This is a genomic window from Microbacterium sp. MYb45, from assembly GCF_002979655.1.
Classification (GTDB): Bacteria; Actinomycetota; Actinomycetes; order Actinomycetales; family Microbacteriaceae; genus Microbacterium.
Genome location: NZ_PCPG01000012.1, coordinates 1 through 55,972, shown reverse-complemented (window position 1 = coordinate 55,972; position 55,972 = coordinate 1). Strand labels below are relative to the sequence as shown.

General features: G+C 69.3%; 58 protein-coding genes and 1 pseudogene (1 of these 59 cut by a window edge). 30 read left to right on the top strand and 29 right to left on the bottom strand.

The features are described from left to right. Positions 1-599, bottom strand: partial view of a class I SAM-dependent DNA methyltransferase gene (locus tag CQ034_RS15760; RefSeq protein WP_105711791.1) — the beginning only. 1,006 nt of this gene lie to the left of the window's left edge; 599 of the gene's 1,605 nt are visible here — the first part of the coding sequence; it begins with the start codon at positions 597-599; its stop codon lies off the left edge, out of view. Between the two features lie 285 nt (positions 600-884). Beyond that, a complete protein-coding gene (locus CQ034_RS15755) occupies positions 885-1,496 on the bottom strand; it encodes a MerR family transcriptional regulator (protein ID WP_105711790.1) in 612 nt (203 codons plus the stop codon). Between the two features lie 70 nt (positions 1,497-1,566). On the opposite strand from CQ034_RS15755, the gene CQ034_RS15750 reads away from it, so the two are divergent. Then, positions 1,567-2,076: a DUF4188 domain-containing protein gene (locus CQ034_RS15750; protein WP_105711789.1), complete on the top strand. Its 510-nt coding sequence runs from the start codon at positions 1,567-1,569 to the stop codon at positions 2,074-2,076. Positions 2,077-2,140: 64 nt separating this feature from the next. Further along, complete coding sequence (locus tag CQ034_RS15745) at positions 2,141-3,079, top strand: hypothetical protein (protein ID WP_105711788.1); 939 nt, start codon at positions 2,141-2,143, stop codon at positions 3,077-3,079. Positions 3,080-3,165: 86 nt separating this feature from the next. Here CQ034_RS15745 and CQ034_RS19625 read toward each other — a convergent pair whose 3' ends face one another. Next, positions 3,166-3,324, bottom strand: coding sequence for a hypothetical protein (locus CQ034_RS19625; protein WP_181156349.1), 159 nt, complete (start codon positions 3,322-3,324; stop codon positions 3,166-3,168). Positions 3,325-3,370: 46 nt separating this feature from the next. Continuing rightward, positions 3,371-3,733, bottom strand: a complete 363-nt coding sequence (locus tag CQ034_RS15740) for a hypothetical protein (protein WP_105711787.1) — start codon at positions 3,731-3,733, stop codon at positions 3,371-3,373. A 616-nt stretch (positions 3,734-4,349) separates the two neighbouring features. On the opposite strand from CQ034_RS15740, the gene CQ034_RS15735 reads away from it, so the two are divergent. Further along, a complete protein-coding gene (locus CQ034_RS15735; RefSeq protein ID WP_105711786.1) occupies positions 4,350-4,562 on the top strand; it encodes a hypothetical protein in 213 nt (70 codons plus the stop codon). 56 nt (positions 4,563-4,618) lie between these two features. On the opposite strand, the gene CQ034_RS15730 is transcribed toward CQ034_RS15735, so the two are convergent. Then, complete coding sequence (locus CQ034_RS15730; protein ID WP_258134242.1) at positions 4,619-5,188, bottom strand: TetR/AcrR family transcriptional regulator; 570 nt, start codon at positions 5,186-5,188, stop codon at positions 4,619-4,621. A gap of 75 nt (positions 5,189-5,263) precedes the next feature. On the opposite strand from CQ034_RS15730, the gene CQ034_RS15725 reads away from it, so the two are divergent. Next, positions 5,264-6,265 carry an SDR family NAD(P)-dependent oxidoreductase gene (locus tag CQ034_RS15725; protein WP_105711784.1) on the top strand — a complete coding sequence of 334 codons (1,002 nt, stop codon included), beginning with the start codon at positions 5,264-5,266 and terminating at the stop codon, positions 6,263-6,265. Positions 6,266-6,385: 120 nt separating this feature from the next. Here CQ034_RS15725 and CQ034_RS15720 read toward each other — a convergent pair whose 3' ends face one another. Continuing rightward, entirely contained in the window at positions 6,386-6,679 is a 294-nt protein-coding gene (locus CQ034_RS15720; RefSeq protein ID WP_146114859.1) for a hypothetical protein, read from the bottom strand. Positions 6,680-6,839: 160 nt separating this feature from the next. On the opposite strand from CQ034_RS15720, the gene CQ034_RS15715 reads away from it, so the two are divergent. Next, entirely contained in the window at positions 6,840-7,223 is a 384-nt protein-coding gene (locus CQ034_RS15715) for a VOC family protein (protein WP_105711782.1), read from the top strand. 15 nt (positions 7,224-7,238) lie between these two features. On the opposite strand, the gene CQ034_RS15710 is transcribed toward CQ034_RS15715, so the two are convergent. Next, positions 7,239-9,887 (bottom strand): hypothetical protein, encoded by a 2,649-nt coding sequence (locus tag CQ034_RS15710; protein WP_105711781.1) that lies wholly within the window; start codon positions 9,885-9,887, stop codon positions 7,239-7,241. A gap of 75 nt (positions 9,888-9,962) precedes the next feature. Between CQ034_RS15710 and CQ034_RS15705 the strand changes: the two genes are divergently transcribed. Continuing rightward, on the top strand, positions 9,963-10,793 hold the full coding sequence (locus tag CQ034_RS15705) for an alpha/beta fold hydrolase (RefSeq protein ID WP_105711780.1): 831 nt from the start codon (positions 9,963-9,965) through the stop codon (positions 10,791-10,793). On the opposite strand, the gene CQ034_RS15700 is transcribed toward CQ034_RS15705, so the two are convergent. The 5 genes from CQ034_RS15700 to CQ034_RS15685 form a co-directional block, all read right to left on the bottom strand. Further along, the gene (locus tag CQ034_RS15700; RefSeq protein WP_258134241.1) at positions 10,776-11,705 is read right to left on the bottom strand and encodes a hypothetical protein; all 930 of its coding nucleotides are present in this window, start codon (positions 11,703-11,705) and stop codon (positions 10,776-10,778) included. The two genes, CQ034_RS15705 and CQ034_RS15700, sit on opposite strands and share 18 nt — an antisense overlap. A 96-nt stretch (positions 11,706-11,801) precedes the next feature. Beyond that, a complete protein-coding gene (locus CQ034_RS19620; protein ID WP_181156348.1) occupies positions 11,802-11,960 on the bottom strand; it encodes a hypothetical protein in 159 nt (52 codons plus the stop codon). Positions 11,961-11,995: 35 nt separating this feature from the next. Then, positions 11,996-12,766: a 3-keto-5-aminohexanoate cleavage protein gene (locus CQ034_RS15695; RefSeq protein ID WP_258134240.1), complete on the bottom strand. Its 771-nt coding sequence runs from the start codon at positions 12,764-12,766 to the stop codon at positions 11,996-11,998. Next, positions 12,763-12,990 carry a DUF2188 domain-containing protein gene (locus CQ034_RS15690; protein ID WP_105711779.1) on the bottom strand — a complete coding sequence of 76 codons (228 nt, stop codon included), beginning with the start codon at positions 12,988-12,990 and terminating at the stop codon, positions 12,763-12,765. Before CQ034_RS15690 ends, CQ034_RS15695 begins: the two co-directional genes overlap by 4 nt. A 95-nt stretch (positions 12,991-13,085) precedes the next feature. Next, positions 13,086-14,273, bottom strand: coding sequence for a MalY/PatB family protein (locus CQ034_RS15685; protein WP_105711778.1), 1,188 nt, complete (start codon positions 14,271-14,273; stop codon positions 13,086-13,088). A gap of 352 nt (positions 14,274-14,625) precedes the next feature. On the opposite strand from CQ034_RS15685, the gene CQ034_RS15680 reads away from it, so the two are divergent. The 9 genes from CQ034_RS15680 to CQ034_RS15640 all read left to right on the top strand — a co-directional run bounded on the left by CQ034_RS15680 (position 14,626) and on the right by CQ034_RS15640 (position 25,934). Beyond that, positions 14,626-15,648, top strand: a complete 1,023-nt coding sequence (locus CQ034_RS15680; protein ID WP_105711777.1) for a LacI family DNA-binding transcriptional regulator — start codon at positions 14,626-14,628, stop codon at positions 15,646-15,648. Between the two features lie 264 nt (positions 15,649-15,912). Beyond that, positions 15,913-16,794, top strand: coding sequence for an ROK family protein (locus CQ034_RS15675; RefSeq protein WP_181156347.1), 882 nt, complete (start codon positions 15,913-15,915; stop codon positions 16,792-16,794). Then, on the top strand, positions 16,791-18,629 hold the full coding sequence (locus tag CQ034_RS15670) for a class I mannose-6-phosphate isomerase (protein WP_105711775.1): 1,839 nt from the start codon (positions 16,791-16,793) through the stop codon (positions 18,627-18,629). Before CQ034_RS15675 ends, CQ034_RS15670 begins: the two co-directional genes overlap by 4 nt. Positions 18,630-18,784: 155 nt before the next feature. Then, the gene (locus CQ034_RS15665) at positions 18,785-20,053 is read left to right on the top strand and encodes an ABC transporter substrate-binding protein (protein ID WP_105711774.1); all 1,269 of its coding nucleotides are present in this window, start codon (positions 18,785-18,787) and stop codon (positions 20,051-20,053) included. Between the two features lie 7 nt (positions 20,054-20,060). Beyond that, positions 20,061-20,936 carry a carbohydrate ABC transporter permease gene (locus CQ034_RS15660; protein WP_105711773.1) on the top strand — a complete coding sequence of 292 codons (876 nt, stop codon included), beginning with the start codon at positions 20,061-20,063 and terminating at the stop codon, positions 20,934-20,936. Next, positions 20,936-21,748, top strand: coding sequence for a carbohydrate ABC transporter permease (locus CQ034_RS15655; RefSeq protein ID WP_105711772.1), 813 nt, complete (start codon positions 20,936-20,938; stop codon positions 21,746-21,748). Before CQ034_RS15660 ends, CQ034_RS15655 begins: the two co-directional genes overlap by 1 nt. 39 nt (positions 21,749-21,787) lie before the next feature. Next, on the top strand, positions 21,788-23,908 hold the full coding sequence (locus CQ034_RS15650; RefSeq protein WP_219860803.1) for a hypothetical protein: 2,121 nt from the start codon (positions 21,788-21,790) through the stop codon (positions 23,906-23,908). Positions 23,909-24,033: 125 nt separating this feature from the next. Further along, complete coding sequence (locus CQ034_RS15645; protein ID WP_181156346.1) at positions 24,034-25,209, top strand: DUF4185 domain-containing protein; 1,176 nt, start codon at positions 24,034-24,036, stop codon at positions 25,207-25,209. Continuing rightward, a complete protein-coding gene (locus CQ034_RS15640; RefSeq protein ID WP_105711769.1) occupies positions 25,206-25,934 on the top strand; it encodes an SGNH/GDSL hydrolase family protein in 729 nt (242 codons plus the stop codon). Before CQ034_RS15645 ends, CQ034_RS15640 begins: the two co-directional genes overlap by 4 nt. 229 nt (positions 25,935-26,163) lie before the next feature. On the opposite strand, the gene CQ034_RS15635 is transcribed toward CQ034_RS15640, so the two are convergent. Beyond that, positions 26,164-26,622 carry a VOC family protein gene (locus tag CQ034_RS15635; protein ID WP_105711768.1) on the bottom strand — a complete coding sequence of 153 codons (459 nt, stop codon included), beginning with the start codon at positions 26,620-26,622 and terminating at the stop codon, positions 26,164-26,166. 103 nt (positions 26,623-26,725) lie between these two features. Here CQ034_RS15635 and CQ034_RS15630 point away from each other — a divergent pair, with 103 nt between their 5' ends. From CQ034_RS15630 to CQ034_RS15605, 7 genes are all read left to right on the top strand, one after another. Then, positions 26,726-27,676, top strand: a complete 951-nt coding sequence (locus CQ034_RS15630) for a YafY family protein (protein ID WP_105711767.1) — start codon at positions 26,726-26,728, stop codon at positions 27,674-27,676. 123 nt (positions 27,677-27,799) lie between these two features. Continuing rightward, positions 27,800-28,042, top strand: a complete 243-nt coding sequence (locus CQ034_RS15625; RefSeq protein WP_029263097.1) for a ribbon-helix-helix protein, CopG family — start codon at positions 27,800-27,802, stop codon at positions 28,040-28,042. Then, positions 28,039-28,500: a type II toxin-antitoxin system RelE/ParE family toxin gene (locus CQ034_RS15620; protein WP_081859997.1), complete on the top strand. Its 462-nt coding sequence runs from the start codon at positions 28,039-28,041 to the stop codon at positions 28,498-28,500. Before CQ034_RS15625 ends, CQ034_RS15620 begins: the two co-directional genes overlap by 4 nt. 81 nt (positions 28,501-28,581) lie before the next feature. After that, positions 28,582-30,912, top strand: a complete 2,331-nt coding sequence (purL, locus tag CQ034_RS15615) for a phosphoribosylformylglycinamidine synthase subunit PurL (RefSeq protein ID WP_105711766.1) — start codon at positions 28,582-28,584, stop codon at positions 30,910-30,912. Beyond that, positions 30,909-31,064 (top strand): hypothetical protein, encoded by a 156-nt coding sequence (locus CQ034_RS19615; protein WP_167381597.1) that lies wholly within the window; start codon positions 30,909-30,911, stop codon positions 31,062-31,064. Before purL ends, CQ034_RS19615 begins: the two co-directional genes overlap by 4 nt. Positions 31,065-31,197: 133 nt before the next feature. Then, entirely contained in the window at positions 31,198-31,521 is a 324-nt protein-coding gene (locus CQ034_RS15610; RefSeq protein WP_105711765.1) for a cupin domain-containing protein, read from the top strand. 147 nt (positions 31,522-31,668) lie between these two features. Beyond that, positions 31,669-32,373, top strand: a complete 705-nt coding sequence (locus CQ034_RS15605) for a DUF2786 domain-containing protein (RefSeq protein WP_105711764.1) — start codon at positions 31,669-31,671, stop codon at positions 32,371-32,373. A 32-nt stretch (positions 32,374-32,405) separates the two neighbouring features. Here CQ034_RS15605 and CQ034_RS15600 read toward each other — a convergent pair whose 3' ends face one another. Beyond that, positions 32,406-32,978, bottom strand: coding sequence for a TetR/AcrR family transcriptional regulator (locus tag CQ034_RS15600; RefSeq protein WP_105711763.1), 573 nt, complete (start codon positions 32,976-32,978; stop codon positions 32,406-32,408). A gap of 70 nt (positions 32,979-33,048) precedes the next feature. Between CQ034_RS15600 and CQ034_RS15595 the strand changes: the two genes are divergently transcribed. From CQ034_RS15595 to CQ034_RS15585, 3 genes are all read left to right on the top strand, one after another. Continuing rightward, the gene (locus tag CQ034_RS15595) at positions 33,049-35,595 is read left to right on the top strand and encodes an MMPL family transporter (RefSeq protein WP_105711762.1); all 2,547 of its coding nucleotides are present in this window, start codon (positions 33,049-33,051) and stop codon (positions 35,593-35,595) included. Between the two features lie 117 nt (positions 35,596-35,712). After that, complete coding sequence (locus CQ034_RS15590) at positions 35,713-36,063, top strand: TraR/DksA C4-type zinc finger protein (RefSeq protein ID WP_029263103.1); 351 nt, start codon at positions 35,713-35,715, stop codon at positions 36,061-36,063. Positions 36,064-36,101: 38 nt separating this feature from the next. Further along, a complete protein-coding gene (locus CQ034_RS15585; protein ID WP_029263104.1) occupies positions 36,102-36,539 on the top strand; it encodes a VOC family protein in 438 nt (145 codons plus the stop codon). Between the two features lie 15 nt (positions 36,540-36,554). On the opposite strand, the gene CQ034_RS15580 is transcribed toward CQ034_RS15585, so the two are convergent. The 8 genes from CQ034_RS15580 to CQ034_RS15545 all read right to left on the bottom strand — a co-directional run bounded on the left by CQ034_RS15580 (position 36,555) and on the right by CQ034_RS15545 (position 42,976). Then, entirely contained in the window at positions 36,555-36,821 is a 267-nt protein-coding gene (locus CQ034_RS15580) for a type II toxin-antitoxin system RelE/ParE family toxin (RefSeq protein ID WP_105711761.1), read from the bottom strand. Then, complete coding sequence (locus CQ034_RS15575; protein WP_105711760.1) at positions 36,818-37,078, bottom strand: type II toxin-antitoxin system prevent-host-death family antitoxin; 261 nt, start codon at positions 37,076-37,078, stop codon at positions 36,818-36,820. Before CQ034_RS15575 ends, CQ034_RS15580 begins: the two co-directional genes overlap by 4 nt. Before the next feature lie 53 nt (positions 37,079-37,131). After that, entirely contained in the window at positions 37,132-37,758 is a 627-nt protein-coding gene (locus tag CQ034_RS15570; RefSeq protein ID WP_105711759.1) for a TetR/AcrR family transcriptional regulator, read from the bottom strand. Next, complete coding sequence (locus CQ034_RS15565) at positions 37,755-38,522, bottom strand: tyrosine-protein phosphatase (protein WP_105711758.1); 768 nt, start codon at positions 38,520-38,522, stop codon at positions 37,755-37,757. Before CQ034_RS15565 ends, CQ034_RS15570 begins: the two co-directional genes overlap by 4 nt. After that, a complete protein-coding gene (gene phnE, locus CQ034_RS15560) occupies positions 38,519-39,370 on the bottom strand; it encodes a phosphonate ABC transporter, permease protein PhnE (RefSeq protein WP_105711757.1) in 852 nt (283 codons plus the stop codon). Before phnE ends, CQ034_RS15565 begins: the two co-directional genes overlap by 4 nt. Beyond that, a complete protein-coding gene (locus CQ034_RS15555) occupies positions 39,354-40,190 on the bottom strand; it encodes a phosphonate ABC transporter ATP-binding protein (RefSeq protein ID WP_105711823.1) in 837 nt (278 codons plus the stop codon). Before CQ034_RS15555 ends, phnE begins: the two co-directional genes overlap by 17 nt. A 44-nt stretch (positions 40,191-40,234) precedes the next feature. After that, on the bottom strand, positions 40,235-41,179 hold the full coding sequence (phnD, locus tag CQ034_RS15550; RefSeq protein ID WP_258134238.1) for a phosphate/phosphite/phosphonate ABC transporter substrate-binding protein: 945 nt from the start codon (positions 41,177-41,179) through the stop codon (positions 40,235-40,237). A 138-nt stretch (positions 41,180-41,317) separates the two neighbouring features. Beyond that, positions 41,318-42,976, bottom strand: coding sequence for a hypothetical protein (locus tag CQ034_RS15545; RefSeq protein ID WP_105711756.1), 1,659 nt, complete (start codon positions 42,974-42,976; stop codon positions 41,318-41,320). A gap of 311 nt (positions 42,977-43,287) precedes the next feature. Here CQ034_RS15545 and CQ034_RS15540 point away from each other — a divergent pair, with 311 nt between their 5' ends. Together CQ034_RS15540 and CQ034_RS15535 are read left to right on the top strand one after the other, a co-directional pair. After that, positions 43,288-44,391 (top strand): substrate-binding domain-containing protein, encoded by a 1,104-nt coding sequence (locus tag CQ034_RS15540; RefSeq protein ID WP_181156345.1) that lies wholly within the window; start codon positions 43,288-43,290, stop codon positions 44,389-44,391. 67 nt (positions 44,392-44,458) lie between these two features. Further along, positions 44,459-45,865: a mannitol dehydrogenase family protein gene (locus CQ034_RS15535; protein ID WP_258134237.1), complete on the top strand. Its 1,407-nt coding sequence runs from the start codon at positions 44,459-44,461 to the stop codon at positions 45,863-45,865. A 74-nt stretch (positions 45,866-45,939) separates the two neighbouring features. On the opposite strand, the gene CQ034_RS15530 is transcribed toward CQ034_RS15535, so the two are convergent. The 7 genes from CQ034_RS15530 to CQ034_RS15500 all read right to left on the bottom strand — a co-directional run bounded on the left by CQ034_RS15530 (position 45,940) and on the right by CQ034_RS15500 (position 53,362). Continuing rightward, positions 45,940-46,845 carry a carbohydrate ABC transporter permease gene (locus CQ034_RS15530; protein WP_081859895.1) on the bottom strand — a complete coding sequence of 302 codons (906 nt, stop codon included), beginning with the start codon at positions 46,843-46,845 and terminating at the stop codon, positions 45,940-45,942. Further along, positions 46,842-47,822 (bottom strand): carbohydrate ABC transporter permease, encoded by a 981-nt coding sequence (locus CQ034_RS15525; protein ID WP_258134236.1) that lies wholly within the window; start codon positions 47,820-47,822, stop codon positions 46,842-46,844. Before CQ034_RS15525 ends, CQ034_RS15530 begins: the two co-directional genes overlap by 4 nt. After that, positions 47,822-49,099, bottom strand: coding sequence for an extracellular solute-binding protein (locus CQ034_RS15520; RefSeq protein ID WP_105711753.1), 1,278 nt, complete (start codon positions 49,097-49,099; stop codon positions 47,822-47,824). Before CQ034_RS15520 ends, CQ034_RS15525 begins: the two co-directional genes overlap by 1 nt. 233 nt (positions 49,100-49,332) lie before the next feature. Then, the gene (locus tag CQ034_RS15515) at positions 49,333-50,196 is read right to left on the bottom strand and encodes a Gfo/Idh/MocA family protein (protein WP_181156344.1); all 864 of its coding nucleotides are present in this window, start codon (positions 50,194-50,196) and stop codon (positions 49,333-49,335) included. Between the two features lie 15 nt (positions 50,197-50,211). Then, positions 50,212-51,243, bottom strand: coding sequence for a Gfo/Idh/MocA family protein (locus CQ034_RS15510; protein ID WP_105711751.1), 1,032 nt, complete (start codon positions 51,241-51,243; stop codon positions 50,212-50,214). A 67-nt stretch (positions 51,244-51,310) separates the two neighbouring features. Beyond that, a complete protein-coding gene (locus tag CQ034_RS15505) occupies positions 51,311-52,312 on the bottom strand; it encodes a Gfo/Idh/MocA family protein (protein ID WP_105711750.1) in 1,002 nt (333 codons plus the stop codon). A 33-nt stretch (positions 52,313-52,345) separates the two neighbouring features. Next, the gene (locus CQ034_RS15500) at positions 52,346-53,362 is read right to left on the bottom strand and encodes a LacI family DNA-binding transcriptional regulator (RefSeq protein WP_105711749.1); all 1,017 of its coding nucleotides are present in this window, start codon (positions 53,360-53,362) and stop codon (positions 52,346-52,348) included. 138 nt (positions 53,363-53,500) lie between these two features. On the opposite strand from CQ034_RS15500, the gene CQ034_RS15495 reads away from it, so the two are divergent. From CQ034_RS15495 to CQ034_RS15485, 3 genes and pseudogenes are all read left to right on the top strand, one after another. After that, a complete protein-coding gene (locus tag CQ034_RS15495; protein ID WP_208617652.1) occupies positions 53,501-54,283 on the top strand; it encodes a 6-phosphogluconolactonase in 783 nt (260 codons plus the stop codon). After that, positions 54,280-55,464, top strand: coding sequence for an N-acetylglucosamine-6-phosphate deacetylase (locus CQ034_RS15490; RefSeq protein ID WP_105711748.1), 1,185 nt, complete (start codon positions 54,280-54,282; stop codon positions 55,462-55,464). Before CQ034_RS15495 ends, CQ034_RS15490 begins: the two co-directional genes overlap by 4 nt. Further along, positions 55,461-55,972: pseudogene (locus CQ034_RS15485) on the top strand (bifunctional D-altronate/D-mannonate dehydratase); the annotation flags it as partial. The gene CQ034_RS15490 and the pseudogene CQ034_RS15485, both read left to right, overlap by 4 nt.

Below are 55,972 nucleotides of genomic sequence, written 5' to 3'. Positions count from 1 at the left end.
AACTGGACTACGGAACGAGGCGTGTAGTATTGCCCGCCTCGCTTGCCCTCACCGCCGGCGAACCTGCCGAGGAAGTACTCGTACACGCGCCCCAGAACGTCGAGGTCCTTGTGCTCCTCCGCCGCGAGGTCACTGCGCGAAAAGACGTCGATGAGGCCTCCGAGCATCTGGGGAGTGAGTTCCTGACGTGAGAAGCTCTTCGGTAATACACCCTTCAAGCTCGGATTCTCCCGCTCTATAGCGTCCATAGCCGTGTCGATGCGACCACCGATGTCCGATTGCTTTCCGGCCTTCCTGAGATCGTCCCAGCGGTGCCCCTCAGGGATCCAAAAGACGCCCTCGGCGGTGTACTCGTCACGGTCTTCGAGGACTGAGAGCTTCGCCGCTTCATTTGGCATGAAGTAGTCCGAGGACTCGTCATTCACGAGCCGGGCAAGCTCGTCGTGACGGACCATGAAAGTATCCGAGACGTACTTCAGGAAGATCAGTCCAAGCACGACATGCTTGTAGTCGGCGGCATCCATCGAGGATCGCAAGGCAGTGGCGGCCTCCCAGAGGGTCTCTTCGAGTGACTGCTTCTGCTTCATCTTCGGGGGCATTGCACTCCTGGGGGCTGAACGAGATCGACCTCGGCGTCGCTCACTGGCTGTTGATAAGACGGCGTAAAGAGAACACACCCGCGATTCAATCCAATGCTATCGAGCAGCTGAGAACTTGTTGCGTAACTAGGACCCGCATTCGCAAGCCGGAAGCCTTCGCGTTCACGCTGACGCCGCTCTTAGAGCGCGCCCGCGAAGGACGCGGTCAGCGGTCGACAGTCGATCGGGGCCGGGCGATAGCAGGATTCTGGACTCATTTGAGCCGAGAATCTCTCGTAAGCACGGCTACTGCGTCGCGCCAAACCTCTCCCCCGAACTAACCTGCTGTGCCACCCGCCGCAACGCCAACAACAACGGCTCCACCAGCACCGATCCCAACACCACGTACCGCACCGCGGCCTCCGCAGACTCCTCCGGCACCCCCGCGATCTCCGCATCCGCAATCCGCCGCATGCTCGCGAGGTACTCCGCCATCGCCGCATCCGGAACGGTGAACCCGACGCGCTCCAAGCCCTGCAGCGCCCGCGCGACCGCATGCAGCACTGCCTCGTCACACATCCCCGGCTTCCACCCGAGCCCGGCCACAAGAGCCTCAGCGTCCGTCAGATCCAAAGACTCATCCACCGGCGGAGTGATCGCCGCATGCGCCATCCCGAGCAGGTTGTGCGCATTCTCCGGCGGCTCATCGAGCGCGGCCAGCACCCGCCGCGTCTCGGCGATGCTCACCCCCGCGTCGAGTAGCGCCCGGATCACCCGCAACCGCTCCACGTGCTTCTCGCCGTACGCGGCCTGAGTCGGAGCACTGCGCTCGCCCTCGGGCAGCAGCCCCTCACGCAGGTAGTACTTGATCGTCGGCACGGTCACGCCGGTCTGGGCTGACAGTTCGGAAATTCTCATGGCCACCTCTTGACTTCGATAGTAGCGCTATCCATTATGGATAGTGAAGCTATCCAACCAAGGAGTCATCATGTCGAAAGTCATCACGGGCCGCATGACCCACCGCCACGAGGGCGAGCTCGTCGTGTTCCACATCGGGATGCAGATCAACCGCTGGTGGCGCCCCGACCTGTGGATGCCGGCCTTCTTCGCCATGCCGGGGATGCTGCGCGAACTCAGCACCGACCCCGACTCGGGCATGCTCGGCTACCACCTGCTCTTCGGATCGGGCGGCCCCTACGTCGTGCAGTACTGGTCGTCCGTCGACAAGCTCTACGCCTACGCGTCCAGCCCGAACCAGGAACACCGCCCCGCCTGGACCGCCTTCAACCGCGCAGCCCGCAAGGCTCCGGGCGCTGTCGGCATCTGGCACGAGACCTTCCGCGTCGACACCGCCGAGAGCGTCTATGTGTCGACGAAGCCGATGGGACTACCGAAGGCGACGAAGCTCGTCGAGGTGCCGCGGCGTCAGGACCGGGCGCAGGCGCGGTTCGCGGAAGGGCGTACGAAGGCGCAGCCACATCCGACCACCGCGGGCTGACGGGGAGTGAACGTGCCCGGAAAAGGTCTACCCGGGCACCCCGCGCTCTGCCACCATGAGGGCCATGACCCCCAACGATGCTCCGCCCGCAGTGGCACCCCAAGGCGAACGGACGACGCTCGAGAAGCTCCACGACGGGCTGACGAGTCCCGGCGGACGACTCATCCGGTACATCCTCGTCCTGGTCATCGTCGGGGCCGCCGTGTACTTCTCTCTCGCGGGATGGTTCCAGGTCTGCGAGGTCGTCGAATCGGAGAAGGAAGGACTCACCCGCACCTGTTCGGGACCAGACCTCACGAGCGCCGGAGTACTCGCAGCCGTCATCTTCGTGTTGCTGCTCCTCTGGCCCGACCTCTCGGAGTTCAGCGCCTTCGGAGTCACGCTGAAGAAGCTGGTTCAGAAGGTCGACGAGAAGATTACGGATACGCGCGACAAGGCGACCCATATCGACGGGACGACGACCGAGACGAAGTCGCGCCTTGAGAGTCTGAGTTCCACCATCGACAGTCAGGGCGGCGACGTCCGCGCACGCCTCTCCCTCATCCAATCGAACCTGACCCGCATGAGTGAAAGCGGATGGGGCCGCGAGACCGCACCCCCACGGACCAGCGCGTCACAGTTGACGCCTTCACCGCGCTGGGACCAGTTCGACCGCAACAACTTCCTGAACGCGTGCCGCGGACTATCCGGCCCCGACGAGCTCGACGCAGCCATCAGCGAACTGCACGACATGATCGGCGAACCGTGGTGGCCTGACGCTCTCGAGTTCGGCGTCAGCGGCGACACCGCGAGTTTCGAGGGCCTCATCCTCGAACTCCTCCGACGATTCCGGGGACGGTGGGACGACCGCGCCGTGGAAGACCCCCACCGCGCCGCCGAGATCGACGCCATCCTGCGGGCCATCGAGAGGATGCTTCTCGCACTCATCAGCGGCAAGAAGGTCGACGACGATTCGATCTACACCGCCGCAGGAGTCTTGGTTCTCCTTCACCGAATCGCCTGAGCCGCATCGAGCGCGAGGGTTCGTCTCGCGCTGCTCGCTCGACGAACGGGATGCTCAACCACCGTCTCCCCCGACCCGCCGCCTGCTCATTCCGGAGAGGAACTGGGCGGCCCCGGCCGCTCCGGCCTGCGCCGCAGGAAGAACCGAACGATCCCCCGCACGACGAAGAACACGATCGCCAGGATCACGACGAGAACGACCACACTGATGAGGAGACCCCACCAGCTGAACATCGACCCGGTCATATTTCGCGCTCCTCAGGAAAGGCCGAATCCGCAACGGCAGATTCGTTCACAGTTCAGGATCCCGCACAGTGCGGCCGACTTCGTCAAGGGGCACGACGCGCCGCACATTGAGCACCGCGATCACGCGGTTCCAGAAGGTCTCGTTTGCGAACGCCGACTCGTTCCTCTTCTCAGCCGCAGCCGCGAGCGTGCTGGTCAGCAAGGAAACCATGGCGAAGATCGGGCCCATCCACGGTGCGCGCGCCCCGAGAGTGAACCCCACCACGACGACCACTCCCATGATCAGAAGACCCGGGATGAAGCCCGTCCTCCGATAGGTCGTCGATGGCGCCCCTCCGAGCACGAGGCCCGCGCTCACGGCCAGAGCAGCCGTCAACACGTACGTCAGAATCTCGCCTTCCATACTCATCGTCACGATCGTCTTCCCCAATCCATCAGCAGGTCACTGCTCCCTACGAGCGCCTCGCGAAGCTCCAGCCCCGCTAGCGAGGTTCGAGCCGATAAGGAACGCGAGTAGCCCGATCACGAGGTACGCGGGAAGCGCATCTGCGGCTGGGGTATCAAGGCCTCCTGTCCACCCGAACCACGCCAGGAAGCCGAACCACACCGCAATGGGGATGAGCGCGAGAACAGTGCCTGCGCTCCGCCCCGCTCGTCCAGCCAAGGCTCCCCAGAGGAGAAGAGCTACTCCTACCGCGACGTAGAGCATGGCTTCGGGCTCAGCAGTTCCGTACCCGGACGGCCCACCGACGCCGACCGCGCACTGGACCGAAATGCATCCGCGGGATCCGAAGTCGCCTACTCACCTTCATGTGAGCCATCAAAGCATACATATGAGGACATCCCGATATTCCTCGTCCGCGACTGATCCAGGGCACGTTGGGGGCTCGTGCCCTCGTGTCACTCAGCGCTCGGGACAGCGATAACGTCTTAACGGTTAGGGCGGGGTCGATCAACGAAGGAGCAACAATGACGATTTTCGAACCCTTCACGACAGGGGAAAACGTGGCGAAGGCGACGGTCTCATGACGACTCAGCGCGTCCGCGGCACGGCGCGTGAGCGTGCGGTCGTCGTGGCAATGATCCTCGTCGGCGGGGCGCTGCCAGTCGCCGCCAACGCGCCCCTGTTCCAGGACGTCGTGTGGGTGTTCTGGCTCGCAGGGCTCGTGCTCATGCTCGGCGCGCTGACTCTGGTGCTGCGCATCATCTGGCGCGACCGACGCACCGGAGATTCCTGAGCCCCTCACCGATCCGTCCCGCCACTCACTCTGTAGCGGGGCGGGTCACCGTTCGCCTACTCCGCAATCCCCCGCAGCAACCGCACCACCGTCTCCTCCACCCGCTCCGCACTCAACGGCTGGCCGATCAACGCGAAGTACGAGGCCATCGCGATGAACTGGTCCGCGATCGCGGCAGCATCCACATCCGCTCGCACATCCCCGTCGGCACGCCCGCGCGACACCCGCTCGGCGACCCACTCGCGGATCGGCGCGGCCAGCCGCTCGTTCAACACCAAGCCCAGCTCGGGATCGGCTGCCGTCACCTCGATGAGCGCCCGAGCCAGCGCGACGCCCTCGGGTTGAGCCAACCCGTCGGACATCGCCGAGAACCACGCCCGCAGATCCGCCCCGAGGTCGGCCGTCATCGGCACCGCGACATCCGCCCCTGGCACTGAGCCTTCGAGCAGCGCCTCGCCGAGGATCGCGGCCTTCGACGGCCACCACCGGTAGATCGTCTGCTTCGACACCTCCGCCGACTCAGCGAGACCCTCGATCGTCACGGCCTCGTACCCGTCTGCGGCGAGCGCGCGCCGCATCGCCTCCAGCACGGATTGACGGGCTTTTTCGCTACGAGGACGGGGCACCTTTCGAGCGTACTCAGGCGTACACTGGAATATAAGTAGACGCACCGTTGCGAAACTCGAACAAGGAGAAAGAGCATGGCCCTCACCGCACACTCCACCATCGGCGACTGGATGAACGACCCGACCGGCGGGCCCCTCATCCGCGCACTCTTCGAGCAGACCGGCGCCGACCCCGAACTCCTCACCCCCGTGCTGGGCCTGCCCCTGCAGCAGCTCGTCGCGATGAGCCAGGGCCAGCTCCCCCAGTCGGTCGTCGACGACCTGGTGCGCGCGGCCAACGGCGGCGAGATCCCCGAAGACGACGAGTCCGCGGGCTGGAACGAGAAGGTCACCTCCGGCCGCTTCGCCGGTAAGACCGTCATCGTCACGGGCGCCGCCTCGGGCATCGGCAAGGCCACCGCCTCGCGCATCGCCCGCGAAGGTGGACGCGTGATCGCCAGCGACATCGCCGCCGAGAAGCTCGACGCCCTCAAGGCCGAGCTGCCGGATGCCGACATCGTCACGGTCGCCGGAGACCTCACCAAGCAGGAGGCCATCGACGCCGTCATCGCCGCCGCGGGCGACCGCATCGACGGCCTCGCGAACGTCGCCGGCATCAACGATGACTTCTCCCCCGCGGGCGAGACCCCGGATGCCGTCTGGGACCGCGTCATCGCGATCAACCTCACCGCTCCGTTCAAGCTCATGCGCGCGGTCATCCCCGTCATGGAGGCGGCCGGTCGTGGCGCCATCCTCAACGTCTCGAGCGAGGCGGGCCTGCGCGGCAACTCCTCCGGCAACGCCTACACGGCCAGCAAGCACGGCATCATCGGCGTCACCAAGTCCGCGGCCTTCATGTACGGGCCGAAGGGCATCCGTGTGAACTCCGTCGCCCCGGGCGGCGTCGCCACCGGCATCCCGATGCCCCCGAACATGTCCGAGTACGGCTCCGGCCGCCTCGCTCCGTTCCAGCAGGCGATCCCGACGGTGGCTACGGCCGAGCACCTCGCGGCATCCATCACGTTCCTGCTGTCGGACGACGCCGTGAACATCAACGGCGCCATCCTCGCCTCCGACGGCGGATGGTCGGTGCAGTAACCCGCACCCGCGAAACCAACGCCCCCGCCGACCCGAACGGCGGGGGCGTTTCGCGTTCCGAGGCAGGCTCTTTCGCCATGCCCCGACGACTGCCGTGCCCGCCTCGCGGCGGAGCGATGTCTACGAGTAGGTCAAGCCGAAGAAGGTGGACCCGAGCATGAGGGTCAGGACGGCGACGATCGCGCTGACGGCCCGCACCCACGCCGTTCCGCGGCGCACGGCGACCACACCGGAGAGGACCGCAGCGATCATCGTCGCGAAACTCAGGTAGCGGATGGTGAGATCCGGCAGTACCGCCGCTGTCGCGATGCCCGCAAGAAGTGCGAGAACGGCGGCGACCGCAGGGACCACGAGACGACTCCCCACGTGCGGTCGGGTGCGGATGACCCCACTCCTCTGCTCCGAGACACTCATGCTCTCTCCCCCATCAGCCTGACAATCGACGCGGCCAGGATCCCATGTCGTCGGCGCGGTGGCAACAGGCGGTCATGGTGGGACGCCGAGGACTCCGCACCCTATCGACCCGGATACAAGGGGACTGAGGCCCGCACTCGGCGCCCCTACACTCGACCGCATGCTGAAGCTCGCATCGATCGTGATCCGCGTGAACGATCTCCCCGCACAGGCCCGCTTCTGGAAGGCCGCCCTCGACTACGTCGAACGCGACCCGGCGGAAGACGACTGGGTCGTGCTGAAACCCCGCGACGCCGACGCTCCCTGCATCGCCCTCGACGCGCACCACTCCGAACGCGTGCTGCCGCCGCGCATCCACCTCGACATCTACGCCGAGGATCAGGCGGCCGAAGTGCGCCGACTCACCGAGCTGGGTGCCCGCGAGGTGCACTGGGACAACCGGCCGGCCGACGCCGACTACGTGATCATGGAAGACCCCGAAGGCAACCGGTTCTGCATCGTCGACCGCCCCGACTGGGCGGGATGGAAGCGCGCGCGCGACTGACAGCCGCTCACTGCCTCACACCCGGACGAGCGTCTCCGCCATCTCGACCAACTCGTCCATCTCGCAGAGCAGCCCCGAGGCATACGCCCGCCGCCACTCCTCCGCCGTGAGTCCCTCGCGCACCCGGCGGCGATACAGCTCGAAGTCGGCAGGCTCGTTGGCCCGAGGGTCGAATCCGTAGCGCCTGCCGATCGCATCGACGGCTCCGATGATCCGCGCCCCCGTCGCATCCGCACCGAGCGCGGCCGCCGCACCCGCAGCAACCGAGACGGCGATCAGGAGCGACACCGGATCACCGCCGGCAGCGCTCCGCCGCACCGCGGGCAATAGCATGGCCATCGCCGCCGGCCCCTGACGCAGGTCGAGCTGAACCTTCGCCGCCACCACCGGCGCCATGAGCATCACCCACTCGTGACCGCACCGCGACGCGAGCGCCCCGGCACGGCCCAGCAGCTCAATCGCCTCCCGCGATCGCCCCGACGCCCGATGCACCTGACCGGTGATGAGCAGGATCATCGCCGCCGCCGCATCCGGCATCTCATCGACGTCGGCGAGCGCGACCGCCACCTGGGCCACCGGGTCGCCCGCCGGCTCCGGACTGAGCGTGAGGAGGTAGGCGGAGAACGCCGCAGCGAGCCGCCGCAACGCGCGATCTCCGGAAGCTTCCGCCGGTGCCCGCGCTGCCGAGATCCATGTCGCCGCCTCAAACATCTGACCCAGCTGATACGCGAGGAACCCCCTCGTGAGACTCAGCGCCGCCTCGAGAGACGGAGTGGCCGACAGCGCCGACGCCCGGCGCACCATCTCGAGCAGCTCCTGCTGCCGCCCCGCTCGCACCCCGAACCAGAGCAGACCCCCGGCGATGGTCGCCGCGGTCTCCCCGTCGTCGGCGAGCACCGCGGAGTCGAACGCGGCCACGACATCCGGCCACTCGATCCGCAGCCGAGAGATCACCACCCCGGATCCCTCGGCCGTCAGAGCGACGGATGCCTCCGCAGCCTGCGACGCGAACCATGCGCGATGCCGCCGATGCCACTGCTCATCCAGAGTCTCACCGCCCGCGGCGGCCCGCCGGATGAGCGGAGACACGCGGAAGACCGGCTCCGCCTCTCCCTCCTCCGCTGAGACGAGCGAGAACGACACGAGCTGATCGAGGTCGCGATCACGCGGCCTCTCCCCGCACACGGCCGCGGCGGCACCGCGGGTGAACGGCGCCGCGAACCCGGCGAGGCAGCGCAGAGTGTCGTGCTGCTCGCTCGTCAGGAGCGCCAGTGACGACCGCAGGGCCGCGGCCAACCGCGGTTCGCCGGCCTCCTCCGACCGGTCGATCTCCCGCAGCATCGAATCGCCGACCTCGGCGAGCGGCATCACGGCGGTCCGCGCGGCCGCCAGCTCGATCGCCAGCGGCAGCCGGCCCAGCATGTCGACGAGCCGGCCGATCGTGACGGCATCCGCCGCGCGCGCCGCCGGAGGGAGCCTCGTCTCGAACAGCTCGTGCGCGTCCGCCGCGGGCAGAGGATCGACCCGCAACACACTCTCGCCGGGAACGCCGAGTGTCCGCCGCGACGTCGACAGCACGGCGAGTCCGCGCGCCCGCGCGAGTACGGCCACAGCGACGGCTGCCACGCCGACACTCGCCCCCTCCGCCCCGTCGATGACGAGGATGCCGCGCCGGTCGGCCAGATGCTCCGCGATCGCTTCCGGCGCCGCATCCGGGGCACCGACGGCAGACGCGATCACCGGCGCGACGGTGCCATCGACCTCGTCTCCGACGTTCACGAACCAGATGTAATCCTCGCCGGCGACCGCGTCACTGCCCAGCCAATCGACCGCGAGCCTCGTCTTGCCCACGCCCGCCGCGCCCGTGAGCGTGACCAGGCGCGCGACATCGAGCGCTGCCGTCAGCGCCGCACGCTCCTCCCGACGCCCCACCATCGGGGCGATCGGCGCCGGCACACCGAACATGCGCCCCGCGTGCGCCGCGAGGTTCGATACCGAGTGAGCGCCCGGGCTGCGGTCACACTCCGACACCGCACCACCGCCCAGGCGCGCCAGCGCTCGATCCCCCGCGTCGGCCCGCGCCCGCGCCGTGTGCAGCAGAGCCAAGACGTCGTCATCATCGGGATGAGCCGCGCGCAGACCCTGCAGCGTCACCAGCGCCCGCGCGTTGTCGCCGGCATCCAGGTCGGCACGAACGCCGAGCAGCCGAGCCCGATCGACGGCGGTCCGGACCCGCACCCGCGCGAGGGCAGCGAAGGGTGGATCGCCGATCCCCTGCAGCGGCGAGTCCCGCCACCGCAGCAGCAGCGAACGCACCTCTTCGGAGTCGGACGGGATGACCCCGGCCTCGGCATCCTCCAGCGTCCAGAGGTCGACCTGCATCCCGGGATCGTCGACGAGACGGTAGCCAGCCCGCCCACCCTCGAGCCAGGCGCCGAGAGGCGTCGCACGCAGTCGTGACATGTACGCCCGGGCGGTCGTCCGCGCCTGCGCGGGCGGCTCGGCCCACAGGTCGTCGATGAGGTCTTCCAGAGCGACCGGCGCTCCGCGTTCGAGAGCGAGCCGAGCGATGACGGCGCGCGGAAGCGGACCCCCGACCGGCACCCGCTCGCCGTCGACGGACGCCTCGATCCGGTCGAGAAGCTGAACGCGCGCGGTGGCCACAGCCGATCATTGCACGAACGTTGCACTCGGTCGAGAGCCAGGATCGAGGCATCCTTCGAGCCCGAGGCTGGAGACATGAATCACACAGATGCCCCTGTTCAGACCCGGTTCCGCACCTCGCTCGGCGACATCGCAGCGACCGTCATGGGCAGTGGCCCCTATGCGGTTCTCTGGCACGGCATGTTCGTCGACGGCGACTCCTGGGGTTCGGTCGTCGAGGCACTCGCCCCGCACCGGACGCTCGTCGTGCTCGACGGCCCCGGTTACGGCGCGAGCACCCCGTTGTCACGGGTGAGTTCGATCGAGGAGTGCGCGGAAGCCGGCGCGCAGATCATCGAGCAGCTCGGGGGAGACGGACGCGTCGACTGGGTGGGTGCGGCCTGGGGTGGTCACGTGGGGATGACCATGGCCGCGCTCTTCCCGGACACCGTCCGCTCACTGGTCGCGGTGAGCTCGCCGGTGGAGCCGATCGACCCGGTGTTCCGGATCAAGCTCATCATCGCCAACCAGATCCTGGCCCACTTCGGACCCATCGCCCACCTCCGGCACGTGATCCACGACGCTCAGCTGATACCGCCGCACACCAAGGACCGGTCGATGACCGACGTGATCGACCGCGCCCTGAGGCGCGCACCGCGGCGGAGCATCGCCGCCACCGTCACGTCGTTCATCATCAACCGCGGCGACGCCTCGCACCGCCTGCCGCGGATCACCGCGCCCACCCTGCTCATCACCGGCGACGACCGCGGCGAATGGACGCCCGAGGTGATGGATGCCGCAGCCAGCCGGATCCCCGACGCCAGGACCCTCGTCATCGAAAGCGCGCGCACCCTCGTGCCGGTCGAGCAGCCCGCGGAGCTCGCGGCAGGCATCGTGGAGTTCTGGCAGTCACTGGATGCGCGCTGACTCTGCCGGCGTCCGATCCCGCTCCACGACCATCCGCACCACCGTGCCGACCGCGCCGATCACGAGCGCCACGATCACCGGCTGCCACACCTCGGCGAGCACCATCGGGAACACCCCCACCGACGCCCTCATCATCTCGGGAACGTCGCCGTCGAGCACCCGCATGCCGAGTCCGTACTGGATCGCCGTGAACAGCGCCGGCACGACCCACACCGCGAGGAGCCCCACGACCCAGACCACGATCCGCCAGGCCGGCCGCACCCCGCACCACACCAGCGCCGCACCGACGACGACCGCCGGCAGCCACGGCGCCAGATAGGGCAGGAACGCCGGCGGGAACGCGTCGCCCGTGACGGCCAGGAAACAGCGGCTCACCCAGTTGCTGAACGGCACCGCCGCGAGCACGACGCCCAGGGCGACCACCCCGACCGACCGCCGCGATGTCATCCAGAAGCCCAGCTGCGCGAGGAGCACCGCCGCGACCACACCGCCGAGGAGCCCGGCGAAGTAGACCATCGCCCGGCTGTCGCCCCCACGGCCGAGCCCGAGCCCGCCGGCCAGTACCGCGAAGCTCTGCAGCACCGCGATCACGTGTACGAGCAACACCCCGAGCGCCGCGGGCCACACGGCGATCGCACGACGGCGCGCCACGAAGTGCACCGTGAACCCGGCGAAGACCCCGCCGAGCAGCAACAACGAGAAGAGCAGCGTCGCGAAGTACTGACTCAGCGGCAGCAGCACGAACGGCATGTCCTCCGGCATCGTCGCCGACGCCCAGAGGTTCTGCAGCGGAAGGATGCCGCCGCCGATCAACCACGGCAGAATCCCCAGCACACCCCCGCCGACGCCGATCGCGAAGGGCAGGGCGCGAGCGCGCGCGGGCGCATCGACGGGTGGCGATATTTCGGTCATGGGGAGACCCTGCCAGACGGAGCCCGCCGCTCAGGGAAGGCGCGACCGAATCCTCGCGCAGACGACGGCACCGCCGCCTGCCGATCCGACCGCTCGTCAGACCTGGCCGGGGCGACCGTCCCGCGCCATCGCCTGCCGATGCGAGGTGAGTGCCGCACGCACGGCCGAGTAGATCACCAGCCACGTGAGCAGAACGCCGATGAGGATCACGGCTGACCAGAACAGGATGATGAGGAGGATGCTGTCGCCGAACATGGCCTCAGGATGCCGCAGAGTCGGCGCCGTGCGGGTCAGACTCCCCGCATCCGTTCCACCGCCGCCCGCACCAGCGCCGCATTCCCGGGCGCACTGCTGCCGTCGGGGAGCAGCAGAGTGTCTTCCAAGCCGATCCGCGAATCCAGGCCGAGCTCGACCGCGAGGTCGAACACCGGCCACGTCGAACCCTCTTCGCCATGCAGCAGGATGGGCAGGTCGGGCTCCTCGAGCGACACGTGCGCGATCATCGCCTCGGCGTGCTCACGAACGGTCTCGGCCGGCTCGTCGGGCAGCTCGATCAGCACGCGCAGGCACCGGTCGCGCACGGGCGAGCGCTTCCACACCTCGAAGCCCGCCGCATCCCACAACCCCGCCTCGACCGCCACCCCACGCCGCAGCAGCAGGGCCGCCACCTCGTCGGCACCGAACTCATGCCAGTTGACGGATGCGTGGTCGGGCAGCTCCGTCCACGACTCGATCGCGGCCAGACGACGCTCGACATCGGGCTCGGCCCACTCGCCGGTCGTCACTCCGACCGGCACGCCCGGCGCGGCTTGACGGACAGCCCACACCCACCGGGCCACATCGTCGGCGGCCAGGCTGTCGCGCCCCGCCGCATCCTTCGGGTGCACATGCACCTCGCGCGCACCGGCGGCCACGGCCCGTGCGGCATCATCGGCCACCACGCCGGGGTCGAGGCTCAACCACGGATGCTCCGCGGGATCCCTGGCGCCGTTGACACATGCCTGCAACAGCATCCGGCCCTCGGAACCGGCTGCGCGCGCACCCTCGGACGGCACGCTCATCCGATCAGGTCGCGCGGATGACGCTCGTACGCGCTCTCGTCCTTTGAGGGGCCCTCCTCGGTGCGCACCGAGTGTGCGACCTGGCGCGCCATCGCCGCACCACGAGCGGCCTTCACCGCATCGGCCTCGGTCTCGAAGCTCGCACCCAACGTCTGCGATTCACCCTCGATGCGGTTGAACCAGATGCCATTGCGATGGAAAGTCTCGATATCACCTGCGGCCATGCGGGATCCCTTCTCTCGACTCCCTTTCTACGGCACACGACCGACACCCGCTGAGCCCCTTGACACCCTCCGCAGACGTGTCCGACCCGGTCGACTCAGCCGCCGAAGCCGGCCCGCCGCACCGCATCGCCCATCGCCGCGAACGCCTCTTCGAGGATCGGGCGCGGGGTCGCGAACACGACCCGGACGAAGCCCTCCGCACCGTGCCCGAGCAACCGACCTTCGGTGAGCACGACCCCGGCCTGCTCGCGGAAGAACTCCGCCGGCGGCCCCGGGATGCCGAGCGCACGGGTGTCGATCCAGCCGATGTACGTGGCATCGGGCACCCGGTACACGGCTCCCGGCAGATGCTCCGCCACGAGTGAGGTGAGCTCCCGCCGCGACCCGTCGAGGTACTCGAGCACGTGCGACAGCCAGGGCTTGCCCTCGCGATACGCGGCCGTCGAGGCCACGACACCGAGGGTCGACGCCCCGTGCTGCACCGCGAACCCGAACCGTTTGTACAGCTGCTGATCCGCATCGTTCGAGGTGATGAGCTGCGCGGTCTTCAGCCCCGGGATGTTCCACGCCTTCGACGCGCTCGTCCCTGTCACCGTGTGCGCGGCCGTCGCCTCCGACACCGACGCGTACGGGACGAAGGGCGCCCCGTCGTAGCGCAGCGGCGCGTGGATCTCGTCCGCGAACACCCGCCCGCCGTGCCGCTCGACGACCTCGGCGATGGCCTCGAGCTCATCGCGCCCGACGATGGTGCCCGTCGGGTTGTGCGGGTTGCAGAGCACGAGCGTCCGCGCCCCCGCGGCGAACGCCTCGTCGATGCGCTGCAGGTCGTGCTGCCAGCGTCCGTCGACCTCGACCCCGGGAACCTCGATCACCGGATGCCCGATCGCCGGCAGATATGTCAGGAACGGCATATAGGCCGGAGTCGGCACGATCACCGGCGAGCCAGCGGGTGCATACTCCTGCACCGCGACCCCGAGCGCGGCCATCACATCCGACACCGGATGCACGCGCTCCGGGTCGACCGCCCAGTCGTATTCGCTCCGCATCCACCCCGCGGTGGCCTCCCCCAGCTCCGCGGCCTGCGGAGGCGAGAGGTACCCGAGGTTCTCGTCGTCGACGGCCCGGTGCAGCGCCGCCGCGATCTCGGGCGCGATCCCGAAGTCCATCTCCGCCACCCAGGCCCCGATGCGACCGGGGTGCAGACTCCACTTGCGGCTCTGCGGCCTGTCGAGGAACAGGCGGGTGCGTTCGTCGAACGGATGCGGGGAGGCGTGTGCGCTCATGGTCGTGGGTTCGCGCCGGCTCAGCCGACGGCGTCCGCACAGGACAGGCGCGGGGCACGGATCTCGGGCACGGGAAACTCCATTCACAGCGGGGTCCGACCAATCTACGGACGCCCCGCCCCGGTCGCACTTCGCGTTTCCGTCCGTGACGGTGGGCATGCCCGGCCCGCGTGCACAACTCCTCAAGAACCGCCATCTTGCCCCCGGAATCGGCGCTGGCACCCCCTTCCGGCGGAGATTCTGAGGAGTTATGCACGCGCATCGCGACGGACGACGCCGGTAGCACCCCGCGCATCCCGGAGCCCGCTGGTAACGTTCCCTAGATCGCAGGCACGACATCCGGAGGGCAGTGATGAGCGAACGAGCGCGCCGCCCGACCGTGAAAGAGGTCGCGACCCGAGCGGGCGTCAGCCCCATGACCGTGTCGCGCACTCTCTCGGGCGGACTCAACGTCAAGCCCGACGTGCAGCAGCGCGTGATGGAAGCCGTCGCCGAACTCGGCTACCACCGCAACGAGAACGCGCGCAGCATCCGCCCCGGCCACAGCAGCGGACTCATCGGCGTCGCGATCACTAACATCGCCAACCCGTACTACAGCACCTTCGCGCTCGGCGTCGAAGAGGAGGCCGCGCTCACCGGCCGCCGCATCCTGCTCGGCAACACGTCGGAGGATGCCGCGCGCGAAGCCGACCTCGTCGGCGACTTCCTCGGCCGCCGAGTCGACGGACTCATCGTCGTGCCCGCCGGCCCCACCTCCGCCCACCTCGCGCACTCGCAGAGCCAGGGCGTACCCGTGGTCCTCGCCTCGCGCCGCATCGACGGACTCGCGGTCGACAGTGTCGTGCTCGCCGACGACGACGGCGCCTACCGCGGAACGATCGCGCTCATCGACCACGGCCACACCCGCATCGGCTACCTCGGCAATGCGCTGTCGATCTTCACCGGTGAGCGCCGATACGCCGGCTACGTGCGTGCACTCGAAGAACGCGGACTCGCCGTCGACCCGAGCATCGTCGCCGCGAACCAGCAGACCGTCGACCAGGCCCGCGGAGCCACCCGGGCACTGCTCGGCCTCGAGCATCCGCCCACCGCCATCTTCTGCGCCAACAACCGCAACGCCATCGGCGCGCTCAAGGAGATCAGCGCCCAGCTCAACGCCGGGTCCCGCGCCGCGGCCGACTTCCCCGAGATCATGAGCTTCGACGACTTCGAGCTCGCCGAGCTGTCGCCCGTGCCGATCAGCGTGATCGACCACGACCCCCGCGAACTGGGCCGCACGGTCACCCGCCTGCTGCTCGACCGCCTCGACGGCGGGGACCGGGATGCGGCGCCCCGCGAGGTCGAACTGCCGGTGTCGCTCCGCTCCGTGCGCTGACCTCCGCACCCAGGCACCTCCGTCCGGGCACCCGCTCCATCCGGACACCACTTGCATGACTCCATGCCGGATGCATGAGTGATTACCGACGCACCGTCATGCAGGTGGCCGCGGGGTCATGCAGGTGCGCCGATGAGGTGTCGCTCCGCTCCGTGCGCTGAGCCCGGACTCCCCGCATCCGATCGGGTGTTGACACCCTCACGCCCTGTTGATAACGTTACCAATCATCGACGAGGCAGTCGGATGAGGCGACGAGGAGGCCGGATGGAGCTGTGCATCGATTTCGGGGGCACCGAGATCAAGCTCGCCGTGATCGACGGCAACCGTGTCGTCGCTTCGGGCAGCATCCCCGTGCTCGGCAGCCCCGCCGACCTTGCCGCCGCCGCCGCCGAAGCCCGCCGACTCCTGACCGAGACCACGCGTCCCGCGGATGCCGTGGGCATCGCCGTCCCGGGCGTCGTCGACCCGACCAGCGGACGGATGCTGCACGCCAACGCGAAGTACGACTTCCTCGAGGGCCTCGACCTGAACAGCTGGGCGCTCACCGAGTTCGGCCTCCCCGCCGTGGTCGAGAACGACGCCAGGGCCGCGCTGATCGGCGAAACCTCGACGGGCAGCGCAGCCGGCGAGGGCGATGCGGTGCTCGTCACCCTGGGCACCGGCGTCGGCACCGCGGCCATGATCGACGGCACACCCCTGCGCGGACGCACCGGGCACGCCGGCATCCTCGGCGGACACCTCACGGTCGACCTCGACGGCCCGGTCTGCCCGTGCGGGAACATCGGCTGCGGCGAGGCGCTGGCGAGCACCTGGGCGCTCCCCTCCGGCACCACCATGACCGAGGTCTTCACGACCGACGCGCACCCCGGCATCCGCGACCGCTTCCTGCACGTGTGGGGCGCGGTCGTCACTTCGCTCGTGCACTCGTACGACCCGGCGGTGGTGATCCTGTCCGGCGGGATCCTGCGCGCGGGCGATGCGGTCCGCGCCCCGATCGAGGCCCACGTGCGCCAACACCTCTGGCCCTCGATGACGACGCCGCAGTTCGTCGTCCCGCCCGAGCCCGAACTCTCCGTCGCCCGCGGACTCAGCGTCCTCGCCCGCGCCACGACCATTCACACCGCCACACCGCAGGAGGAACAGTGACCACCCCGATCAGCGACATGCACGAAGGGCACACGACCCGAGGTCGCTACGACACCCAGCCCACCGTGGCGCTCCCTCCGGGCGAGCGCATCCTCCGCGGCGCCGAGGGCTGGACCGCCGCCGCCGAACTCGCCGAGGCCTGCGCTCGCGTGACCGGCACCGCCCCCGTGCTGCTGGTGGATGCCTATCCGGGAGTCGATGTCCCCGCCCTCACGACCGCGGTGCGCGCCGCCCTGCCGGACTGGACCGTCGTCGACGTCGAGACCGCCGCCCGCCCGGTCGCCGAGGTCGAGCAGCTGATCGCCCCGAACCTCACCGACGACCGCGTGTTCGGCGTGATGAGCCACTTCACGCTGACCGACTTCTACGACGCCGCAAAGCTCGACGCCCTCGCCGGCAGCATCACGCAGAGCCCCACCGTCGTGATCGGCTGGGGTTCCGCGCTCCTCGCCCCGCGCCTCGACGGCGCCGCAGCGACCGTGCTCGTCGACATGGCCCGCTGGGAGATCCAGCTGCGCCAGCGCAAGGGCGCCACGAACTGGCGTGCCGACAACCCCTCGGAAGACAACCTGCGCAAGTACAAGCGCGGCTTCTTCGTCGAGTGGCGCGTCGCCGACCGGCACAAGCGCAGCCTGTTCGACACGGTCGACTTCGTGCTCGACGGCAATGCGATCGCCCCGGCCGAACAGCATCCGGACTCCCCCGAAGCCGGCATGATCACCGGAAACGCGTTCCGCCAGGCCCTGAAGGATGCGGCGCACCGGCCGTTCCGCGTCGTGCCGTTCTTCGACCCCGGCGTCTGGGGCGGACAGTGGATGAAGAACCTCATCGGCCTCGACCCCTCGAAGGACAACTACGCGTGGTGCTTCGACTGCGTGCCCGAGGAGAACTCGCTGCTGCTGGAGGGTGAGGGCGGCGTGATCGAGATCCCCGCCCTCGACCTGGTCTTCCGCCGCCCGGTCGACCTGCTCGGCGCGAAGACGTTCTCGCGCTTCGGCGCCGAGTTCCCGATCCGCTTCGACTTCCTCGACACGATGGACGGCGGCAACCTCAGCCTGCAGGTGCACCCGCTGACCGACTACATCCAGAACACGTTCGGCATGCACTACACGCAGGACGAGAGCTACTACATGCTCGACGTCGGCGACGATGCGGTGGTGTACCTCGGCACCAAGGAGGGCATCGACCGCACCGAGATGCTGCAGGATCTGGCGACGGCGCAGGACGGCGAGCATCCGTTCCCCGCCGACAGGTACGTCAACTCGTTCCCGGCCCGAAAACACGACCACTTCGCCATCCCGGCCGGCACCGTCCACTGCTCAGGCGCGAACTCGATGGTGCTGGAGATCTCGGCGACGCCGTTCATCTTCACCTTCAAGCTCTGGGACTGGGGCCGCGTCGGCCTCGACGGCATCCCCCGCCCCGTGCACCTCGACCACGGCGCCCGCAACATCCAGTGGGACCGCGACACGACCTGGGTCGGCGACAACCTGATCGACCAGGTGCAGACGATCCGCACCGACGGCGACGTGATCGAAGAGAGCACGGGCCTGCACGAGCTCGAGTTCATCGAGGTGCGCCGGCACTGGTTCACCGGCGGCGCCGACCACGACACCGAGGGCACGGTCAACGTGCTCAACCTGGTCGAGGGGGATGAGGTGCAGGTCGTCAGCCCGACCGGTGCCTTCGAGCCCTTCGTCATCCACTACGCCGAGACGTTCATCGTCCCGGCCGCCGTGGGGGCGTACCGGATCGAGCGCACCGAGAACTCGCGCAGTGCCCGCTTCGCGACCGTCAAGGCGTACGTGCGCGGCTCGCGCACGAGCGACAACTGAACACGGAAACCGCACACAGCAACCCGAACGCAGCACCCGCAATGACGCACCATCCGCGAGGATCCCGCGAGGGAATCCCTTGCACCGCACTCATCACCTTGGTAGCGTGAACCCAGATTTATGGTAACGATACCAAACGAACAAGGGAGTTCTGAATGATTTCGCGACGCACGATCGCCGCTGCCGCGGCCGGTCTCCTCCTCGGCACCCTGGCCCTCGCCGGGTGCTCCGGCGACTCCGGATCCGGAGACGCCGGCGAGGTGACCGGCACGCTCAACTTCTACACCGACAAGGCGGCGTGGAAGCCCGACTTCGAGTCGCTCAACGAGGTCAGCGGCGAGGCCGTCGACATCACCCTCAAGACCACCGGCTACTCGGACGCGAACCAGTACGACGCCTTCATCAAGCAGTCGTTCCGCACCGACAAGTCGCCCGGCCTGTTCACCTGGCACACCGGCGACTCGCTCAAGCAGCTGGTCGACGAAGGCCTGGTGGCTGAGACCACCGACATCTGGACCAAGGCCGTCGACGCGGGCTGGGTGAGCGAAGACCTGCGCGACAGCTACACCTTCGACGACAAGCAGTACTGCGTGCCGATGAACATCGCCTACTGGATCATGTTTTACAACAAGGCCGCCTTCGCCGACAACGGCATCGAAGTGCCCACCAGCTGGGACGAGCTGAACGACGCCGCCGAGACGCTGAAGGATGCCGGGGTCACCCCGTACTACCAGACCAGCGTGCTCTTCACCTTCCAGTGGTTCCAGCACCTGGTCGCCTCGACCGACCCCGACCTGTACGCCGGGCTCACCACGGGCGACGTGAAGTACACCGACCCCGAGATCGTCGACGTCATGAACGTGTGGCTCGACGAGCAGGAGGCCGGCTGGTTCAGCGACGCGGGCAGCACCACCGATCCCGCGGTCGGCCTCAAGCAGGGCGACTACGCCATGATCAACTTCGGCACGTTCTTCGCGGGCAACCTCGAAGGCGCGGGCATGACCACCGACGACTACGGGATGTTCGCGATCCCGGCCGTCAACGACGACCTCGACGCCACCCCGGTCGCCGTGGAGTCGGGCCCGATCTGCACCGCCGAGAACTCCAAGCAGCGCGACCTCGGTCTCGCCTACGCCGAGTGGTGGATGTCACCCGACGCGCAGACCGCCTGGAACGACGCCCACGGCGACGTGGCGTTCAACCCGAAGGCGAAGGTCGCAGACCCCGCTCTCGCCGAGCTGGGCACCACGATCGCCGGCGACGACTACATGCTGTACGACCGGTTCTTCGAGGCGATGCCGACCGAGATCGTGACCACCGCGATCGAGCAGTTCGGCGCCTTCAACGCCAACCCCGGCGACCCGATGCCGTTCCTGGAGAAGATCCAGGCCACGGCTGACAAGTACTGGGCAGAGCAGGAGTAAGCGTCGGATGGCGCATCAGAAGTCGCCGTACCAGTGGTCCGCCCGGGGCTTCATCGCCCCGGGCGTGATCCTGGTCGCGGTCCTGCTCTACCTCCCCCTGCTGTGGACGGTGTTCCTCAGCTTCACGAAGTACAACGGCCTCGGCAGCCCCGACTGGATCGGGCTCGACAACTACGTCGAGATGTTCACCGACGGCGACTTCGTGGGCTCGGCGATGAACACCGTGCTCTGGGTGATCGGCACCCTGATCATCCCGGTCGGCATCGGCCTGGCGATCGCCCTGCTCACCTGGAACCTCGGCGGCGGCATCTGGCTGCGCCTCCCCTTCCTCATCCCCTACGCCCTCTCCGGCATCGGCGTCGGCGTGGTGTGGTCGTTCATCCTCTCCTCCGGCGGGGCGCTCGACCAGGCCCTGGCCGCGTTCGGCGTGACCGATCCGCCGCGGTGGCTGCTGGATGCTCCGCTCAACACGATCGTCATGATCATCGCCTCGTCGTGGCAGGGCGTCGGCGTGAACGCGCTGCTGTTCACGATCGGCCTGCAGGCCATCCCGAAGGAGCCGCTCGAGGCCGCGCGCATCGACGGCGCCGGCGGCGTGCGCCTGTTCACCAGCATCCTCTGGCCGATGCTCCGCCCGCTCACGGCGGTGGTCGTCGGGCTCTCGATCGTCGCGAGCCTCAAGACCTTCGACATCGTCTGGGGCATGACCAAGGGCGGACCGGGCACCGTCTCGGAGACCCTCGCGCTGACGATGTACAAGGAGACGTTCGTGAACAGCGACTACGGACTCGGCTCGGCGATCGCGGTGTTCCTCACCGTCATCACCCTGGTCGCGTCGGTGCTGTACCTGCGTCAGCAGCTCTCCCCGAAGAAGGAGATGTGATGTCGAAGATCATCCGCACCGCCGTCCTCGTCATCCTCGGAATCGTGTGGCTGCTGCCCGCGTACCTCCTCGTCGTGAACGCGATGAAGGATCCGATGACCTTCACCTCGAAGGAGTCGTGGATCCCCACCGAGTTCCACCTGTTCGAGAACTTCGCCGACGCGTTCGAGCTCTCCGGCCTCGGCGACAGCATCCTCAGCACCCTCATCTACTCGATCGTCTCGCCGACTATCGCCGTGCTCGTGGGCGCCGCCGCCGGGTACGCGATCGTGGCCCTGCGCCTCAAGCGCGGCTTCCTGTGGTTCGTCGTGATCTTCGGCGGCACGGTGTTCCCCTTGCAGATGGTGCTGCTGCCGCTGTTCGACGCCTATTCGCGCATCGGACTCTTCGACACCCGCGTGGGCATGGTGATCATCTACACGGTGATCTCGATCCCGTTCTCGGCCTTCGTCATGCGCAACTTCTTCACCGGCGTCGCGCACAACGTGTTCGAGGCCGCGGTGCTCGACGGCGCCACCACCTGGCGCATCTTCGTGCGGCTGTACCTGCCGATGGCGTCGAGCGCGCTGGTCGCGATCTTCATCCTGCAGGCGACGTTCGTGTGGAACGACCTGCTGCTCGGCCTCACACTCAGCCAGTCCGACGACATCCGTCCCATCATCACCACCCTGTCCGGCATGCAGAGCACCTACGGCGGCGCGCAGATGTCGGTCGTGCTCGCCGCGGCCGTGCTCGTCTCGCTCCCGACCGTGGTGCTGTTCCTCTGCACGCAGCGGTTCTTCGCCAAGGGCCTCGCGCTCGGCCAGTACTGACCTTTCTCCCGCCCCTCGCCCCGCCCCTCGAAAGGCATCATGCATCCGCTCATCCCCACCGTCGAGGACCTCGCCGCCGATGCGGTCACCCACCATTACGACGACATGATCGCGCCGACCGGCCTGACGAACATGTTCGGCACCGTGCGCGTCGACCACGACCTGACCGCGATCAGCGCGGTGCAGTTCCCTCCCGTGTCGCAGGGCCTCACCCAGACCGCGGTGCTGTTCGTCGACGGCCGGCTGTTCGCGTCGTACGGCGTACCCGTGACGCACGAGTGGCGGGCGGACCGGGTGGTGCGGCGGGCGACCGTCGGTGAGCTCGAGATCGAGACGACGACGGTGTGCGTGCCGGGGAAGACGGCGGTGGCGATCGACATCGCCGTGCGGAACACCGGATCGCAGGATCGGGAGGTGCGGATCGGGCTCTCGGCAGCCGCCCGGGTCACCCGCTCGCAGGAGGCGTGGCTCGACGCCGAGTCGCCCTCGGAGCGCGACACCGCGACCGTCGACGGCGAGCGCCTGCTGTTCTCATCGGCGGATGCCGCGGCCTGGAGCGCGCAGGGCCTGGCGGGCGGATCATCGGCGCTGAGCGGAGTGGCCTCGCTCCCCGAGGCGTTCGACACCGGCATCGGCGGGAACGGTCGGGGCGGCGAGCTGTCGGTGGTGCTCGCCGTGCCGGCCGGGGGCGTCGCGCGCACCGCGTATGTGCAGGCGGTCGGGATCTCGGCGACGGATGCGGCGCGCACCTACGACGCCGTGATGGCCGACGTGCCCGGTGCGGTCGCCGCGGCCGAGGAGTTCTGGAACCGGCAGCTGCACGCCGCCTTCGACCCCGACGACGGGGAGTTCTCCGGGGCGCTGCCCGTGCTCGAGACGGCATCCGTGCCGCTGCGCCGCCTGTACTGGTGGGCGGTGCTCGGCGTGATCTGGTTCCGCCGCGACTTCGCCGGGAACGTGCTCGGCCGCTCGTACGACACCCTCATGCCGAACTACTGGGGCACCACCACGTTCATCTGGGACTACAGCCTGAGCTCGGTCAGCCACGCGCTGCTCGACCCCGCCGAGATGCGCAACCAGGTGCGGCACTGGATCTCGCTCGACATCCACTCGCACTTCGGCACCTCGTCGCTCACCGGCGGGCCGGTCGGCCGCTGGTACTCCGTGAACGACTACGCCATGACCCGGCTCGTGCACGACTACGTGCGCTTCACCGGTGACACCGCGTTCCTCGACGAGATCGTCGGCGACGAGACGGTCGCCGAGTCGGTGCGGCAATGGGCGATGGCGTGGAAGAAGTTACGCCGAGGCACGGCCCTCGCCGATTACGGCGAGATCGACAACCTGCTGGAGTGCGTCAGCTCGTACACGCACGAGGTCGCGAGCCTCAACGCCGCGAACGTCTGGAGCATGCGGACGGCCGCCGCGCTCGCCGAGCTGCGGGGAGACCTGTCCGGCGGTGCGGAACTGCGCGTGGAGGCCGACGCCCTGCTCCCGGCCGTGATCGAGCGCTACCTTCCCGGAGAGGGCATCTTCACCGCGGGACAGCCCGACGGCACGCAGCTGCCGGTGCGGCACTGCTACGACTTCAGCGTGGTCGGCACGACGATCGCCGACGACCTCGCCCCGAGCATCCGCGACGAGATGGTCTCGTTCTTCCAGCGCGAACTGCAGACCGACAACTGGATGCGCGCGCTCTCGCCGTGGGACCCCGACGCCAGCTACAGCCCGCGGCCCGACCACCAGTGGAACGGCGCCTACCCCGCCTGGCCCGCGGATGCCGGACGCGCGCTGGCCGGCCTCGGCGCTCCCGAGGTGCTCACCTCGTGGGTCGAGGGGCTGTCGCGCACGGCGAACCAGGGCCCGATGGGTCAGGCGCACTTCGTCGAGGAGGCCGTGCCCGGCATCAACGGCGGCGCGCGCAAAGCCCCACCCCAGCTGCCGTACATCATCGACTGGTCGTGCTCGTCGTCGGGCGCCTGGGTCGAGCTCGTGATCGAGGCCCTGTTCGGCGTCTCGGTCGCGGCCGACGGCACGGTGCGCGCGTCCGGCTGCGTCGCCGCACTCGACCCGCACGCGGTGCTGCGCGGCCTGCGTGTCGGCGAGAAGACCTACGACATCGACGCCTCCGGAGGGATCACCGAGACCCCAGGGCTCTGAACCGTCCCCGCAGTCTCGTGCGTTGAGCGACACTTCGACTCGCTGGCGCTCGCTCAGTGCAGGTCTCCGCGAGACGAAACGCCCCACGCACAACCCTGCAACACGCACACGAAGGAGTGATCGAGATGAGAAGACGCATGATCGCGGCGGGACTCGCCGCCGCATCCCTGTGCGCCGGAGCGCTGTTCGCCGCCCCGGCGAGCGCGGCGGTTCCGGCCGGCGGCGGACACGGAGGCGGACACGGACCCGGCCAGTGCTCACTGGTCGACAAGACGCTCACGGCGACATCGAGCGTGAACCAGGATCTGACCGAGACCTTCACGACCTATGGGAACACCGGCGGCGAGTGGACCGGGGGCGACAGCACCTACTCGCTGCCGCTCGGTAAGGGGAAGACCGGCTGGTTCTTCTCGGACACCTTCCTCGGCACCGTGAACCCCGACGGCTCACGCCCGACCGACTCTCCGTTCGTGAACAACTCGGTCGTGGTGCAGGACCGCCGTGGCGACCTCACGACCATCACCGGCGGCACCCCCGACGACCCGGCCGGCATCATCCCGCCCGAGCCCGACGGCAAGTGGTACTGGATCGGAGACCCGACGCCCGGCCGTCACGGCACCGTCCAGGTGCCACTGCTGCAGTTCGCCCGCACCGGCACGGGGCAGTGGGACTTCGCCTGGACCGCGAACCGGCTCGCCACGCTCGACGGTCAGACGCTGCAGCTCGAGGGCATCGTGGACCTCCCCTCGGCGACCGGCATCAACTGGGGCTCGTGGACCCTCGAAGAACGCGGCACGACCTACATCTACGGCATCGCCGACTCCGGCGGAGTGCGCTCGGCCTACGTCGCCAAGGTGCAGGGCAAGGACGGCCTCAAGGGCACGTGGACGTATTGGAACGGCACGACCTGGTCGGCGAGCGAAGCGGATGCCGTGCCCGTGGTGCCCTACGTGGCCAACGAGTTCAGCGTCGCCCCCTTCCGCGACGGCTACCTGCTCGTGACGCAGGACACCTCCGAGCTGTTCAGCACCCGCATCGTCGCGCGCACCTCGTGCTCGCCGACGGGTCCGTTCACCGACCCGGTCGAGCTGTACCGCACGCCCGAGACCGGGGCGCTCGGCAGCTACGGAGACCCCGACGTGTTCACCTACAACGCGCACGAGCATCCGAATCTGCGTCAGGGCAACCGCATCCTCGTCTCCTACAACGTGAACACCTTCGACAACGTGGGTGACGTGTACGACGACGCCTCGATCTACCGCCCGCGGTTCATCGACGTGCAGCTCAAGGTCACCGGATGACGGATGATCGCGCGGCGCTCCGGGGGCTGCTCGCCTCCGGGGCGCCGGTCACCTGGGTGTTCACGGGCGACTCGATCACGCACGGCCTGATCCACACGCGCGGTGCCCGCAGCTACGTCGACCACCTGCACGAGCTGATCCGCGGCGATGCCGGACGGGTGCAGGATGCCGTGATCAACACGGCGATCACCGGGTGGCGGGCCGACCTGATCCTGGGCGACTTCGACCGTCGCGTGGCGCACTGGCGGCCCGACGTGGTGACGCTCATGATCGGCACGAACGACTGCACCACCGAGTGGCTCGACCCCGTGATCGAGGTGTCGGCGTTCGCGGAGTCGATCGCGGAGTTCGTGCGGCGGGTGCGGGCGCTCGGTGCGGTGCCGGTGCTGCAGACGCCGCCGACCGTCGACCTCCTGCACGCGCCCGACCGTGCCCGCATCGGCGAGTTCGCGCAGGCGATCCGCGATGTGGCCGCGCGGGAAGGCGTGGTTCTGGTGGATCAGTACGCCGCGTTCGCGGAGTTCTCGGCGGGAACCGGTCCGGGCAACGAGGGCGTGCCGTGGGGACTGCTCGACGACGCGTTCCACCCGAGCGCGGCGGGGCATGCCCTGCTCGCACTCGGGTGGGCCGAAGCGGTCGGGATCGGCGGCGCCGGGTCGCCCGTGCTCGCGGAGCTCGCGGCGCGGGTGGCGGTGGCGCGGCATCCGCAGTGGCCTCCCGTGTGACGGTCCGCGCGCGCCGGCGTTCATAACTCCTCGAGAAAGTGCGTGTTCCGAGCCGGATGGCCGTCTGCGGGCCGAGACGGCCGCGTTTCTGAGGAGTTGTGCACGGCGACCGCTGCGCACAACTGGCGACCGCTGCGCACAACTCAGGAAGAACGCCGACCGAGTGGCGCAAACCGACCCGAAGCGGCCGTGACGGCCCGGTTTTCCTGAATTGTGAACAGCGACAGCGTCAGCCGGCCTGAACGTCGAGCACCCAGGTCACGCCGAAACGGTCGGTGAGCATGCCGAAGCCGGCCGACCAGGCCGAGGCTGCCAGCGGCTCGACGACCGTCGCGCCCTCGGCCAGACCGTCCCAGTACCCCCGCAGCTCGTCGAGCGATTCCGCCCGCAGCGACTGGAAGAACGTGCGGTCGGTGATAGTCGCGCCGTTCTCTCGGTGCGTCGACCCCGCGGTGGCTGCCGGGTCCGGGTCGTCTTGCCCCGGGATGTCGTACGCCATCAGCCGCATCCCCTCCGCGGTCTCGAGCTGCCCGAACACGATCTTGTCGAACCCGGGCACTCCCTCCGGCATGCCGAACTGGCCGTATGTCGCGGCGGTGACCTCGCCGCCGAACACGGACCGGTAGAAATCGAGCGCCTGTCGAGCCGTGCCGCGGAAGTTCAGGTGGGTCGTGGTGTTGATGGTCATCGGTCTCTCCTTCTTGTGCGGCCCGCCGTTAGGAACCGCCTGAGAGAACGATCACAGGGGTAGCGGTCGGTTTCTGTCCTCTACTGCGGGCAGACTGAATCGCATGGCCTCAAGCTCGTCACGAATGCTCGCGCTGCTGTCGCTGCTGCAGACACCACGCGACTGGCCCGGCCACGTGCTCGCCGAGCGACTGGAGGTCAGCCCGCGAACGGTGCGTCGCGATGTCGATCGCCTGCGAGAGCTCGGCTACCGGATCGCTGCGGTCAAGGGTCCGTACGGCGGCTACCGCCTCGAAGCCGGATCCGAGCTGCCGCCGCTGCTGTTCGACGATGACCAGGCCGTCGCTATCGCGGTGGCGCTGCAGACCGTCCCCTCCAGCGGCATCGACATCGAGGAGGGCGCGGCGCGGGCGCTCGCGACCGTGCGGCAGGTGATGCCCTCACGACTGCGGCACCGTGTCGACGGCATCCGCTTCACGGGTGCCACTGCCGATGTGCGCGTCGATCCGGCGGTGCTCGAAGCGGCGAGCGCGGCCGTGCGCGACCGCCAGGTGCTGCGCTTCGACTACGGCTCCGACCGCGACCGACCTGCCCGTCGCACCGAGCCGCACGCGGTGGTCGCCCGCGAGGGCCGCTGGTATCTGCTCGCGTGGGATCTGGAGGTTGCGGATTGGCGTACCTTCCGGCTGGACCGGATGCAGCCGCGCACCCCTACCGGACCCACGTTCAGCCCGCGTCCGCTGCCGGCGGCGGATGCTGCGACGTATCTCGCGGCTCGGGCGAAGGGGTCGGCGGCCGAGGATCGCTGGCCGTGCGTGGGCGAGGTCGTGATCGCACTCCCTGCCCGCGAGGTCGCACCCTGGGTCGACGATGGCGAGCTGGAGGAGCTCGCCGACGGCACATGCCGCATCACGGTCGGCTCCTGGTCGTGGGTCGGGGTGCTCGCCGCGGTCGCCCGGTTCGATGCGCCGTTCACGGTGGTCGGCCCAGTGGCGTTGCGGAAGGTCGCGGGGGTTCTCGCGGCGCGGTTTGCGGCGGCGGACTCTTCCTCCTGATCCAGGAGTTTTTACGAACTTCTCCCATTCTCTGCAGCTGCGTCGCCACGGGACGGAATCACTGCAGTCGATGACGTTCACTAGTGCGATGACAAACTTTGCCATCGGTATTAGCGTGGAGGTATGGCCACGATGAACATCTCTCTTCCGGACGCGCTGAAGGACTTCGTCGAAACGCAGGTGGCCGAGCGCGGCTACAGCAACAGCAGCGAGTTCATGCGTGAGTTGATCCGCCATGAGCAGGCCCGCGAGCAGCTGCGATCCCTGGTTGTCGACGGGATGACGTCGGGGCCGGGTTCCGAAGTGGACCAGGCGTACTTCGATCGCCTCCGAGACCGCGTCCACGCAGACGCCGCCGACGCGTGACTGCGGGGCGAGTCGTCACCACCAGGCGGGCGGATGAGGACATCGACGGCGCGGTCACGCGCTACCTCGGCGAAGCAGGGCCGCCGGTCGCGATCGCGTTCATCGACGACCTCCAGCATGCGCTGAGCCGGCTCACTGCGTATCCCTCGCTGGGATCGGCGCGCTTCGAGCTGGTGACCGAGATTCCCGACATCCGCGCCTTCCCTCTTCGAAACCATCCGTACCTCGTCATCTACACCGATGATCCGGACGCCGTGCGAGTCCATCGCGTACTTCACACGAGGAGAGACATCGCTGCCGCCCTCACCGAGAGCGATCGTGACACCGCGTGGTCGCGACTCGTGCGCACCGGAAGGGTCACCCTCCCCACGAAGAAGGGCGCCCTGTCGCACCCACCGCAGCGACAGGACGAGACATCCGCACAGATCCTCGACGCCATCCGCGCCGACCGCATCTGACCTCCCGCTCTCGCGGGAGAGCCGCCTCACCCGCGCCGGTAGACTGAGCATGCCCCGCCGGCCCCTTCCTTTGGAGTGCGCGTGACCACCGCCCCTGCACCTTCCCCCCAGCACGTCCCCGACTCCGTCGAGAACGCGATCGCGACGCCCGAGAAGGAGCAGCCGTACGCGGCCCTCGGACTCAAGCCCGACGAGTACGAGCGCATCAAGGAGATCCTCGGCCGTCGCCCCACCTCGGGCGAGCTGGCGATGTACTCCGTCATGTGGTCGGAGCACTGCTCGTACAAGTCGTCGAAGAACTACCTGCGCCGCTTCGGCCAGAAGGTCTCCGAAGAGATGAAGGAACGTCTCATGGTGGGCATGGGCCAGAACGCGGGCGTCGTCGACGTCGGCGAGGGCTGGGCCGTCACCTTCAAGGCCGAGTCGCACAACCACCCCTCGTTCATCGAGCCCTTCCAGGGTGCGGCGACCGGCGTCGGCGGCATCGTCCGCGACATCATCTCGATGGGCGCTCGCCCGGTCGCGGTCATGGACGCCCTGCGCTTCGGTGCGGTCGACCACCCCGACACCGCCCGCGTCGTGCACGGCGTGACCAGCGGCATCAGCTTCTACGGCAACTGCCTGGGTCTGCCGAACATCGGCGGCGAGACGGTCTTCGACTCCGTCTACCAGGCCAACCCGCTCGTGAACGCGCTCGCGGTGGGCGTGCTGCGTCACGAAGACCTCAAGCTCGCGAACGCGACCGGCGTCGGCAACAAGGTCGTCCTGTTCGGCGCCCGGACGGGTGGCGACGGCATCGGCGGCGCGAGCATCCTGGCCTCCGACTCGTTCGACTCCACAGGCCCGACCAAGCGCCCCGCCGTGCAGGTGGGCGACCCGTTCGCCGAGAAGGTGCTCATCGAGTGCTGCCTCGAGCTGTACCGCGGCGAGCTCGTCGAGGCGATCCAGGATCTGGGCGCCGCCGGCATCTCGTGCGCGACCAGCGAGCTCGCGGCCAACGGCAACAGCGGCATGAAGGTCTCGCTCGACAACGTGCTGCTGCGCGACCCCACGCTCACGGCCGAGGAGATCCTCATGTCGGAGTCGCAGGAGCGCATGATGGCGATCGTCGCTCCCGAGAAGCTCGACGCTTTCCTCGAGGTCGTGACCAAGTGGGAGGTCGAGACCTCCGTGCTCGGCGAGGTCACCGGCGACGGACGCCTCATCATCGACTGGCAGGGCGAGCGCATCGTCGACGTCGACCCCTCGACGGTCGCGGTCGACGGCCCCGTCTACGACCGCCCGGTCGCCTACCCGACGTGGATCGACGCCCTGCAGGCGGATGCCGCCGAGAACCTGCCCCGCGCGAACGACCCGGAGACGCTGCGCGAGCAGTTCCTCGCCCTCGTCGCCTCGCCGAACTTGGCCGACACGAGCTGGATCACCAACCAGTACGACTACTACGTGCTCGGCAACACGGCCCTCAGCTTCCCCGACGACGCCGGCATGATCCGCGTCGACGAGGAGTCGGGTCTCGGCTTCGCGGTGTCGACCGACGCCAACGGCCGCTACTGCCAGCTCGACCCGTACGCGGGCGCACAGCTGGCCCTCGCCGAGGCGTACCGCAACGTCGCCGTCACCGGCGCCGTGCCCACAGCCATCACCGACTGCCTCAACTTCGGCTCTCCCGAGAACCCCGAGGTCATGTGGCAGTTCGGTCAGACGGTCGACGGCCTGGCCGACGGATGCTACGAGCTGGGAACCCCGGTCACCGGCGGCAACGTCTCGTTCTACAACCAGACCGGCGACGTGCCGATCCACCCGACCCCGCTCGTGGGCGTGCTCGGCATCATCGACGACGTCTCGCGCCGCATCCCCTCCGGATGGCAGGACGAGGGTCAAAACATCTACCTGCTCGGCACCACCTCGACCGAGCTCTCGGGTTCGGCCTGGGCGGACGTCGTGCACGACCACCTCGGCGGACTGCCGCCGAAGGTCGACCTCGCCGGCGAGAAGCGCCTCGCGGGTCTGCTCTCGGCCGCCCGCGATGAGTGGCTCATCTCCTCGGCGCACGACCTCTCCGAAGGCGGCCTCGCACAGGCACTCGCCGAGGGCGTCATGCGCTTCGGTGTCGGCGCCCGTGTCTGGCTGAACGAGATCATCGAGAGCAACGGCGTGGATGCCGCATCCGCCCTGTTCTCCGAGTCGACCGGTCGCGTGATCGTGACCGTGCCGCGTGAAGACGACGTGAAGTTCCGCGGACTCTGCGAGGGACGCGACTACCCGGTGATGCGCATCGGCGTGACCGACACCGAGGGCGCGAAGCTCGAGGTGCAGGACGTCTTCACCGTGTCGATCGCCGAGCTGCGCGAGCGCTCGCAGGCCACGCTCCCCTCGTACTTCGGCCCGACGGTCACGGAGGTCAGCGCATGAGCGACGTGAGCCGGCAGAACCCGAACGAAGAGGACTACGGCGACCTCGGCGAGAAGCGCAACCGTCGCATCCGCATCGTCGCCTGGACCGTCATCATCGCGCTCATCCTCGGCGGTGGCGGCGCGACCGTGATCACGCTCATCCTCGGCTGAGAGCGGTCGGCCCCTCCGCCCCAGGTCGCAGTTCCGCACCCGCGTCGCGCGGATTCCACGATTGCGTGCGACCTCGATGAGAGAGTGCGACGCGGCCTCGCCAGGCGTACCCTCGGGCGGGAACGGAGGATCCATGACCATCCACCTCAGAGACGTCGCCACCGACGAAGACATCGAGGGGTACCTGCTCGGCTCGCCCGTGAGCATCATGCGCGAGTTCATCACGACACCCGGTCGAGGACCACGTCTGCATCGGCATCCGTACGCCGAGACGTTCGTGATCCGCCGGGGCCGCGCGCTGTTCACGGTCGGCGACGATCAGGTGGTCGGCGTCGGAGGGCAGATCCTCGTCGTGCCCGCCCTCGTCTCCCACCGCTTCGAGGTGCTCGACGGCGGCACATACGAGGCCACGCACATCCATGCGAACGACCGCTTCGTCACGGAGTGGCTCGAGTAGCCACGGCATCACCGCCGAACACCGCGCGCAGCATCCCTCCCCAGGACGCCGCGAAACAGGTTTCTCCCCAGTCGCCGTGATCGACCCTCTGAATGCGGGTGACCCCGCGGAGGATACGAGGCATCACACACCACCAAGGGGGATGCCATGACCGAGGCGAAGCTCGACCTGATCGCGAAGCTGCTGGCGAAGGCCGAGAGCACGACACCGGAAGAGGCGGAGGCTCTGACCGAGCACGCCGAGCGGCTGATCGTGAAGTACGGCATAGATCAGGCCCGCATCGACGAACGCCGTGGCCGGCTGGGCCAGACACAGGAGCAGATCGTTCAGGAGCGGATGCTCTTCAGCGGCGTGTACGCCCGGGATCTGCAGGAGATCGGCTCGGGTGTCGCGCAGGCGCTGGGCACGGTGCGGCCGCTCGGGATGGAGGTCCCCGTCGGCGCGGGCCTGCTCCTGGTCGGGTATGCGTCCGACGTCACGCAGGTGCGCACCCTCACCGCGAGCCTCGAGGTGCAGGCCATGGTCGCGATGCGGAAGTGGTGGTCCGTGCAGCGCGAGATCTACCACCGGCACACGGAGTCCGAGAAGCGTCGTGCACGCAGCGGCTTCCTGCGGGGCTTCGCCCGAGGTGTCATGAGTCGCATCCAGGACAGCCGCCGAACGATCGTCGAGAATGCGGGCACCGGCACCGCCCTGGTCCTGACCTCGCGCCGCGATCGGGTGGACGAGGCGGTCGACGCGATGGCGACCACGCGCGCCCGACCTCGCCGCCATGCCGATGCCGGAGCCTTCGCATTCGGACACCGATCGGGGCGAGAAGCGCGAACCGGCGAGCGAGGCCACCTGACATGACCGAGTCCCTGTACCCCCGGCGCGACGGAAGCTCAGCGGGCGAAGAGGTACCGGACCAGTTCGATGATCCCGCCGGGTCCGTGGCTCTCACGGCCGAGGGACTCCACGATGATCGCGCCCAGGATCGCTCGGCCGATCTGCGCGATCGGGGCGTCTTCCGGCAGCTGACCGTCGCGGATCCCGCCGCGCAGCCGTTCGGACAGGTGCTGCTCGACGCCGAGACTCCCCCCGAGGTGGGCCCCGACCGCGGCGTCTTCGGCGGCGGCTGCGACCAGCGACTGCAGCAGCGCCTGCCCCTGCGTGGTCGCGAGGATGGCGAAGACCGAACGCAGCCAGGTCTCGACGTCGGCGAGGAGGTCACCGGTGTCGGGCACGACGAAGTCCACGGGGATGAGGCGCCCGTCGACCAGGCAGTCCGCGATGAGCGCACCCCGCGAGGGCCACCAGCGGTAGATGGTCTGCTTGCCGACCCCCGCTTCCTTCGCGATGCCCTCGATCGTGAGCCGGTCGTACCCCTGCGCGTGGAAGAGTCGCGAGGTCGCATCGAGGATCGCTTCGCGCGCCGCGGTGCTGCGCACGGGCCCGCTCCGATGCTCGTTGACCATGCGTTCAGGATAGCCAAAGATCTCTAGACGAGACGTGCCGTATGATCTTTCGAGTCTGAAGGAGACCACTGTGGCTTCACTGCTCTACCGTCTGGGTTCGTTCGCTGCGCGCAAGGCGTGGACGGTGATCGTGTCGTGGGTCCTGATCCTCGGCATCGGCGTCGGCGCCTTCCTCACCCTCGGCGGCACGCTCAGCAACAGCTTCGACATCCCGGGCACCGCGTCGGGCGCGGTGACCGACGAGCTCGCCGACAAGCTCCCGGATTCCGCGGGCGGCACCGGAACGGTCGTCTATCGCACCACCGACGGTTCGGCGTTCACCGACGAGCAGAAGCAGGACATCTCCGAGCTCGCTGCCAGCGCCGAGGATCTCGATGGCGTCGCGTCCGTGATCGATCCGTTCGACGCGCAGCAGCAGCAGGCCGACCAGGCGAAGGAGCTCGCCGACGGCGAGAAGCAGATCACCGACGGTCGCGCCCAGCTGGACGCCGGGCAGACGAAGCTCGACGAGGGCAGGGCCCAGATCGAAGCCGGCCTCACCCAGCTCACGGCGTCCCGCACCCAGGCGGAGCGGGCCGGCGCCGGCCCCGAGCAGCTCGCCGCCATCGACGCCCAGGTGGCGGCGTTGAACGCGCAGGCAGCCGAGCTCGAGGCCCAGAACGCGAAGCTCGATCAGTCCCGCATCACCCTGCAGGAGAACGCCGACCAGGCGGAGTTGGGCTCGACCCTCCTCGACCTGGCCGACGGCATCGGCGTGGTGTCGGAAGACGGGTCCACCGCGATCGTCAACGTCTCGTTCGTCGACCCGCGCCTCGAACTCTCCGAAGAGGTCAAGCAGGGCACGATCGACCACTTCGCCTCCGCACCGATCGACGGCACCGAGGTCGACTTCGGCACCGACATCGCGCAGGGTGTGCCCGAGATCTTCGGCGTCGGCGAGGCGGTCGGTCTCGTGTTCGCCGCGATCGTGCTCATCGTGATGCTCGGCTCGCTCATCGCCGCAGCCCTCCCCATCGTCACCGCCATCGTCGGCGTCGGTGTCGGAGTCACGGCATCCCTCGCGTTCTCCGGCGTGGTGGACATGGCGTCCGTGACACCGGTGCTGGGCGTGATGCTCGGCCTCGCGGTCGGCATCGACTATTCGCTCTTCATCGTGAACAGGCACCGCAAGCAGCTGCTCGCAGGGGTTCCGGTGCGCGAATCCATCGGCCTCGCCACCGGCACGTCCGGCACCGCCGTGGTGTTCGCCGGCACGACCGTCATCGTCGCGCTCCTCGCGCTCAACGTGACCGGCGTCCCGTTCCTCGGCCTCATGGGCACGGTCGGCGCAGTGTGCGTCGCGGTGGCCGTGCTCGTCGCGATCACCCTCGCGCCCGCCATCCTCGGACTCGTCGGCGACCGTCTGCTCAGCCGCCGCGCGCGCGCGACGGTCGGGCAGGAGCACGCCGCGGGCAAGCCCGTGAAGCGGATGTCGACCCTGCGCGCCGTCGTCACCACGCTCGTGAGCGTGGTCGCGCTGCTCATCATCGCGATCCCCGCGATGTCGATGCGACTCGGTCTGCCCGACGGGTCGAGCGAACCGAGCGACTCGACCAGCTACCGCGCGTTCCAGACCGTCGACGAGCAGTTCGGCGAGGGCGCGAACGGTCCGTTGCTGGTCACCGCGACCCTCGACGACGCGGTCACCGACGATGATCTGCTCTCCACGCAGGTCACGATCGCGCAGGCCATCGCCGACCAGGACGACGTCGCGGCGGTCGCGCCGATCGCCACCTCCGACGACAACACCCTCCTCGCATTCCAGGTCGTCCCCGAGGAGGGCCCGAACAGCGCCTCCACCGAGAGGCTCGTGCAGGACCTGCGCTCGATGCCGGCCATCGGCGACGGGATCACCCTCGGCGTCGCGGGTCAGGCCGCGATCAACATCGACATCTCCGAGGCTCTGGCCGGGGTCCTGCCGCTGTACCTGGTGGTCGTGGTCGGCCTCTCGCTGCTGATCATGATCGTGGTGTTCCGTTCCCTGCTGGTGCCGCTCATCGCGACCGGCGGCTTCGTGCTCTCGCTGTTCGCGACGTACGGCCTGATCGTCGCGGTGTTCCAGTTCGGCTGGGGCGCCGAGATCATCGGGCTGCACAGCACCGGGCCGATCCTGAGCTTCCTGCCGGTGATCCTCGTCGGCATCCTGTTCGGACTCGCGATGGACTACCAGCTGTTCCTCGCCTCCGGTATGCGCGAGGCGTATGTGCACGGCGCCTCGGCGCGCGATGCCGTGGCCCAGGGCTTCCGTGCCGGCCGCTCGGTCGTGACCGCCGCCGCCCTCATCATGGTGTCGGTGTTCGGCGGGTTCATCTTCTCGGAGTCGACGATCATCCGCTCGATCGGGTTCGGCCTCGCGTTCGGTGTGCTGCTCGACGCGTTCGTCGTGCGGATGCTGCTGATGCCCGCGCTCATGCACCTGCTCGGCCGCTCGGCGTGGTGGCTGCCGCGCTGGCTCGACCGCATCCTGCCGAACGTCGACATGGAGGGCGCCGCCCTCGAACGCGATCACCCCGGCATGAAGGCCGTGGCCGTTCCGACGACGACCGACTCGGTGCCGACGAGCGGGCACTCCGCCTGAGGCGCGCGCGTCGCAGATTCGCGTCGAGGTCGCAGAGTTCCGCTGGATCCTGCGACCTCGATGCGAAAGTGCGACGGGTGGGGCCGGGGTGTCGGCGGGGATGCCTAGAGTGGGCGCATGAGTCCTGACCCCCGCGCGCTGCTGCAGGAGCTGCGCGCTCAGGCCGAGGCCCGGGTGCAGGCCACGGCCGCGACCCTCGACGAGCTCACCCACGACCGCGAGAGCTCGAACGACGACGACGAACACGACCCCGAGGGCGTCACGCTCTCGTCGGAGTGGTCACGGCTGACCGGGCTCGCCGAGGCGGCAGCATCCGAACTCCGACAGGTCGACGACGCGCTGGCACGAATGGATGCCGGCACCTACGGCGTCTGCGCGAACTGCGGCAGGCCGATCCCCGCGGCACGACTGCAGGCCCGACCTTTCGCCGAGTACTGCGTCGCCTGCGCCGAGAAGCTCGGGCACTAGCCCTGACACGGGTGGCGAGCACGAGTAGCATCCCACCCATGCCCATCACACTCGAGAACGTCGGGATCGCCGTGCGCGACCTGGAAGCCACCATCTCCTTCTTCACCGACCTCGGCCTCACGGTGCTCGGTCGCGACGAGGTCAGTGGGGAGTGGGCGGCGACCGCGGTCGGACTCGACGGCAACCACGCGAAGATCGCGGTGCTGCAGACCCCCGATGGGCGCGGCCAGATCGAGCTGTTCGAGTACATCCACCCGGATGCGATCGAGACGGAGCCGACCCTTCCGAACGAGATCGGTATGCATCGCATCGCCTTCTCGGTCGACGACATCGACGAATCGCTCGCGATCGCCGCCCGTCACGGCTATCACCCGCTGCGCGGCGTCGCGAACTACCAGGACGTCTACAAGCTCACCTATCTCCGTGGCCCCAGCGGCATCCTCGTGATGTTCGCGCAGGACCTCACGAAGAGCTGACCGCGGCAGAACGCGTCATAAGTCGCCGTACACGGCCCGACGGTGCGCAACCCGGAACACGGTCACCAGCACGACGTCGTCGACGACCTCGTAGAGCACACGGTGATCGCCGATCCGGATGCGCCAGGCGTTGTCGAAACCGGTCAGCTTGCGGACACCGATCGGACGCGGCTCCTTCTCCAGCGCGGCGATGCCGGCGAGGATGCGACGCCTGACCTGGGGGTCGAGCTTGCGGATCTCCTTCGCGGCCGGTGCAGTGAACTCGACGCGATAGGCAGTCACGAGAGTTCGGCGCGAAGATCGTCTAGAGAGACGCGCTCACCGTCATCCGCCGCCTTCGCCGCACGGAACTCCGCCGCATCGCGCGCGGCTTCCAGTTCCTCCAACAGCTCGAGGTCGTCGACGCTGATCACGACGGCGGTGAGCTTGCCATGGCGCGTCACCCCGACGCGCTCAGCCCCGTACGCGACTCCGCCCAGCACATCGGCGAGACTGTCGCGAAGATCCTTGGAGGGGATGCTGCGGGTGAGAGTGGTCATGCCTCCATTATAGGCATAAGCGACTTTAGAGGCATTATGTACATAACTCGCTTTCACGTCACCATCCCGCGCCAGATCACCTCGATCGCGGCCCGCATCCGCTCGACCACGGCAGGATCGTTGACCCGGTCGCCGCGCACGACGAGCTGGTAGTACGCGACGCCGGCGATCGCATCGAAGCAGGCTTCGACGTCGAGGTCGGGGCGCAGCTCGCCCCGCGCCATCCCCACCCGGAGTGCGTTCTGCAGCGGCACCCGGCGCCGCGACACGTGCGATTCCCAGTAGGTCCGCTGCAGGGCACGGTCGGCCATCACCAGGCGGATGCGCTGCCGGAACCGCTCCTCGGAGTATCCGGGAGCCGAGGGGGCGACACCGTCGACACCGAGTCCGAGCCCCGCGAGCAGGATCTCGTGCAGGTCGGCATCGGCGGGATACTCCGGCGGCACCTCGCGGCCGACGTCGAGCGCCGCGGCGATCAACAGGGTGAGTGAGGGCCAGCGCCGATACAGTGCCGCCCGGCTCACCCCGCTGCGGGCGACCACGCGCGACACCGTGACCTCGTCGCCCGCGTCGATGATGTCGAGCGTCGCCGCGACGATCTGCCCGTCGAGGTCTTCGTCACGCGGACGACCGGGGCGGCGGCGAACCGCAGCCCCGGCATCCGCCGCCAGAACCGTCACGCGGCGAGCGCCCGCTCGCGCAGCCGGGCGATCGTGGCATCCGAGAGCCCCGCGGCGCGCAGCGGGGTCAGCGGGTCGCCGTGCTGTGCACGAAGGGTGTCGAGCAGGCTGCGCATCGACACGTCCATCGATCCCTCCAGCAGCGACGAGGTCTTCCCGAGCGCGTCGGCGTCGAAGCCCAGCGCCTTCCACATCGCCCCCATCACGGGTGCGGTGCGCGCCATGATCGCGACCATGTTGTCGCCCGTGCGGGCGTAGTCGGTGACGATGTCGTCGTCGGCGGCGCCGAGGGCGAGCAGCAGCATCGCCGCCAGCACACCCGTACGATCGCGACCCGCTGCACAGTGGAAGGCGGCAGCCCCCGGCGTGTACGCGATGACGTTGAGCGCGATCACGAGCTGCGGCGCTGCTCCATCGACCATGCGCTGGTACATCAGGCCCATCGCCTCATGCGTGAGCGCGGGCTTGTCGCGGTCGATCGACTCCCCGACATCCGCGATCAGGGGCAGGTGGTGGTACGCGACCAGATGCTCGCCCAGCGGCCCCCGCCCCGTCACCGAGACCTCGAGCGGCGAGCGCAGGTCGATGATCGCGGTGAGTCCGCCCCTGACGAGGTCGTCGGCGACCTGCGCGGTCACGTAGGCGAGGTCGTCGGTGCGGATGGCGAGCCCCTCGCGGAGCACGCCGCCGTCGATCGCGATGCCGCCGAGGTCGCGCAGGTTGACCGGTGCGCTGAGGACGAGGTCGGTGTCGATGAGGGTCATGTGATTCTCCTTCGGATGAGGGCGCTGCCCTGGTCGATCGCCGTGACGAGCACGATGATGCAGATGATGATGGCGCTGAGGTGGCCGTAGTCGTACATGCGCATGGCGGTGGTCAACTCCAGACCGATGCCGCCGGCGCCGACCAGGCCGAGGATCGTCGCCCCGCGCACGTTCCCCTCGAACAGCAGCAGTGTGTACGAGGTGAGCAGGGGCGCGGCCTGCGGCAGGATGCCGTACTGGATGACCTGCCGCTTCGAGGCGCCGACCGCCTCCATCGCGACGACCGGTCCGCGGTCGACCTGCTCCATCGCCTCGGCGAAGATCTTGCCGATCGAGCCGATGGACCCCAGCGTCATGGCGAGGATGCCGGCGAAGGGCCCGAGCCCGACCGCCGAGACGAACATGAGCGCGAACACGAGGTCGGGCACCGAGCGGATGATGTTCATCATCCAGCGCGTCGGGTAGTACAGCCACTTCGGCGCGAGGGTGGACGTGGCCCCGAATGCGACGATGAGCGACAGCACCGCGCCGAGCACCGTGCCGACGACCGCCATCTGGAACGTCTCGAGCAGCAGCGCGAGGATGGTGCCGATCTTCGAGAAGTCGGGCGGGAACAGGCGCGACAGGAACTCGCCCATGTTGACCGCGCCCTCGCCGAGCTTCACGAAGTTGAACTCGGCGCCGTTGAACGACCACAGCAGCAGCAGGAACGCGACCGGCAGGCCGATCAGGAAGCGGGCGCGCGGCACCCGGAAGGCGCTCTCGAGCCTGGCACGCTCGGCCGAATCGAGCGCGGGGCGCGCGGTCCGGTCGGTGCGGTCTGCGCGCGGTTCAGTGGTCGTGCTCATCGCCGTCCTCCTCGTCGTCGTACAGCGGGCTGAGGGCGGCGGCATCCAGTTGCGAGGTCGCGCCCGAGACGAGCATCTCGCCGTGCCGCAGCCCGACGATCCGGTCGCTGTGCGCGAGAGCGAGGGGCAGCACGTGCAGGCTCACGAGCACCGGGATGCCGTCGTGCGTCGCGATCTCGCGCAGCAGTTCGAGCACCGAGCCCGCGAGCTTCGGGTCGAGCGAGGCGACCGGCTCGTCGGCCAGGATCACCTTCGGCTGCTGCATGAGCGCCCGGGCGATCGCCACGCGCTGCTGCTGTCCGCCCGAGAGCGAGCGGGCGGGGGCGGACGCCTTGTGCGCGATGCCGACCCGGTCGAGCAGTTCGAGCGCCCGACGGCGGTGCGCGGTCGAGAAACCACCGGCCAGGTTGATCGGCCCCGCGCCGTGCAGCGCGCCCGTGAGCACGTTGGTCATGACGCTGAGCCGGGGGATCAGGTTGAACTGCTGGAACACCTGCCCGACCTCGGAACGCAGCGTGCGCAGTTCGCCGCGGGCGAGATTCGTGACGTCGTGCCCGGCGACCCGCACCGTGCCGGCCGAGATGGGCGCGAACCCGGTCAGACTGCGCATCAGGGTCGACTTGCCCGAACCGGAGGCCCCGAGCAGAGCCACCATCTCGCCCGGGAAGAGGTCGAGGTCGACCCCGTCGAGCACGGTGTTCTCGTCGTACGCCACCTGCAGGTCGCGCACCGTCACGAGCGGGAGTGCCTGGCGCAGTTCGGCGGTGGGGGTGCGCGTTTCGTCTCGTCGCTGCGCTCCTCGCTCAACGACCGGAGGCACCTCGGTCGTTGAGCGAGCGGAGCGAGACGAAACGCTCGACAGGGTCACTTGAGGTCCTTGAGCTCGACACCGGCGACAGCCGCGATCTCCGCGAAGGACTCGAAGTCCGCTCCGTCGGGGTCGACCGTCTGCGGGGCCGCAGCGAACGCCCCGTAGGCGCCGAGACGCTCGGCGTTCTCGGGCGAGAACACCTCGGCGATTCCGTCCTGGATCACCTTGCGGGTCTCGGCATCCAGCGACGGGCGGCCGAGCACGGCGCCCTGGATGTCCATCGCCGGACTCTCGCCCACCGCACGCCACTCGCCGTCCTCGAACGGGAACATCGGGGCGCCGAGCTCGGTGAGCATGACCGCGGTGCACGCGGCATCCACCTGGCCCTGCTCCAGCGCGGCGAAGCTGCCCTCGTGCCCGCCCGCGAAGATGGCCTCGTAGTCGGTGCCCTGCTCGAGCCCGGCCTCGTGCAGCATGTACACGGGCATGAAGTAGCCCGAGCTGGAGGCCTGGTCGGCGAACGCCACCATCTTGCCCTCGAGGTCTTCGACGGTCTGGATGGGCGAGTCCTCGAGCACGACACAGGTCGACACCGGCTTGCCGTCGCCCTGGAACGCGACCAGCGCGTCGACCTCTCCGGTGTTCACGGCGAGCGCGGACGGGAAGCCGCTCATGATGCCGATGTCGACGTGATCGGCGCGGATCGCCTCGACCACGCTCAGGTAGTCGGGCACATCCGTGATCTCGACATCGCGGCCGGTCGCCTTCTCGAGCAGTTCGGCGAACACCTCGACGGGGTTCTCGGCGGTGGGGTCTTCGCCGACGGGAATCGTGGCGATCGTGATGGGGGCGTCGGGATCGGCCGGGGCCGCCTCGGCGGTCGGGCTCTGGCATCCGGTGAGGGCGAGGGCGGCCACGCCCAGGAGGCCGACGACGGGCAGGGTGAAGCGGCGCATGATGACCTTTCGGGAGGAGACTCCTCGGAATTCCGAGAACATCGGTATTCCAACTCCCGAAGGTGACGGGCAATTACGAGACCGCCGTACTCCGAATGGAACGTCGGATGAACGGACGGTGTCGTCGGACAGCCGAAGCGGGGCAGCCCCCGAAGGGAACTGCCCCGCAACGACAGGAACCTACGGCAGCGCCGGGCCTCCTGGTCCCGCGCCCGGCACGGGGTAGTACACGGGCGGAGTGTCATCCCACGCCGACGGCAGCATCAGCAGGTCGTCGTAGTGGTGCATGGCGATGCCGCCGAACGAGGCGTCGTCCTGGAACGCCGTGTACGTCTTGTCGAGCTCGCCCTCGAGGTAGGTGCGTCCCTCCTCCCAGAACGTCACGGTCTCGGGGTCACCCGTGCCGGAGAGGTCCTTGGTCTCGATGCCGACCACGACCGAGTTCGGCTTGCCGATCTGGTTCGCGTAGTCGATCTCGTGCTGCGCCTGGGCGATGATGCCCGCACTGCCGTCGGCCGTGTCGCGGTAGTCCATGATCGCGATGTAGTCGGTCATGTCCTGGATGTGGTCGCTGAGCGGCTTCGTCTGGCCGTTCCAGGTGATCGACGTGCAGCAGGCCGAGGAGTCCAGCCAGCGCGGGATCGCGGGCCCGACCAGCACCGGCAGCCCGGAGGCGTCGCGGCGCTCGATGAGCGTGTCGAGGATCTCGAGCCACCGGTTCGGGAGCCCGCCGCTGCCGGGCAGCTTCCAGTCGCTGAGGATGTACGGCTCGATGTCGACGTTGATGCCGTCGAAGCGCGCGGACTCCGGCACGGCGAGGTTGTAGTCGAGGACCTTCTCGAACTCGTCGACCGCGAAGTGCTCGAACTGCTCCAGGGCGCCCAGATACGGCGGACGCGTGCCGCCGGCGACGGTGGCCTGCACGTGGTAGCCGCGGGCGCGGGCCCACTCCACGAACGCCACGACCTCGTCACGCGAGTCGCGCAGCATGTCGGTGGTGCCGTACTTGTCGACGCCGAGGTAGATCGTGCGGATGGGGTCGGACCCGAAGGTCGTGGTGTCGTCCATCACGGCGCCGAGGCGGTCGCGGGCGTCTTCATCGAACACGGCCTCGTAGGACGCGCGCTCCCAGATCCACATCGCCCGGTCCTGGTCGTAGATCACGGGGGTCTCGGCGGTGGCTCCGCCGAGCGCGACGTAGGTGGTCGGTGCCTCGGAGGTGTGCCCCGACACGTCGGTCGCACGGGCCTCGATGCTCGCGAACTCGGAACCTGCGACGGGGAAGGATGCCGCGTACTCGCATCCGCCCTGCGCCGTGGCGGCCTGCCAGGCACCGCCGTTCACCCGCACCTCGACGGCGGACAGCGCGCGGTCGGATGCCACGTCGACGACCACGTCGAGCGAGGAGCCGGCATACGCGCCCTCGGTCGGCGAGACCACCGTGACGACCGGGCGGGATGCGGCCGGGTTGTCGACCTCGACGGCGAGGAACTCCGACCAGGTCGTGTAGAGGGTGGTGAGGTCACGGGCGCGCACCGCGAGGTCGAGTCGCCCGTCGCGGTCGGCGATGTCGAGGTCGATGGTCCACGTGCCGGCGGTGCCGGTGACCGGGATCGGGATCACCTCCTGCGCCCCCACGACGAGCACGAGCTCGGAGGTGTTCGCGAACGTCCCCTCCACCGTGAGCGTCGACCCGCTGACGGTGCCGCCGTCGACGGGCGAGGTGATCGCGAGCTCGGTCGTGACGGTCTCTGCAGAGGCGGCGCCGCCGGTGGCGACCACCCCTCCGGCGAGAAGGCTCGCGGCGACCAGCGCCGACAGCCAGCGTGTGCGTCTCATCGGTGTCTCCTTCCGCTCCGCCGGGCGCGGAGTCGTCGTGACTGCCACCGTGACGCGCGGGCATCCGGTGGTCAACGAAACGTCCGAGAAGGGGAATGACTGGAGGAAGGAATCGGGACTGCGCCGGCGTCGGCCCTGCGCTTCGCTCGGCCGATCGCACGTGCGTCGGCCCTTTCGCACGGATGCGGCCGAGGGAAGCGCGATTCCCCGCAGCACGCGCCGCGAGTGCCCGACACCTTGCCGAACCGAGTCCGAATGAATACGGTTGCATAGCGAAGACTCACGGGCGTCCACGGGCCGAGGAGGGCGACATGGGAGCTTTCCCGAACACGCAGCCGCTGTTCGTGAGCCTGGCGCAACAACTCCGCGACCGCATCGCCGCCGGCGAGTGGTCCCGGGGCGAGCGCCTGCCACCGGAGGCGACTCTGGCCGCGACGCACGCGGTCGGCATCAACACCGTGCGGCGGGCGGTGGGGATGCTCGTCGACGACGGAGTGGTGGTCCGCCGCCAGGGCTCCGGCACGTACGTGTCGGCGCGCGGGGCCGGGAAGAGTCCCGTGATCGGCGTGATCGTCCCGTCGCACAGCTACTACTTCCCCACCGTCGTGGAGGGGATCACGGAAGTGGCCCGGGCCGCGGGCGTCACCCTGCGCATCGTGTCGAGTGAGTACGACGACGCCCTCGAGATCCGTCGGATCCGGGAGTTCCTCGCCGCCGGATGCTCCGGACTCCTGATCACGCCCACCCTGCACCTGGCCGACCCCACGGCGCGCCTCGACCTGCTGCGCGCCCTGCCGATCCCGGTGGTGCTCATGGAGCGGATGCCGACGGACTCCCCGCCGGATGACGGGCTCTCGGCGGTGTGCACCGATGTCGTCGCGGGCGGGTATGCGGCCGTGCGGCACCTGGCACGGCAGGGCCGTCGACGTATCGGATTCCTCGGACGCCGCGACACCGCGACGGCCGACGCCGCGCTGCGCGGCTACCGGCGCGCGATCGACGACCTCACCCTCGTCGACCTCCCGGGCGCGGTGGTGCGTCGGGATTCGTGGGACGACGCGGCACTCGCCGACTACGCGCACCGAGCGCGGTCGGCGGGACTCGACGGTGTCGTCTGCCTCGGCGACCGCGAGGCGACGGCGCTCCTGCCGCACCTCAGGCGCGCGGGACTCTCGCTTCCCGACGACCTCGCGCTCGTCGCCTTCGACGATGAGGAGGCGGCGGATGCCCCACTCCCCCTCACCGCCGTGTCACCGCCGAAGCGCGAGATCGGACGCCTCGCGGCGAGCACGCTACTGCGGATGCTGGGGCGCGGCGGCGACCGAACCCCGGTGCGGATGCTGCTGCAGCCGATCGTGCGGGAGCGGGCGTCGAGCGCGCGTGCCCAACCCCGGGTCTTGCAACCGCTTGCATGATCGCGCCGTGCGTCATAGGTTGAAGTCAGGCCCGACCCCAGGGCCGATGATCGACCCGAGGATTCCCGTGCCCCACAGCCCGCGCCGCACTCTACCGCGCGCCCCCGTGCGCATCGTCCATCTCGGACTCGGTGCCTTCCACCGCGCACATCAGGCCTGGTACACCGCTCACGCCGACCCCGACCACGAGTGGGGCATCGCGGCGTTCACGGGTCGTTCGCCCGATGCCGCCGAGACACTCGCGCGACAGGACGATGTGTACACCCTCCTCACGCGCGGCGCGGAGGGCGACCATCTCGAGACCGTCGAGAGCATCGTGGCCGCGCACGACGGCGGCGACACCGAGATGCTGCGCGACTATCTCACCCGCCCCGAAGTCACGGTCGTCACGCTCACGGTCACCGAGAAGGGCTATCGACGCGGCGCGGACGGACGTCTCGACGTCACGGACCCCGACATCACCGCCGACATCTGTGCGCTGGGCGAAGCCTTCGCCGATCGGGAGAATCCACCGGGAGCGATCGCGAACGGCGTCCTGCGCACCATGCCCGCCCGCCTGCTCTGGGCGCTCGACGCCCGACGCCGCGCCCTGCCCGACGGCACGATCACGCTGATCCCGTGCGACAACCTCGACGACAACGGGACCGCACTCCGGTCCGTGGTCGGCGACCTCGCCGCGCTCACCTCCCCCTCCCTCGGCGCCTGGATCGACGCGCAGGTCGACGTGGTCGGCACGTCCGTCGACCGCATCACCCCGCGCACCACGGCAGACGACATCGACGCCGTCGCCGCACGCGAGGGCATCCGCGACGAGGCCCTGGTCGTGACCGAGCCCTTCCACAGCTGGATCCTGAGCGGACGCCTCCGCGCCGACCGCCCGCGCTGGGAAGATGCCGGGGCCTCCTTCGTGTCCGACATCGAACCGTTCGAGCAGCGCAAACTGTGGATGCTCAACGGCGCGCACTCCCTCCTCGCCTCCGACGGCATCCTGCGCGGACACGAGACCGTCGCCGAGGCCATCGCCGACCCGGAATGTGCAGTTCTCGTGCGCGACCTGTGGGATCTCGCCCAGCGGCGCCTCGACGCCTCCGCGGACAGAACCGGCGTCGACCTCGGCCTTCCCGCCTACCGGGGGGCGCTGCTCGAGCGATTCGCGAACCCCGCGATCGTGCACCGGCTGCGGCAGATCGCCGCGGACGGGAGTCTCAAGCTGCGTGCCCGCATCGTCGAACCGGTGCGCCGCGCGCGCGCCGAGGGCGAGACAGGCGCGGCCGGCATCGCCGCGATCGCCGCCTGGGCCCGGTTCGTCATCGCCGAGGTTCAGGCAGGACGGCCGCTCGACGACGTCGCCGCGGAGGAGCTGGCCGCACGCGCGACGGATGCCGATCCGCATCGCGCTCTGCTCGACCTGCTCGCACCCGATCTCGCCGAGGACCCCGCCGTGCTCGGGGTGCTCACCGACCACGCCCGCTGATCCACCCCCGCTGGCCCCCACGCACGCGAAGAGCGCCGATCCCGAAGGACCGGCGCTCTTCGACGTCTGCGGCGTCAGCCCTTCACGGCACCGGCCATCATGCCCGCGCCCAGGCGACCCTGGACGAAGAGGAACAGGATGACCACGGGCACCGAGATCAGCGTGGCGCCCGCCATGATGCCGGCCCAGTCGGTGGCCGACAGCTCGCTGCTGAACGTCTGCAGCCACAGCGGCAGGGTGGCGTTGCCCGGCTTCGTCATCACGACGAGGGCCAGGGTGTATTCGTTCCACGCCTGCAGGAACGCGAAGACGGATGCCGTGACGATGCCCGGTCCGAGCAGCGGCAGCGTGACCCGCATGAACGCCCCGAACCGGCTGCAGCCGTCGACCATCGCCGCCTCTTCGAGCTCGGCCGGGATGCCGTGGATGAACCCGCGCAGCAGCCACACCGTGAACGGGACGACCGTGCCGATGTAGAGCAGCGACAGGCCGCCGACCGTGTTGAGCAGGTGCCAACCGTCGAGCATGCGGAACTGCGAGATGAACAGCGCCTCGGTCGGGATCATCTGCACGATGAGCACGAGCAGGATGATGAGCCCGCCGCCCTTGAAGCGGAAGCGGCTCACCGCGATGGCGGCGAAGAACCCGAACAGCACAGCGACCACGACCACGATGACGGTCACGCCCGCGCTCATGCCGAGCGCCGACCAGAAGCCGCTGTCGGCGAGGATGCCGGCGAAGCTGTCGAAGCTCAGCGGGAACGGGAAGAACCGCGGTGTGCGCGAGAACAGCTCCTCGTTGTCCGAGAGCGCGGTGTTCACCATCCAGTAGATCGGGAAGACGAGGAGCAGCGCGGCGGCCACGGCGACGCCGTTCCAGGTGCGCCGGCGGGCGTCGTTGCGATTGCCGATGGTCCGGCGCGAGCGCGGCGGCACGACGGCGGCGATGTCGGTGGTCCTGGTCATGGTCGGGGCACTCATTCCGAGACCTCCTTCTGCTGGGCGAACATCTTCGCGATGTACTTCCAGGTGAGCAGCAGCGTGAGGATGAGCACGATCGTCGCGAGAGCCGACGCGTCGCCGTACTCGCCCTGGCCGATGCCGATCCGGTAGATGTAGGTGCCGAGGAGGTTGGTCTCCTCGATCGAGACGCCCGCCTGCTGCAGCACGTAAATCTGCGTGAACACGCGCAGATCCCACACGATCTGCAGGAGTCCGACGATCATGACCGCCGGGGTGATGAGCGGCATCGTGACGTGCCGGAAGCGCGTCCAGGGTCCCGCGCCATCGAGCTCCGCCGCCTCGAGCACCTCGGTGGGCACCTGGGTGAGGGCGGAGTAGATCATGAACACGATCAGGGGCAGGCTGCCCCAGATGACGGTGATCGCGGCGATCGTGAACACGCCCATCGGAGTGGAAGTCCACGGGAAGCCGGCCATGTCGGGGAAGCCGATGCGCGCGAGGATCCAGTTCACCAGGCCGTAGCGGGCGTCGAACAGCCACTGCCAGATGACCATGGTCACCAGCGCCGGCGTCGCCCACACGAGCAGCAGCGTCACCTGCAGGGCGATGCGGGCCCAGCTGCTCACCTTCGTCAGCAGCAGCGCGATCAGCATGCCGATCACCATCGACAGCGACGCGCACACGGCGCAGAAGAGCACGGAGCGGAAGAACACGACCCACATGTTCGGGTCGGTCAGGATCCTGCCGTAGTTCGCCAGGCCCACCCATTCGGGCTCCTGGCCGAACTGCTGCGCCAGCCCGAACTTCTGCAGCGACATCACGAACTGCTGCAGCAGCGGCCAGCCGAGGGCGATCAGCACCGCCGCGAGGAGCGGCGCGATCAGCAGGTACGGGAGCAGCGCTCCCCGCGCGCGGCGCGGCCGCGTGCGGGGAGCGGGCTGCTGCGGGGACGCCTCGGGGGCGACCTCGACATCGATCACGGGAGTGGTCATCATCAGTCGCCGTTGAGGGTCGCTTCGATCTTCGCGCCGATGCGCGTGACCACCTCGTCGATGTCCTCACCCTTGGCGATCGCCGAGTAGAGGTCGACCGGGATGTTGTTGCCCTCCACGATCGCCCAGTTCGGCGCCGCCGGGGTGAGGGCGCTCGTCTCGGCGATCTGCTGCTGGAGCTCGGCGTCGACGATGCCGTCGGGGATGGCCGACGCGAAGGTGGTGTTGCCGGGGACCCAGCCGGAATCCTCGGCGAGCTGGGTCATGAAGTCCTCGCTGAGGATCAGCTTCATGGCCTTCTTCGCCAGCTCCTGCTGCGACGACTTCGCGGCGATGCCGACATTGGAGCCGCCGAGGAACTGGTGGCTCTCGCCGCCGGCCTCGACCGGAGGAAGCGCCATCACACCGGTGACGTCGGCGAGCTCGGGAGAGATGCTGTCCTGCGCGAACACGCGGTAGGAGAACATCGCGACCTCGCCGTTGTTGTACGGAACCCAGGGGTTGCCCGCGGTCTCCTTCGCGTCGAGCGCGCCGAGGGCCGAGCCCTGCCAGATGGTCTGCATCTGCTCGAGCGCGGCCTTGGCCTCGGGGGTGTCGAGTCCGCTGACCCAGGCGCCGTCCTTCTCCTCGGCGTAGTTCGCGCCGTGGGAGAACAGCCAGCCCTCGAGCCCGTGCACGTCGACGACGGGGAAGTAGATGCCCTTGAAGCCCTCGACGCCGTCGGGGTTCGCCTGCTGCACCGTGGCGGCTGCGGCGACCAGGTCGTCGAGCGTCTCGGGGGCGGCGATGCCCGCCTTCTCGAGCAGATCGGTGCGGTAGAAGACGACGCTGGTGCCCGCGTAGAGCGGGTAGGCATAGGTCTTGCCGTCGAGGGTCGCCTGATCGACGAAGCTGGGGATCAGGTCGTCGCCGTCGACCTCGTCGTACAGGTCGGAGATGTCGGCGAGCGCCCCGACGTTCGCGAACGTCGCGGTCTTGGTGTTGCCGATCTCGACGATGTCGGGGGTCTCGGACTCGCTCGCGAGGGAGGTCTGGAGCCGGGAGACGATGTCATCCCAGGGCTGCATCTCCACCGTCAGCGTGGAGCCGGGGTTCTGGGCGGCGAACTCGTCTTCGAGCCACGCGACCGCATCCTCGGACACGGAGTCCTGCATGAGCCACACGCGGAGGTCTCCGCTGTCGGCGTCGCCTCCGTCGTTCCCGGTGCCTGAGCTGCAGCCGGTGACGGCCAGCACCGCGGCCAGTGAAGCGGCCGCCGCGATCACAGTGCGTCTTGCCATTCTCGTTCCTCCATGGTCTTCCTCGACGGGCCCGAAAGGCGCCCGATGAACGGGTGGTTCAACCGTTTCTCACGCTAACGTGCAAACGGTTGCATTACAATAGCTTCTTCGTTGAAGAGGGTGTAACGGTTGTGTTTCTGTTTGATTACCAGGGATAAGTCAGTGGTTGCGGGGAGCGCGCCGCAGCGGACACGACCTTCGGGGGCGTGATCCCTGCACCGCGTTGCACAGCCTCAGACGGCGATGGCCGCCGTGGCGCGGGCGACGGTCTCCAGCACCGCGATCGGGGCGAGCAGCTGCGCCATGGGGATCGGGGCTGCCCCCGTCGCGAGCATGCCGGCGAACGCATCCACGCCGGGCTGCACGTAGTCGGCACCCAGCACGATGTCGCGGCTGATGACCCCGTGGCCGCCGACGGCCGTCGCGCGGAACGGCACCTGGCCGTCGCCGTCGGGGCGGATGAACTCGAGCGTGACGAGCACGCCGCCGACCCGGTAGCGGGCGACGACCCCTCCCGGCAGGCGCTGCACGTCGACGTCCTCGGGCTGCCCCGGCACGAGACGCTGCGCCACGTCGGCGATGTGGATGCCGTAGAAGAAGATGCCGCTGTACGGACTGGCCGCATCCGCGGGTCCGGTCACGGTGACCGCCTGCAGCTCGCCGATCGATCCGAGGCCCTCGGCGATCGCGTCGGTGTCGGCCACCCAGCGCAGCGCCGACGACGAGGTGAGCACCGTGCCGCCACGCTCGGCCGCCGCGACGATCTCCTGCGCATCGGCGACGCTCGCCGCCAGCGGCTTGTCGACCCAGACCGGTGTTCCCGCCTCGAGGAACGGCACGGCGTGCGCCCGGTGCAGCGCCCCGTCGCGCGAGGTCACGATGAGCGCGTCGATGCTGCCGAGCAGGCCGCCCGACTCCGCGACGATCTGCTCGATGCCGCCGAGTTCCGCGAGCTCGCGCGTGCGGTCATCCTCACCCGCGACGAGCGCGACCACCCGCACCGGCACGTCCACCGGCCGCTCGACGTTGAGGTAGCGGATGATCTCCTCGGCGTGGCTGTTCTCGATGCCGACGATCGCGACGTTCTTCGTTTCCATGTCTCTCATCCTCTTTCACTCGTGGAGGTCGACGGGACGACCGGTGCGGGCGGACTCGTACACGGCGAGCACCACCTGCAGCGCCCGGCGGCCGTCGTCGGTGGTGATGGCGGGGCGACCGCCGCTGCGGATCGCCCGCACGACGTCGAGGTACTGCCGGCGATGCGCCATGTCGACGTCGCTCCACCCCTCCGGCACATTGTGCTCGACGAGCGAGTCGGCATCGGGCTGCGGCGCGGTGGCCGAGGCGAAGAAGGCGAGCCCGTCGTTCTCCATCACGGCCGTGCCCTGCGAGCCGTGCACGGCGAGGCGCACCGGAAGCCCCGGGTAGGCCGCGGTGCTGGCGAGCAGCAGGCCGATGGCGCCGCTCTCGAACTCGATCGTGGCGCCCGCGACATCCTCCACCTCGATGCCCTCGTGCGCGAGACGGCCGGTCTTCGCGCTCACCGACACCGGGGTGCCGAGCATCCACAGCAGCAGGTCGAGCGCGTGGATGCCCTGGTTCATGAGTGCACCGCCGCCGTCGATCGCCGAGGTGCCGCGCCAGTCTCCGGACTCGTAGTACTCCTGCGGGCGGAAGAACGCCGACTCCACGACTCCCGACGTCACGCGCCCGAGCGCGCCCTCGTCGATGGAGCGGCGGATGAACGAGGCCACCGGCTGGAAGCGGCGCTGGCTGATGACGGAGACGGTGCGTCCGGAGGCGCGCTCGGCGGCCCGCACCCGATCGGCGGATTCGAGCGTGACGTCGATCGGCTTCTCGACGATCACGTCCACCCCCGCGTCGAGGGCGGCGACCACCGCGTCGGCGTGGAAGGCACTGGGCAGGCAGATCGCGGCGAGGTCGACGCTCTCGGCGCGATAGGCCTCGGCGGCCGACGCGTGGAACGGCACGCCGTACTGCTCGGCGAGCGCACGCCCGCGCGCCTCGTCGACGTCGACGATCGCGGCGAGCACGCCGGCGTCGCCGAGAGCCGCGACGAGGCGCGCGTGGACGGCGCCGATCACCCCGGCGCCGACGATCGCGATGCGCAGCGGTTCGGTCATGATGTCTCCTGTCGTGGGGGTGGATGCCGGAGGTGTCGGCTCAAGTCGGCGAGCTCAGTCGGCGAGCTCACTCAGCCGGGCGCGACCAGGCCAGCGCGGTGCCGCCCTGGTCGGCGGATGCCTGGGCGAGGAGGGCGAGTCGGGTCGCGGCGAGCGAGTCCCGGGTTCCGACCTCGGGGGTGCGCCCGTCGGCGAAGGCGTCGAGCGCCTCTTCGGCCGGACGCCGTCCCGACGGCAGATCGAGCGCGCGGGTCGGCTGATCGTGGGTGGTGACCTCGACCCGGCCGCGGGCCCAGAAGATCTCCGCAGTCCCGTGGGTGCCGACCAGGCGCAGCCGGTAGTCGCCGTGCACGTCGGAGGCCTGCGGGGTGAGCCAGCTCACCTCGGCGGAGACGACGGTGTTCGGCGTCGTGAGGGTGGCCGCGCCGTAGCGCGCGAATCCGGCAGCGCCGTCGAGCGGTGCCGACACGGCTCCCCGGATCACGCCCTCGTCGGCCGGCGCGAACAGGAGCGCGGCGTCGAGGTCGTGCACCGACAGGTCGGTCAGGATCCCGCCGTACTGCGCCGGGTCGAAGAACCAGTCCGGTCGCTGGGTGCGGTTGAGCTTGTGCGGGCCCGACGAGGTGACGCCGACGATGTCGCCCAGCTCGCCGGCGCGCACGACATCGAGTGCGGCGAGGGTCTCGGGGTAGCCGCGCTTCTCGAGCAGCAGGTTCACGGTGCGGTCTACCTCGGCGGCCACGGCCTCGATCTCGTCGAGCTCGGCGAGCGAGGTGCACAGCGGCTTGTCGGCGAGCACATGAGCACCGGCACGGAGTGCGGCGACGGCATCGGCGCCACGCGCTCCGTAGACACCGGCGATCACGGCGACGTCGACGCCCTCGGCGAGCAGATCCTCGGCGCGGTCGAAGGCGGGCACGCCGAAACGGGCGGCGTGGTGCTCTGCGACAGCAGGGTCGGCGTCCTGGACACCGACGAGCTCGAACGCGGCGCGGTCGGCGCGGGTCAGCTCGTCGAGCACGTAGTCCACGTGCGGATGGGCGGCACCGATGATCGCGATCCGAGGCATGGGCGACAGTAAATCATGCGACCGGTTGCATGGTCAACCGCCGATCGTGTGCGCAGCCTCCGTGGTGGCCCGGACGACGAGGTGCGTGGCGATCGTCACGCGGGCATCCGAGCGCTCCCCGCTGGCGAGCACGCCGAGCAGCAGCTCGGCCGCCGCATCGCCCGCCGCCGCCGACGCGGCCGAGATCGTGGTGAGGGCCGGATGCGTGCCGGAGGCGAGGGTGTCGTCGCATCCGATCACGCTGATGTCGCGGGGGACGTCGATGCCGCGCAGTGCGAGCCCCGCCATCACACCCTGGGCGACCACGTCGTCGAACGCGATCACGGCGGTCGCCTCGGAGGCGAGGATGCCGCCGACCGCGTCGCGTCCGCCGGCCGAGCTCGGGCGCCCCAGCTCCTGCACGATGACTTCGAGTCCCGCGCGCTCGGCAGCCCGGGCGAGGGCGGCCCGGCGCTGCTGGTCCGACCACGACTCGCGCGGCCCCGACAGGTACACCACGCGGGTGTGGCCGAGGCGATGCAGGTGCGCGACAGCCTCGTCGAGCCCTCCGCTCGGATCGATCAGCACCCGCGCCAGACCCTCGATGTCGCGGTTCACGAGCACCACGGGGCGCGACGCGTCGAGCTCGCGGATGCGGTCCTCGTCGAGGCGCGGGGAGGCCAGGACGAAGCCCTCGACCTGGGCGCTGAGGCGCGAGGTGAGGTTGGACTCGCGGTCGGCGATCTCGTCGGAGTCGCCGAGGAACACCGCGTAGCCGGCAGCGTCGGCCAGCGTCTGCACGCGCCGCACGAGCGGCGGGAAGAACGGGTTGGCGATGTCGGGCACGACCACGGCGACGTTGCCGAAGCGACCGGTGGAGAGCGCGCGCGCGGCGTGGTTCATGACGTAACCGAGCTCGTCGGCCGCGGCCTTGACGCGTCGCACCGTCTCGGGGTTCAGCAGCTCGGGGCGGCTGAACGCACGGGAAACCGTCGACCGCGAGACACCGGCCACGCGGGCGATGTCGCCGATCGTCACCGACGTCGATGCCGTCTTCCTGTTGCCTGTCACGTCACACACACTAAGCCCGTGCACCGTGGCTGCGCGCGTGCGAACCCTCGGGAATCTCCTCCCGGGGGCGGCGAGAACGCGGAACGGATCGCACGCGGGGGCTTGACTTTGCAAGCGGTTGCATTAATCTTGCGAATCATGAGCACGACGACGTTCGCCCTGCATGCCCACCCCGACCGCGCCGCGATGGGCGCTGCCGCCGCGCGATCGGCGGCGCGCACGCTGCGCGAAGCCGTGGCCGCTCGCGGCACGGCTCGGATGATCGCCGCCGCCGCCCCCAGCCAGCTCGACGTCTACCGAGCGCTCACCGCCGAGCCCGACGTGCCGTGGGACCGCATCACGATCCTGCACATGGACGAATACCTCGATCTCGACCCCGCAGCTCCCCAGCGCTTCGGCAACTGGCTGCGCACCCACCTCGTCGATGCGGTGCAGCCCGCCGCGTTCCACCCCATGCGCACCGAGCTCGGTGCCCAGGCGGCGACCGAGGAGTACGCGGCCCTGCTCGCCGAAGGGCCCATCGACCTGGTGTGCCTCGGTATCGGCGTGAACGGCCACATCGCGTTCAACGATCCGCCCGATGCCGACCTCGGCGACCCGTGCCCCGTGCGCGTGGTGCAGCTCGACCTCGCCAGCCGCGTGCAGCAGGTCGACGACGACTGCTTCGATACGCTCGAGGCCGTGCCCACCCACGCACTGACGCTGACCATCCCGGCGCTGATGAACGGCGCTCACCTCGTGTGCGCCGTGCCCGATGCCCGCAAGGCCGAGGCCGTGCGCGCCCTGGTCGAAGAGCCGATCAGCTCGCACTGGCCGTGCACCGTGCTGCGGCGGCATTCGCGCTGCGAGGTGCACGTCGACCGCGACGCGGCATCGCTGCTGCATCCCGCACCGGCCGTGGCGGCCCAGGCGGCGCGATGACCGCGCGCACGCTGCACGGTCGCGACGCCCTCGGAGCAGGCGGGCTGGAGGTCGTCGTCGAGCACGGCCGGATCAGCGCGCTCACCCCGACCGCCGACCCCGGTGACGGCGCCCCCTGGATCGGCCCCGGACTGATCGACCTGCAGGTCAACGGCCACCTCGACGGTGACGCGAATGCGGCAGAGCCCTCGCCGGCCCACATCACGGCGATGGCACAGTCTCTCGCCGCCCACGGCGTCACGCGATTCCTGCCGACCGTCATCACCGCCTCGCCCGCCGAGATGCTCGCCCGCATCCGTGCGATCGACGAGGCCGTGCGCACCTCGACCGCGACCTCGCGCGCGGTCGCCGGCATCCACGTCGAGGGTCCCAGCCTGTCGGAGCAGGACGGCCCCCGCGGCGTGCATCCGCTCGCGCACATCCGCCCCCCGGCCATCGCCGAGCTGCAGACCTGGCTCGACGCCGCTCCCGGTCTGCTCCGGGTCGTGACCCTGTCTCCGCACCATCCGGGGTCCGTCGAAGCCACGCGCTTCCTCGTCGCGCACGGCGTGCGGGTCGCGGTCGGGCACACCCATGCGACGGATGCCGAGATCGCCGCGGTCGTCGACGCCGGTGCCACGCTCTCCACGCACCTCGGCAACGGCGCGCATGCGGTGCTCCCCCGGCATCCGAACTACCTGTGGACGCAGCTCGCCGAACGCCGGCTCGCCGCCGGTGTCATCGCCGACGGCCACCACCTGCCCGATGCCACGCTCGCCACCATGATCGCCGCGAAGCGCGAACACGGCATCTTCCTCGTGAGCGACGCCGTCGCCACGCCCACGGCCCTGCGGGAGGACGGCGTCTCGACGGTCGGCGGTGGTGTGCACCTCGCCGAGGATGGCGCACTGCGGCACGTGTCGACCGGATTCCTCGCGGGCTCCGTGCAGACCCTCGACGTCGGTGTCGCCACCGTCGCCCGCCTGACCGGCTCTCTGGCGGCGGCGCTGCGGCTCGCCACCTCCGCACCCGCATCCGTCCTCGGCGACGGCCCGCACTGGACGGTCGGCGCCCGTGCCGACGTGCTGCTGTTCGACTGGGCGCCCGGCGAGCGCGCGATCACGCCGCGCGAGGTGCTGATCGCGGGCGAACCCGCCACCGAGTCCGCCGACGCCCGCACGACCGCAGGAGGAACCCGATGACCATCGACAGGGCCGACGTGATCGTCACGAGTCCCGACCGCAACTTCGTGACGCTGAAGATCACGACCGCCGACGGCGTGACGGGGCTGGGCGATGCGACGTTGAACGGCCGCGAGCTCGCCGTCGTCGCGTACCTGACCGAGCACGTGGTGCCGTTGCTGATCGGGGCGGACGAGTCGCGTATCGAGGACACCTGGCAGTTCCTGTACCGGAGTGCGTATTGGCGGCGGGGACCGGTGACGATGGCCGCGATCGCCGCGGTGGACATGGCGCTGTGGGACATCAAGGGCAAGGTCGCCGGCCTTCCCGTCTACCAGCTGCTCGGGGGAGCGTCGCGGAACGGGTTGATGGCGTACGGGCATGCGTCGGGCAAGGAACTGCCGGAGCTGTTCGACTCGATCCGCGCCCACCAGGAGCAGGGATACAGGGCGATCCGCGTGCAGACCGGGGTGCCCACGTTGAAGGCGATCTACGGGATCGCCGCACAGGGGGCCGATGTCGGCGACGC

Excerpts from the sequence above, each read along its gene's own strand:
- CQ034_RS15755 (WP_105711790.1), bottom strand. The coding sequence starts at position 1,496 with ATGAGAATTTCCGAACTGTCAGCCCAGACCGGCGTGACCGTGCCGACG.
- CQ034_RS15750 (WP_105711789.1), top strand. The coding sequence starts at position 1,567 with ATGTCGAAAGTCATCACGGGCCGCATGACCCACCGCCACGAGGGCGAG.
- CQ034_RS15745 (WP_105711788.1), top strand. The coding sequence starts at position 2,141 with ATGACCCCCAACGATGCTCCGCCCGCAGTGGCACCCCAAGGCGAACGG.
- CQ034_RS19625 (WP_181156349.1), bottom strand. The coding sequence starts at position 3,324 with ATGACCGGGTCGATGTTCAGCTGGTGGGGTCTCCTCATCAGTGTGGTC.
- CQ034_RS15740 (WP_105711787.1), bottom strand. The coding sequence starts at position 3,733 with ATGAGTATGGAAGGCGAGATTCTGACGTACGTGTTGACGGCTGCTCTG.
- CQ034_RS15735 (WP_105711786.1), top strand. The coding sequence starts at position 4,350 with ATGACGACTCAGCGCGTCCGCGGCACGGCGCGTGAGCGTGCGGTCGTC.
- CQ034_RS15725 (WP_105711784.1), top strand. The coding sequence starts at position 5,264 with ATGGCCCTCACCGCACACTCCACCATCGGCGACTGGATGAACGACCCG.
- CQ034_RS15720 (WP_146114859.1), bottom strand. The coding sequence starts at position 6,679 with ATGAGTGTCTCGGAGCAGAGGAGTGGGGTCATCCGCACCCGACCGCAC.
- CQ034_RS15715 (WP_105711782.1), top strand. The coding sequence starts at position 6,840 with ATGCTGAAGCTCGCATCGATCGTGATCCGCGTGAACGATCTCCCCGCA.
- CQ034_RS15705 (WP_105711780.1), top strand. The coding sequence starts at position 9,963 with ATGAATCACACAGATGCCCCTGTTCAGACCCGGTTCCGCACCTCGCTC.
- CQ034_RS15700 (WP_258134241.1), bottom strand. The coding sequence starts at position 11,705 with ATGACCGAAATATCGCCACCCGTCGATGCGCCCGCGCGCGCTCGCGCC.
- CQ034_RS19620 (WP_181156348.1), bottom strand. The coding sequence starts at position 11,960 with ATGTTCGGCGACAGCATCCTCCTCATCATCCTGTTCTGGTCAGCCGTG.
- CQ034_RS15695 (WP_258134240.1), bottom strand. The coding sequence starts at position 12,766 with ATGAGCGTGCCGTCCGAGGGTGCGCGCGCAGCCGGTTCCGAGGGCCGG.
- CQ034_RS15690 (WP_105711779.1), bottom strand. The coding sequence starts at position 12,990 with ATGGCCGCAGGTGATATCGAGACTTTCCATCGCAATGGCATCTGGTTC.
- CQ034_RS15685 (WP_105711778.1), bottom strand. The coding sequence starts at position 14,273 with ATGAGCGCACACGCCTCCCCGCATCCGTTCGACGAACGCACCCGCCTG.
- CQ034_RS15680 (WP_105711777.1), top strand. The coding sequence starts at position 14,626 with ATGAGCGAACGAGCGCGCCGCCCGACCGTGAAAGAGGTCGCGACCCGA.
- CQ034_RS15675 (WP_181156347.1), top strand. The coding sequence starts at position 15,913 with ATGGAGCTGTGCATCGATTTCGGGGGCACCGAGATCAAGCTCGCCGTG.
- CQ034_RS15665 (WP_105711774.1), top strand. The coding sequence starts at position 18,785 with ATGATTTCGCGACGCACGATCGCCGCTGCCGCGGCCGGTCTCCTCCTC.
- CQ034_RS15660 (WP_105711773.1), top strand. The coding sequence starts at position 20,061 with ATGGCGCATCAGAAGTCGCCGTACCAGTGGTCCGCCCGGGGCTTCATC.
- CQ034_RS15655 (WP_105711772.1), top strand. The coding sequence starts at position 20,936 with ATGTCGAAGATCATCCGCACCGCCGTCCTCGTCATCCTCGGAATCGTG.
- CQ034_RS15650 (WP_219860803.1), top strand. The coding sequence starts at position 21,788 with ATGCATCCGCTCATCCCCACCGTCGAGGACCTCGCCGCCGATGCGGTC.
- CQ034_RS15645 (WP_181156346.1), top strand. The coding sequence starts at position 24,034 with ATGAGAAGACGCATGATCGCGGCGGGACTCGCCGCCGCATCCCTGTGC.
- CQ034_RS15640 (WP_105711769.1), top strand. The coding sequence starts at position 25,206 with ATGACGGATGATCGCGCGGCGCTCCGGGGGCTGCTCGCCTCCGGGGCG.
- CQ034_RS15635 (WP_105711768.1), bottom strand. The coding sequence starts at position 26,622 with ATGACCATCAACACCACGACCCACCTGAACTTCCGCGGCACGGCTCGA.
- CQ034_RS15630 (WP_105711767.1), top strand. The coding sequence starts at position 26,726 with ATGGCCTCAAGCTCGTCACGAATGCTCGCGCTGCTGTCGCTGCTGCAG.
- CQ034_RS15625 (WP_029263097.1), top strand. The coding sequence starts at position 27,800 with ATGGCCACGATGAACATCTCTCTTCCGGACGCGCTGAAGGACTTCGTC.
- CQ034_RS19615 (WP_167381597.1), top strand. The coding sequence starts at position 30,909 with ATGAGCGACGTGAGCCGGCAGAACCCGAACGAAGAGGACTACGGCGAC.
- CQ034_RS15610 (WP_105711765.1), top strand. The coding sequence starts at position 31,198 with ATGACCATCCACCTCAGAGACGTCGCCACCGACGAAGACATCGAGGGG.
- CQ034_RS15605 (WP_105711764.1), top strand. The coding sequence starts at position 31,669 with ATGACCGAGGCGAAGCTCGACCTGATCGCGAAGCTGCTGGCGAAGGCC.
- CQ034_RS15600 (WP_105711763.1), bottom strand. The coding sequence starts at position 32,978 with ATGGTCAACGAGCATCGGAGCGGGCCCGTGCGCAGCACCGCGGCGCGC.
- CQ034_RS15590 (WP_029263103.1), top strand. The coding sequence starts at position 35,713 with ATGAGTCCTGACCCCCGCGCGCTGCTGCAGGAGCTGCGCGCTCAGGCC.
- CQ034_RS15585 (WP_029263104.1), top strand. The coding sequence starts at position 36,102 with ATGCCCATCACACTCGAGAACGTCGGGATCGCCGTGCGCGACCTGGAA.
- CQ034_RS15575 (WP_105711760.1), bottom strand. The coding sequence starts at position 37,078 with ATGACCACTCTCACCCGCAGCATCCCCTCCAAGGATCTTCGCGACAGT.
- CQ034_RS15565 (WP_105711758.1), bottom strand. The coding sequence starts at position 38,522 with ATGACCCTCATCGACACCGACCTCGTCCTCAGCGCACCGGTCAACCTG.
- phnE (WP_105711757.1), bottom strand. The coding sequence starts at position 39,370 with ATGAGCACGACCACTGAACCGCGCGCAGACCGCACCGACCGGACCGCG.
- phnD (WP_258134238.1), bottom strand. The coding sequence starts at position 41,179 with ATGTTCTCGGAATTCCGAGGAGTCTCCTCCCGAAAGGTCATCATGCGC.
- CQ034_RS15545 (WP_105711756.1), bottom strand. The coding sequence starts at position 42,976 with ATGAGACGCACACGCTGGCTGTCGGCGCTGGTCGCCGCGAGCCTTCTC.
- CQ034_RS15540 (WP_181156345.1), top strand. The coding sequence starts at position 43,288 with ATGGGAGCTTTCCCGAACACGCAGCCGCTGTTCGTGAGCCTGGCGCAA.
- CQ034_RS15530 (WP_081859895.1), bottom strand. The coding sequence starts at position 46,845 with ATGAGTGCCCCGACCATGACCAGGACCACCGACATCGCCGCCGTCGTG.
- CQ034_RS15525 (WP_258134236.1), bottom strand. The coding sequence starts at position 47,822 with ATGATGACCACTCCCGTGATCGATGTCGAGGTCGCCCCCGAGGCGTCC.
- CQ034_RS15520 (WP_105711753.1), bottom strand. The coding sequence starts at position 49,099 with ATGGCAAGACGCACTGTGATCGCGGCGGCCGCTTCACTGGCCGCGGTG.
- CQ034_RS15515 (WP_181156344.1), bottom strand. The coding sequence starts at position 50,196 with ATGGAAACGAAGAACGTCGCGATCGTCGGCATCGAGAACAGCCACGCC.
- CQ034_RS15510 (WP_105711751.1), bottom strand. The coding sequence starts at position 51,243 with ATGACCGAACCGCTGCGCATCGCGATCGTCGGCGCCGGGGTGATCGGC.
- CQ034_RS15505 (WP_105711750.1), bottom strand. The coding sequence starts at position 52,312 with ATGCCTCGGATCGCGATCATCGGTGCCGCCCATCCGCACGTGGACTAC.
- CQ034_RS15495 (WP_208617652.1), top strand. The coding sequence starts at position 53,501 with ATGAGCACGACGACGTTCGCCCTGCATGCCCACCCCGACCGCGCCGCG.
- CQ034_RS15490 (WP_105711748.1), top strand. The coding sequence starts at position 54,280 with ATGACCGCGCGCACGCTGCACGGTCGCGACGCCCTCGGAGCAGGCGGG.